The organism is Streptomyces sp. NPDC047002 (assembly GCF_040704505.1).
Taxonomy (GTDB): domain Bacteria; phylum Actinomycetota; class Actinomycetes; order Streptomycetales; family Streptomycetaceae; genus Streptomyces.
Window position 1 is genome coordinate 1 of the sequence record NZ_JBEYWC010000001.1, and the last position, 55,646, is coordinate 55,646.

Consider the following 55,646-nt stretch of genomic DNA (forward strand, 5'->3'; position numbering starts at 1 on the left):
GCCCGGAGGGCGGGGTCGGGGTGGTCCGGTGCGTGCGATCGCAAGGCGGAGGAGTGAGTCGACGCGGAGCGTCGGCGATCGACGACAACGCCGCGAGCGTGCGTGCCGGACCACCCCGACCAGACGGGCTTTTGAAGACACGACCTAGCGGCGCAGGGCGCGGCGGGCGAGCCGGTTGCCGAGGAACTGGCCGGCCTGGACGATCACCACGATCGTGGCGACGGTGATGTACACGACGGGCCAGTTGTACCGCTGGGACCCGTAGGTGATCGCGAAGTCCCCGAGCCCGCCGCCGCCGAACAGACCTGCCTGCGCGGACATGTCGACCACGGCGACGAAGATGAACGTGTAGCCGAGGATGATCGGCCCGAGCGCCTCGGGGACCAGGACGGTCACCAGGATGCCGATCCGTCGCGCGCCGGCCGCCCTGGCCGCCTCGACCACTCCGGGGTCCACCGTCAGCATGCTCTGTTCGACGATGCGGCTCACGGCGAAGGCCGCCGCGAGCGACAGCGCGAAGGTGACCGCGTCGGTGCCGATCGTGGTACCGATGGTGTGCAGCATGAGCGGCTGAATGGCCGTCAGGAAGATCACGAACGGCACCGGCCGCACCACGTTCACCACGATGTTGGCCGCGACGAAGACCACGCGGTTGCCGAACAGGTTCCCCGGCCTCGTCGCGTACAGCAGCAGGCCGAGCGCCAGCCCGAGCACACCGCCCGCGGCCACGGAGACGAGCACGATGTAGAAGGTCTGCCGGATCGCCTCCCGGTAGACCGACAGGTTGGCGACGAACTCGTGCATGTCAGGAATCCTCCTCGGTGATCTCGAACCCGTCGGCGCGCAGCCCCGCGAGCGCCGCGCCGACGGCCGCGCCGTCGCCGACGAGTTCGAACGTCAGGCTGCCGACGGGCCGTTCCTGGATCTCCCCGATGCCGCCGAAGACGATCTCGGCGGCGACCCCGTGGTCGAGGAAGACCCTGGCGAGGTCGGTCTGGAAGCCGGTGCGGTCCCGCACCCTGACGGAGACGATCCGCCCCGGGTGCCGCTGCCGCAGCCGCGCCAGGGTCGCGGCGGAGGGCCGCTCGCGCAGGGCCGCGCCCACCAGGCGTGCGGCCGCCTCGGTCTGCGGACGGGCGAACACGTCGTAGACCGTGCCCTGTTCGACGATCCGGCCGGCGTCGAGCACGGCCACCCGGTCGGCGGCCGCGCGGATCACGTCCAGCTCGTGCGTGATCATCACGACGGTGACGCCGAGGGTGCGGTTGACCCGCCGCAGCAGCCCGAGCACCTCGGCCGTCGTGCCCGCGTCGAGTGCGCTGGTCGCCTCGTCCACCAGCAGCAGGGAGGGCTCGGTGGCCAGGGCGCGGGCGATGCCGACCCGCTGCTTCTGCCCGCCCGACAGCTGCTCGGGGTGGTCGTGGGCGCGCCCGAGCAGCCCCACGAAGTCCAGCAGGGCGGCAACCCTGCGGTCGCGTTCCGCCCGCGCCACCCCCGCGACCTTCAGCGGGTAGGCGACATTGCCCGCCACCGTCCTCGACCTGAAGAGGTTGAACTGCTGGAACACCATCCCGATGTCGCGCCGCACCTGTCCGCGCTCACGCTCGCCGAGCGCGGTGAGGTCGTGGTCGCCCACCCGCACCGTCCCGGACGTCGGGCTCTCCAGGCCGTTGATGAGCCGCACCAGTGTGCTCTTGCCCGCGCCCGACTGGCCGATGATCCCGAAGACCTCACCCCTGCGGATCTCCGCGTTCACGCCGTCGAGCGCGACGAACGGGGCGGCGCGCCCCTTCCTGCCGGGGAACGTCTTGCGCACGTCCTCCAGCCGGACATGGACCTCGTCGGGCCGTCCGGCCGGCTCGCTGCCGGTCATCTCTCTCCCCTCTGCTCCCTCCCCTCGGACACGGCTACTTCTTCGCCGCCCTTGCCTGCTTCTCGACGGTGGCGAGCTCCGCCTGCAGCCGCCCGGGCGACACCGTGCGGAAGACCGCAGTGCCGCTGTTGGCCTTCTGCACGCCCTTCTGGACGGCCGGGTCCTGGTAGAGGGCGGCCAGTTTGCGGTACTCGGGGTCGTCCTTGTCGGCCGCGCGGGCGGCGAAGACGTTGACGTACGGGGCGGCGATGGCGCTCGACGGGTCGTCCTGGAAGACGGCGGCGGAGCGGGGCAGCTTCGCGCTGGTCGCGTAGTTGTCGTTCACCACGGCAGCGGCCACCGAGCCGCTCTGCAACGCGCCCGCCGTCTGGGACGCGTCCAGTGTGACGACGTCGACCTTGTGGGCGGTGATGTCCGAGGTGGCGGAGAAGGCGGTGCCGCCGTCCTTGAGGGTGATCAGCTTGGCGGCCTGGAGCACGAGCAGTCCCCGCGCCTCGTTGATCGCGTCGTTGGGGATCGCGACCTTGGCACCCGCCGGGAGAGCCGACGGTGTGCGGTACTTGAGCGAGTAGAGCGGCAGCGGGTAGACGGCGGTCGCGCCGACCGGTTGCAGGTCGTCGTGCGCCGTGACGTTGTAGTTCGCCAGGTACTGGATGTGCTGGAACTCGTTGAGGTCGAGGCGTTTCTCCTTGAGCGCCGGGTTGGGCTGGCTGTAGTCGGTGAAGTTGACGAACTTCACAGTGACGCCGAGCTTCTTGCGGGCGAGGGACGCGTAGGTCTTCCAGTACGGCTGGGACCCGTCGGTGACACCGATGGTGACGGTCTTGCCGTCGGAGCCGCCGCCCGAGGAGAGCACCAGGCCGACGACGACCGCGGCGACCACCACCACGGCGGCGGCGGCGGACCAGAGGACGCGGCGGCGGTTGCGGTGACGGGGCGGCAGCTTCGGTTCGTTGGACGGCGGTCCGTCTTCGTGGGACGCGGGCATGACAATACCTCCGGATGGCCGCGCGCGGGCGCGGCCGAGCGGTCGTGGTGTGCGGTCTTGTGCGGCGAGGAGAGGGCGGCGCGAAGCGTCGGTGTGACACCGAGGGGAGGGGGAGGGCGGAACGCCGGGGATTGCGTGCGCGGGTCCCGGCGCATCATGAGGGCGCCTCACGTCAACGGCAGTGGCGGCGGCCCTCGTTCCGGCAGCCGGCCCGCGGGACGGGATGGCTTGTCACCGGGAGGCCGCGGGGCTGCCCGTCAGTGACAGAGGCAGCTGGCGACGCGCGCGTAGTCGATCACACGTCGACTCGTCAGCAGCACGGGGTCCATGCGCAACACCCTAACAGCACCGCGGGGCTCGTCGCACCGGGCCCGGTGGGGTCCCGCTCGGCGCTCACACCACCGCACGCGCGCGGGGGTGGTGGCAGGCCGCCACCTGGTCCGTGCCGTGGGGTGCGAGGGGCGGTACGGCGCTGACGCAGGGCTCGCGGTCCGCGCTCCCCAGCGCGGCGAAGACGGGGCAGCGCCCCCGGAAGCGGCAGCCGGACGCGCGGTGTGCGGGGCTCGGCGGGTCGCCCGCCAGCAGGATCCGCCGCCTGGTGCGCTCGCGCGGTGGGTCGGGCAGCGGGACGGCGGAGAGCAGCGCCTGCGTGTAGGGGTGGCGCGGGGCGGTGAAGACCTCCGCGACCGAGCCCGCCTCGACGGTCCTGCCGAGGTACATCACACTGACCCGGTCGGCGATGTGCCGCACGACGGACAGGTCGTGCGAGACGAAGAGGTAGGCGAGGCCGAGCCGGTGTTTGAGCTGCTGGAGCAGGCCGAGTATGCCCGCCTGGATCGACACGTCGAGCGCCGAGACCGGCTCGTCGAGCACGAGCAGCCGGGGTTCGACGGACAACGCCCGTGCGATGGCGATGCGTTGGCGCTGGCCGCCGGAGAACTCGTGTGGGAAGCGGGTGGCGTGGGCCGCGTCGAGGCCGACGAGGGCGAGCAGTTCGGGGATGCGGCGGGCGACGGCCGCGCGGCCCGCGCCCTGGGCGCGCAGCGGTTCCGCGACGATGTCCCCTACGGGCATCCGCGGGTCGAGGCTGGCGAGCGGGTCCTGGAAGACGATCTGCACACGGGAGCGCAGCCGTGCGGCCTCCCGGCGGCCGAGGCGCGCGGTGGACCTGCCGAGGATCTCCACCTCGCCCCGCTCGGGCGGTGCGAGCCCGAGGATCTCGTAGAGCGTCGTGGACTTGCCCGAGCCGGACTCACCGACGAGGCCGAGCGTCTCCCCCGCGCGGATGTCGAGTTCGACGCCGTCGACGGCGTGGACCGTGCCGGTGCGGCGCCTGAAGACCGTGCCGCGGTAGAGGGGGAAGGACCTGGCGAGGTCGCGTACGCGCAGCACGGGCTCTCCCGGCGGCGCGGAGTGGGGCGCGGGCGCGGGGAGTTCGGGCAGCGGGAAGACGTCAGCCGGCGCGGGCCGCCGGGCGGCGAGCTCGCCCGCCCTTACGCAGGCGGCGAGATGGGCCGGGTCCGCCACGGCCGACAGCGCGGGCTCCGCACTGCGGCACGCCTCCTCGGCGAGCGGGCAGCGCGGCGCGAAGGGGCAGCCGGGCGGGAGCGCGTACATCGCGGGCGGTGTGCCGGGGACGGGCACGAGGGCGGGCCGCGCGGTCCCGCCCCTCTCCGCGGCCCCGGACCCGTCCGCGGTCCCACCCCTCTCCGCGGACCCGGCCCGCGGATGAGCGGTTCCGGTACCGTCCGCGCCTTCGGTCCCGCCCGCGGTACCGGCCTCCTCGACGGTCCCGGCCCGCGGCGCGCCCCCGGGCCCCGCGCCGTCGAGCCGGGGCACGGCGCCGATCAGGCCGAGTGTGTACGGCATGACGGGGCGGGCGTAGAGGTCGTCGACCGGCGCGCTCTCCACGATCCGGCCCGCGTACATCACGGCGACCCGGTCGGCGGTCCCCGCGACCACTCCGAGGTCGTGGCTGACGAGGACCATGGCGGCGCCGGTCTCCCGCCGCACGGTGCGCAGCACGTCGAGTACCTGGGCCTGGATGGTGACGTCGAGCGCGGTGGTGGGCTCGTCGGCGAGGATGACGTCGGGGTCGTTGGCGACGGCCATGGCGATCATGGCGCGCTGGCGCATGCCGCCGGAGAACTCGTGCGGGAACGCGCGGGCGCGCAGCCGGGGTTCCGGTACGCCGACCAGGTCGAGGAGTTCGACGGCGCGCCGCTGGGCCGCGGCCTTCGGCACGGGGTGGTGTGCCCTGATCGCCTCGGCGATCTGGTCGCCGATGCGGTAGACCGGTGTGAAGGCGGAGAGCGGGTCCTGGAAGACCATCGCGATGCGCCGGCCCCGTACGGTGTCGAGGGTGCGCTCGGGGGCGCCGAGGAGTTCCGCTCCGTCCAGCAGCACGGAGCCCGTCGTACGGGCCGAGCGCGGCAGCAGGCCGAGCACGGCGAGCGCGGTGGCGGACTTGCCCGAGCCCGACTCGCCGACGATGCCGAGGACTTCGCCGCGGTGCAGGTCGAAGCCGACGCCTCGGACGGCGGGTGTGCCGCCGAAGTCGACGGTGAGGTCCCGCACGCGGAGCACCGGGGTCATGGTCTGCCCTTTCCCGAGGTCGGGTCGAGCGCGTCGCGCAGCCCGTCGCCGATGAGGTTGACCGCGAGCACGAAGACCACGAGCAGCCCGGCCGCGAAGAAGAACATCCAGGGGTAGGTCACGGCCGCGCTCGTGCCGTCCGCGATGAGTGTGCCCAGTGACACGTCGGGCGGCTGGACGCCGAAGCCGAAGTAGGACAGGGCGGTCTCGCTCATCACGGCGCCGCCGACCGCGAGGGTCGCGTCGATGATCAGGAAGGAGGCGACGTTCGGCAGGATGTGCCGCAGGATGATCCGCACGGGGTGGACGCCCATGTAACGCGCGGCGCGCACGAATTCGCGTTCGCCCAGCGAGCGGGTCATGGAGCGGACGACCCGTGCGGTGACCATCCAGGCGAAGAGGGCGAGCAGCGCGGCGAGGGCGAGCCAGCCTGCCGCCCTCAGCCGGGGCGCGACGATCGCGATGACCAGGAAGCCGGGGAAGACGAGCAGCAGGTCGACGAGGAACATCAGGCAGCGGTCGGTCCAGCCGCCGAAGTAGCCCGCGCACGCCCCGGCCGCGGCGGCGAGCGCGGTGGAGAGGCAGCCCACGAGGAACCCGATGAGCAGTGACTTCTGCAGGCCGCGCACGGTCTGCGCGAACACGTCCTGGCCGATCCTGTTGGTGCCGAACCAGTGGGCGCCGGACGGGGGTTCGCGCAGCGCGGTGTAGTCGATACCGGAGTAACCCCAGGGGGTGAGGTGCGGCCCCGCGAAGGCGAGGACGAACATCAGCGCCACCACCGCGAGGCCCGCGACGGCGCTCCGCCTGGCGAGGAAGCGGCGCAGCACGAGCCGGCCCCTGCCGGGCAGTGCGGCGGTGGTGCCCGGCGCGTCGAGCGCGGTGTCGGCGGCGGCCGCTGCGATCTCTGCCGTCATGGCGTCGGATCTCTCCTCTTTCAGGCGCGGACGCGCGGGTCGAGTGCCGCGTGCAGGACGTCGGCGAGGAAGCCCGAGAGCAGGACGACGACGGCGGCGAAGGCGGAGACCGCGGTCACGGAGTTGACGTCGTTCTTGCCGATGGACTCGACGAGCCACTCCCCCATGCCGTGCCAGCCGAAGATCATCTCGGTGAAGATGGCGCCGGTGAACAGGGCGAGGAAGCCGTAGGAGAAGTACGTCGACATCGGGATGAGCGCGGTGCGCAGCCCGTGCCTGAGCAGGGTGGCGCGGCGGCTGAGCCCCTTGGCGCGCGCGGTGCGCAGATAGTCGGCGCCGAGCACGTCGAGCATGGTGTTGCGCTGGTAGCGGCTGTACGAGGCGGCGGTGACGAGCCCGATGGAGAGCGTCGGCAGCAGCAGGTGGACGCCGCGGTCGCGGAGGGTCGCGAGGAGGCCGCCGTGGAGGTCGGGGTCCTTCTCGCCGGTGAACTTGACCAGGTCGAAGCCGAGGGCGGCGTTGAGCCTGATCGCGCCGATCTTGAGCAGGACCGCGAGCAGGAACGTGGGGAGGGAGAGCAGCAGGAAGGAGAGCAGGGTGACGGCGCGGTCGGACGGCCGGTACTGGCGCACCGCCGTCCAGGCGCCTGCGAGCGTCCCCGCGACGGTGCCGATGGCCGTGCCGGCGATCAGCAGCCGCAGGCTGACGCCCACCCTGCGGCCGAGTTCGGCGGAGACGGGCGCGTCGTCGATGGTGCGGCCCAGGTCGCCGGTGAGCGCACCGGTGAGCCAGTGCCACAGCCGCAGGCCGAGTGCGGTGCGGTCGTCCACGCCGAGTGCGGTGAGGTGGGCGTCGACCGCGGCGGGCGGCGGGACCGGGTGGCGGTCGGCGAAGTAGGCGCGCGGGTCGAGCACCGTGGACGCGAGGAGGTAGGAGAGGCAGACGGCGACCAGCAGCAGCACCGCGTAGTAGCCGAGCCTCCTGCCCAGATAGGCCGTCACATGCGTTCCTCTCCCCCGGTGTCGACGGTGCTGCCGATCTTCGTGTCGCAGTATTGCAGCAATATGAAGAGAACATGTCAGATCTCGCGGGCCGCTCACTCGCCGCCGGTACGGACCTACGATGCCGCTCGCGGGCACCCCGCGCCCGCCGTCCTGCCCTGAACTGCCGGAGGTTGCCCCCATGTTCAAACCCCTGAGAGCCGTCGCCCGCGCGGCCGCCGCCCTCGCGGCCGCCCTGGTGCTCTCGGCGTGCGGTGGTTCGCCGGACGACGGGCACGACGGCGCCGGGAGGGGAGCGGCCCCGGCGGTGGGCGCGCAGGGGATCAACCCCCAGCCCGCCGCGAACGTGCGGCAGGGCGGCACACTGAAGCTGTCGACCCAGACCTGGATCACGCAGTACAACGAGTACCAGGTGGACGGCACCAACGGGGACGCCTCGGCCATCCTCGAACAGGTCGAGCCGGTGCTGATGCCCAAGGACGCCAAGGGCGTTCCGCACCCGGACCCGGCCTATCTGCGCTCGGCCGCGGTCACCTCGACGTCGCCGCAGGTGGTGACGTACGAGCTCAACCCGAAGGCGTCCTGGTCCGACGGCACCCGGATGAGCTACCGCGACTTCGCCGCGGTGTGGCGCGCGCTCGACGGGCACGACGACGCGTACCTGGTGGCGGACAGCAGCGGCTACGACCAGATCTCCGGTGTGGCCCGCGGCAAGGACGACCAGGAGGTGAAGGTCACCTTCGGCACGCCGTACGCGGACTGGCAGCGGCTGTTCCGGGTGCTGCTGCCCGCCGGGACCATCGACACACCGGACAAGTTCAACAAGGGCTGGATCCAGCGCATCCCGGTCACCGGGGCCGCCTGGCGGATCAAGTCCATCGACAGGACGGCGGAGACCGTCACCACCGTGCCCGACCCCCGCTGGTGGGGCACGCGGCCCAAGCTGGACACCATCACCTGGCGGGCGCTCGACCAGCCGGCCGACACCGAGGCGTACCTGAACAACGAGATCGACGAGACGCCCGCGATCCTGCCCGAGGACTACCAGCGCCTGGTGAAGGCCCCGAAGACCGACATCAGACGCGGCGCACGCTGGGACGAGGTGCACATCTCCCTGAGCTCACGCGGTCCGCTGGCGGACGTCCGGGTGCGCCAGGCGGTGGACCTGGCCACCGACCGCAAGGGCATCGTCGCGGCGTTCGCCAAGGACCTCGACATCCCGGTCACCACACTGAACAGCCACTTCTTCATGCCCAACCAGGCGGGCTACCAGGACACCGCCGGCCGGTGGGGCCGCTTCGACCTGCCCGGCGCGCGCAAGCTGCTCGACCAGGCGGGCTGGCGGGAGGCCGGCCCCGGCAAGCCCCGCACCAGGAACGGCCGGACGCTGACCCTGCGGTACGTGATCAGCTCGGGCTCCGCCTCCTCGGCGGTGGACCAGGCGCAGATCGTGCAGCAGCAGCTCGGGCAGGCCGGTATCCAGGTCGTCATCCAACGGGTCCCGCAGACCGACTACTTCACCAAGTTCGTCAACCGCGGCGCCTTCGACCTGACGAGCTTCCGCAATGTCGACCAGGTCTTCCCCTCGCAGCTGTTCTCGACGTTCCAGCAGCCCGAGGGGGCGCAGAGCTACCTCAACTACGGGCGGATCGGCTCCTCGGAGATCGACAAGCTGATGACCGAGGCGTCGCGCACCACCGACACCGCCAGGTCCGACCGGCTGTACAACGAGGCCGACCGGTTGATCTGGGCCGAGGGCCACTCGATCGAGCTGTACCAGCGCCCGCAGATCCTCGCGGTGCGCAAGGGCCTGGCGAATTTCGGCGCGAGCGGCCTCGGCGACTGGGACTTCACGGCCATGGGCTGGCAGAAGTAGGACGCGTGCCCCGCCGTGAGGTCAGGCGACGGGGTGGACGGGGGTGCGGAAGCGTGCCGGGTCGGTGCCGAGGACGCGCGGCAGGGAGTCGGCGATGAGCTGGTGCGGCTGGCCCAGGGGCACGCGGCTGACGGCGTCGAGCCGGTCGTAGTGCTCGGGGTCGAGCCGTACGTCGAGCGCGGCGAGGTAGTCGTCGAGCTGGGCCAGGGTGCGCGGTCCGATGACGGGGACGAGGGGTGTGGCGGCGCGGGCGGCGAACGCGCGCACCCACGCGACGGCGACCTGCGCCGCGGGCAGGCCGGTCTTCGCCGCGACGTCGAGCACGGCGTCGACCACGGCGGTCTTGTACCCGCTGTCCTCCTTCTGGAGGACGAAGCCCGCCCAGTCGGTGAGGCGCCCCTGGCTGCCGGTGCGGTACTTGCCGGTGAGCAGGCCGCCGCCGAGCGGGGACCACAGCGCGCCGCCGAGCCCGAGGGCCTCGGCCATCGGCAGGATCTCGCGGTCGGCGGTCCGCTCCACCAGGCTGTACTCGAACTGGACGCCGACGAGGGGCGTGCTGCCGCGGACCTCGGCGAGTGCGGCGGCCCTGGCGGTGCGCCAGGCGGGGAAGTTGGAGAACCCCGCGTGGAGGATCTTGCCCTGCCGGGTCAGGTCGTCCAGGCTCCTGACGATCTCGTCGGTCGGGGTGACCGTGTCGGGCAGATGCACCCAGAGCAGGTCGATGCGGTCGGTCCGCAGCCGCCTAAGGCTGTCCTCCACGGCCCTGCGCATCTTCGCGCGGCTGTTCCCGACGCCGAGCGTGCCCGGCTCGCCGCCCGTGCCGAAGGCGAACTTCGTGGCGAGGGTGAAGCGGTCGCGCCGGCCCGTGAGGACGTCGCCGAGGATCTCCTCGGCCTCCCCGGCCTGGTAGCTCTCGGCCGCGTCGATGAAGGTGCCGCCCGCGTCGGCGAAGCGGTCGACGATCCTGCGGGCCTCCTCCGGCTCGGTGCCGGGCAGGGCGCGGTTGCCGAATGTGCCGGCGCCGAGGGCGACCTCGGAGACGCGAAGACCGGTGGTGCGGCCGAAGGTCGTGTACTGCATGGCGTTCTCCAGGGGGATGCGGTGCGGAAGGGGTGTCGGATGCGGAGGGGGCGGGGGGGGGCGGCGCGCGGAGCCGGCGTCGCCTGTCTGTGCCGGGCGACGCCGCCCGCGGGCGCGGTAGGCGCGGCGCGGTCAGCGCGCCCGGTGCGGCCGGGGCGCTCGCGTTCGGGCCGGGAGGCAGGCGGCCCGGATCGCGCCGGCGGTGTTCCGGGCGCAGGGGCGCGGCTTCCTGTCGACGTCGAGGGGCGCGAGGGCGCGGGGGTCTTGCGCGGTGGCCACGACGCGGTGACCGCGGGCGGCCGGTTCCGCGGCGAGCGCCCGGCCGACGCCGTCGGAGGCGCCGGTGACGGGGATCGATGTCATGGCTGTGCCGTCCCTTGCGTCACGAGGAGGTCTCCCGGGGCGCGGGATCCACCGCGCCACGTGAGTCCGGTTTTCGAACTGACTCGACGCGCCCCACCATACCCAAGCGAGTTCGAAAAGCGAATCGACACGTCGGGGGCGCCGCGGCGGTACCCCCGCAGGGCTCCGCGCCGGAGCTACCATGACGGGGTGAGTCAGAAAAACGAATCGGTTGGGCCACGGGCGCCCCGAGTCTGCTCCATCGCCGACGCGCTCGACGTCGTGGGAGAGCGCTGGAGCCTGCTCGTGGTCAGGGAGCTGGGTTTCGGCGTCCACCGGTTCAAGGACATCCAGATCAACACCGGCGCTCCCCGGGAGACGCTCGCGGCGCGGCTGCGCAAGCTGGAGGAGGCCGGCGTCATCGAACGCCGGCAGTACTGCGACCGCCCTCCGCGCGACGAGTACGTGCTCACCGCGTCAGGCCGCGACCTCGTTCCCGTCCTCGTCGCGCTGCGCGTCTGGGGCGAGCGGCACGCCGGCGCGGGGGCCGCGGCCGGGGCGGACGGCGCGTCCGGGGGCCGCGGTCAGGCCCTGCCGTAGACGCGGTGCGGCCGCACGAGGACGGCCGCGCGGCGGTCGGCGGCCATCCACCCTGTCGTATGCGTCCCAGTCGTCATGGGTGCCGCCGGCGGCCGTGTAGACCGCGCGGAGCAGCGGAGCAGCAGCCGCACGCCTTCGGCGTCGAAGGCCGGATGCGGGTCGTCGGGCCCACGACCTCGGCCGCCCCCCGACGGTCGCCCAGTCCCACCCCGATCGCACGGTGGCGCTCAGCACGGGTCGCGCCGTGAGGCTGGCCGGCTTGACCTTTCCGTACGTCACGAACGCGACGGCGTCCGCTCCGGTGACCGGGTGGCTCAGCACGGCGAGAACCGACCCGCTCCCGCGCGCTCCCGCCGGCCGAAGGCCTCCCCACGGCCCACCCGGGCCGGCGGCGGACCTGCAGGAGTACCACGCGCTCGGCGTTGACGAGTTCACCATGTCGAGTCATTCCCGCATGGAGGAGGCACAGGGGTTCGGCGGGGCGCCCTGCCGCGGCTCGCGCGTGCGGGCAGGCGGCCGCACGCCGCGCGCTCGGCGGGTGAACAGCCCGCCGACGCGGCGCCGTTCGCGGCGAAGGTCCGGCCGTAGGGGCGCCGGCGGGCCCGGCCGGATCCTGCCGGAGCCGCCCTGCCGCCCCGCACGTGCACAGGCGGCCCGCGCGCCCGCACCCGTGAGGAGGCGCGGCGCCGTGACTGTATAGATGTGCGCATGCCCGCATGGGATTGCGCACTCCGTCCCCGCGGGCACACCCCCTGACAGGGACCCGGCCGGTCCCCCACCGCCCCCGACCGCCCGCCGGTCCGGGGAGAGGAGCCACCATGCCCTACGGAAGCACGCTCCGGGACGAGATCAGGTCTCCCGGGACGACCCCGCTCATCGGCATCCACGACATGCACTCGGCCTCGGTCGCCGCCCAGCACTACGACGGCTTCTTCGTCTCCGGCTTCGGCTTCGCCGCCTCCCACTACGGCCTGCCGGACATCGGGTTCATCGCCTGGCCCGACATGGCCGCGTTCGTGGAGCGGCTCCGGCTCGCCTTCCCCGCCCACCATCTGCTGGTCGACATCGACGACGGCTATGTCGACCCGGAGGTCGCCTGCCACATGGTGCAGCGCCTGGAGCGCGCGGGCGCCTCCGGCGTCATCCTTGAGGACCAGAAGCGGCCCCGGCGGTGCGGGCACGCGGACGGCAAGCTGATCCTGCCCCTCGACGAGTACCTGGAGAAGCTGAACCTCGTCCTGGAGAGCCGCCGCGACCTGGTCGTCGTGGCCCGCACCGACGCCACGGAGGACGAGGAGATCCTGCGCAGGGCGCGGGCGCTCGCCGGGACCGACGCGGACGTGGTGCTCGTGGACGGCGTCCGCAGCGTCGAGTGGCTCCACCGCATCCGCCAGGCGATCGGCGACAAGCCGCTGCTGTTCAACCAGATCGCCGGCGGCAAGTCGCCGCGCCTCTCGCTCTCCGAACTGGCGGACCTCGGCTGCCAGGTGGCGATCTACAGCACGCCGTGCCTGTTCGCCGCCCACAGCGCGGTCGACGCGGCGCTCACCCGCCTCAAGAAGGACGACGGCCGGCTGCCCGACTCCTCCGCACCCGGCTCCGTGGGCGTGCGCACCGTGACAGAACTGCTGGAGAAGAACATCAGCAGGCACCACCCGGTGGCGCAGGCGGCCGCGGTCTCCCCGGACGGGGTGGCCCGGGCGCGCCGTAGCATGCGGGCATGAGTGAGCCCGTAGACGACATGCCGTCCCCCGCTCTGCGGGAGGCCGCGCGTACCCCCGAGTTCTGGCGTGACCGGATTGTCGACCGGGTGTCCGCGGATCCCGATGTGAGCGGCGCGGAGCTGTTCCGTACCTTCGAGAAGGTGTACCGGCGCCGCATCGCCCGCGAGATCGAGGAGCGGGGGCCGGCCGACGCTGCCGGGGTCGCGGCGGCGCTGCGCTCGGGCGGGATCGGGAAGCTGGCCGACCGGGCCTGACCGCGGGTGTGGGCCGCGGGGAGGGCCGGTCGGCGCCTTCGGGCGGGTGGGGATCGGTGCGTGCCGGTGCCTGGACCGGGGCGGCGTGGTCCTGGACAATCGGTGGTGTTCCGCCCGTCCGGGAGTGAGGCGGCATCATGGATCAGCAGAAGACGGCGAGCGGGGTCCCCCTGGTGGACGTGACGCCCGCCGCCGCGGACCTCATCAGGCGGCTGCGCGAGGAGCACGGGCCGCTGATGTTCCACCAGTCGGGCGGCTGCTGCGACGGCAGCGCGCCGATGTGCTTCCCCGCGGGGGAGTTCCGCACCGGCGGCTCCGACGTCCTGCTCCAGTCGCTGGAGGTCGAGGGCGTCGCCGAGGCCGTGCCGTTCTGGATGTCGGCGAGCCAGTACGAGCTCTGGCGGCACACGCGGCTGATCGTGGACGTGGTGCCCGGGCGCGGCAGCGGCTTCTCGTTGGAGGCGCCGGAGGGCGTCCGGTTCCTCATCAGGTCACGGGTGATCGGCACCTGAGGGGCCGTGCGCCGTCCGCGCGCCGGGCGCGTGGGACCGCGCGCCGCCCACGGCCCGGTGGACGCGTACACCGCGCGCGGCCGCAGGGGGCCGGCGAGGGGCGCTGGTGGGCGGGTCGCCGGCCGGTCATGCGCCGGTGACGACCGCTTCATTCCTTCCGGTGAACCGCCGCTCCGGGGCCGCCGGGGGCCGCGCGGCCTCCGCATAGTGGGACCGCGGGCCGCCGGGCGGCCGGCAGGGTCTCACGAAGGGTGGCCACAGACCATGCGCAAGGAAGCGATCGACCGGGTACGTCTCGTCTTCGAGCTGTTCGACGTGGACGGCAACGGATACCTCGAACCCAACGACTTCGACCTCATGGCGGACCGGGTCGTCCAGGCGGTGCCGGACGCGGAGGAGGACGCGAAGGCGGCGATGGTCGCGGCGTTCGGCACGTACTGGTCGGCCCTGGAGCGCGAGTTGGACGCCAACGGCGACGGGCGGATCAGCTTCGAGGAGTACACGGCCTGCGTCCTCGCGCCCGAGCGGTTCGACGAGGCGCTCGACGACTTCGCGACCTCCCTCGCGGACCTCGGCGACCTGGCGGGGGACGGCTTCGTGACGCGCCCGGTGTTCGTGGCGCTGATGACGGCCATCGGCTTCCAGCTGCCGAACATCCACGCCCTGTTCGAGGAGTTCGGGCCGACGGACGACGACCGGGTCCCGGCCGCGACCTGGGCGGCGGGCATCAGGGACTACTACGCGCCCGACAAGGCGGGCATCCCAGGGGACCGGCTGGTCGGCGGGGTCGCGACGGTCTGAGCGGGTGGGGCGGGGCCGGGCGGCGCTCCCGGCTCCGCCCCGGTTCGTTCAGGGCCGGATGCTGCTGACCATGTCGGCCGTCGCGGACACGCCGTGGTCGATGGTGGACGCCATGCTGGTGCTCGCCAGCAGGAAACCCAGCAGTACGCAGACCACGGCGTGCCAGATCTTCAGCCCGCCGCTGCGGATGAAGACCGCAGCGAGGACCGCGAGCAGCAGCAACAGAGAGACCGAGATCGCCATCGTGCACCCTCCTCCGCCGCACGGGTGTCGCGGCGCATGGGCGCCAGTGTGGCGGAGGAGGGGCACCGCCCGGCCGCACGACGTGTCCGCTGTACGGGTGATGACGGGCCGTGTGCCGTTACGGTGCCGGTGCGGCGCGCCCTACGGCAGGGGCCCCGCCGGGGCGGGCAGGTCCACGAGGCGGGCGACGGCCTCCTTGTGGTGGCCCGCGGTGCCGAAGGCCGCCTCGTCCGCCTTGGCGCGCTTGAGCGCCAGATGCGCGGGGTGCTCCCAGGTCATGCCGATGCCGCCGTGCAGCTGGACGCACTCCTCGGCGGCGCGCACCGCGACCCGGCCGCAGTACGCCCCGGCGACGGCGACCGCGAGGCCGGCCTCCGGGCTGTCGGCCGCGAGGGCGGCGGCCGCGTTGCGTGCGGCCGCGCGGGCCGAGACGACCTCGACCCAGAGCTGCGCCATCCGGTGCTTGAGCGCCTGGAAGGAGCCGACGGGCCGGTTGAACTGGTGGCGCTCCCCGGTGTGCCTGACGGTCTCGGCGAGGCACCACTCGGCGATGCCGAGCTGCTCGGAGGCGAGCAGTCCCGCTCCCGCGCGCAGCCCCCTGCGCACCGCCGCGCGGGCGGTGGCGGCGTCCGCGAGGCGAAGCCCCGCGCCGGGTGCCACGGCGACCTCGGCGAGCGGCCGTGTCAGGTCGAGGGGCGTGAGCGGCGTGCGGGTGACGGCCGGATCCGCGGCCTCGACCGCGTAGAGGCCGTCCTCGCGCGGTACGAGCAGCACGTCGGCGCGTACGGCGTCGGCGACGGGCCGTACCGCGGCTCCCGCGGCCGGCGGGTCGCCGTAGGGCGCGGTGGTGAGCGGCACGGCGAGCACCGCGGTGCGGGCGCCGCCGGTGAGCGCGGTGAGGAGCCCCGCCACGTCGGGCAGCCCGGTGTCGCAGCCGATGAGGGTCTCGGTGGCCACGACGGAGCTGGTGAGGAAGGGCGCGGGGGTGACCGCGCGGCCCAGCTCCTCCAGGACGACGGCGGCCTCGCGGTGGCTCGCGCCCGCGCCGCCGAGGTCCTCGGGCACGAGCAGGCCCGCCGCGCCCACGGACACGGCGAGCCGGTCCCAGAGGCCGGCGTCGTAGGGGTCGCCCGACTCGGCGCGCGCGAGGGCGGCGGCCGGGTCCGCGCGGTCGGCGAGCAGGGAGCGCACCGAGGCGCGCAGGTCCTCCTCGGTCTGCGTGTACAGCAGGTCGGGGGTTTCCGCGGCGGCGTCCTCGCCGGTCATCGCGTCAGGTCCTTCCATGCGACGTCCTTGTCGGTGCGCGGCTCCTGCGGCAGGCCGAGGACGTGTTCCGCGACGATGTTGAGGAGCACCTCGCTGGTGCCGCCCTCGATGGAGTTGCCCTTCGAGCGCAGGTACCGGTATCCGGCGTCGCGTCCGGTGAAGTCGACGAGTTCGGGGCGGCGCATCGTCCAGTCGGAGTAGAGCAGGCCCTCGGCGCCGAGGAGTTCGACCTCAAGGCCGCTGATGGCCTGGTTGAGGCGGGCGAAGGCGACCTTTGTGCCGCTGCCCTCGGGTCCCGGGCGTCCTGCGGCGAGCTGCTGGCGCAGGCGCTCGCCCGCCAGGCGCGCCACCTCTGACTCGACCCACAGGTCGAGGAGGCGCTGGTGGAGGTCGTGGGTGCGCAGCTCGGGGCGCTCGCGCCAGGTGGCGGCCGCGGGCCCGATCATGCCGCCCTCGCGCGGGACGCGGGCGCCCCCGATGGAGACGCGTTCGTTCATGAGCGTGGCCTGGGCGACGCGCCAGCCCTCCCCCACGCCGCCGACGCGGTGGGCGTCGGGGATGCGGACGCCGGTGAGGAAGACCTCGTTGAACTCGGCCTCGCCGGTGATCTGGCGCAGCGGCCGCACCTCGACGCCGGGGTCGGTCATGTCGCAGACGAAGTAGGTGATGCCGCGGTGCTTGGGCACGTCGGGGTCGGTGCGGGCGATCAGAATGGCCCAGCGCGCGAGGTGCGCGCTGGACGTCCAGACCTTCTGGCCGCTGACGATCCAGTCGCCCGTGGCGTCGTCCCGTACGGCGCGGGTGGCGAGCGCGGCGAGGTCGGAGCCCGCGCCGGGCTCGCTGAACAGCTGGCACCACACCTCGCGGCCGGTCCACAGCGGCTTGAGGAAGCGCTCGCGCTGCTCGGGGGTGCCGTACTGCAGGAGGGTCGGGGCGGCCATGCCGAGGCCGATGCCGATGCGGCGGGGGTCGTTGTCGGGGGCGCCCGCGGCGGCGAGTTCCGCGTCGACGACCGGCTGGAGGGCGCGGGGCGCGCCGAGTCCGCCGAGGCCGTCGGGGAAGTGCACCCAGGCGAGTCCCGCGTCGAAGCGCGCGTCGAGGAAGTCGGCGGGCGCCGTGGTCTTCGGCGGGTGCTGGTCGAGCAGCCGGCGGGTGCGCGCGCGCAGATCCTCCGCGCCCGGCGGGGTGGCGGCGGCTGCCATCACGCGGCTCCTTCCGGTACGACGACGACGCGTCCTGTGGTGGTGCCGTCGGCGACGCGCTGCACGGCGTCGGCGGCGCCGGGGAGGGGGACGCGCTCGCTGACGAGCGGGGCGATCCTGCCCTGGTCCGCCAGGTCGGTGAGGCGTTCGTGACAGCGGGCGACGGCGGCGGGGTCCTTCGCCGCGTACAGGCCCCAGTGCAGGCCGAGGACCGAGTAGTTCTTCACCATGGCGTGGCTGAGGGCGGGGGCGGGGATGTGGCCGCTGGTGAAGCCGATGACGACGATGCGGCCCTCGAAGGCCACGCACTTGGCGGACTTCGCGTAGGCGTCGCCGCCGACCGGGTCGAAGACGACGTCGGCCCCACGGCCGCCGGTGGCGTCCTTGACGGCGGCGACGAGGTCGTCGGTGTGCCGGTCGAGTACGAGGTCGCAGCCGAGTCCGCGGGCGGTCTCGGCCTTCGCGGGGCCGCCGACGACGCCGATGACGCGGGCGCCGGCGGCCTTGCCGAGCTGGACGGCCGCGCTGCCCACTCCCCCGGCGGCCGCGTGCACGAGGAGGGTCTCGCCCGCCTGGAGGTGGGCGCGGCGGTGCAGGGCGAACCAGCCCGTCTGGTAACCGATGTGCAGGGCGGCCGCCTGGGCGTCGTCGAGGGACGCGGGCGCGGGCAGCAGGGCGGCCTCGTCGGCGAGCGCGTGGTCGGCGAAGCCGCCGTGCGGCAGTGCGACGGTGCCGATGACGCGGCGGCCGTCCTCGGTCCTGCCGCAGATCTCCACGCCGGGCGTGAAGGGCAGGGGCGGCCTGATCTGGTACTGGCCGCGGCACAGCAGGGCGTCGGGGAAGTTCACGTTCGCCGCGCGTACGGCGACCCTGACCTGCCCGGGTCCCGGCTCCGGCGGCTCGGTCTCGGCGAGCCGCATGACCTCTTTCGGCTCGCCGTTGCTGTGCACGTGCCATGCCTGCATTCGGGCCTCCACACACGATGGGCGTACCGCCGCATACTAAGCGGTCGCTTGCATGTGGGGGAAGCCGGAGGGCCCCGGCACGCCCGAGCCCCGCGCGGTGTGCGCGGGGCTCGGGGCGGTGCGGTGGCGCCGTCAGGGGCGGCCGCCCTCGGCCTCGGCGAACAGCGGCACGGGCCGGATGTGGCGGAGGTAGGACTCCGCCTTGAGGATCGCCTCGCGCGCCGTGCGCTGGCCCATCAGGACGCAGAGGGTGTAGGCCACGTCCTCGAAGCGGCGCCGTGTGGCGTCGTCGTGCGGGTCGGCGAGCACCAGCCGCTCCCATGCCCGGTAGCGGCCCAGCAGGTCGGCGACCAGGTGTCGGTCGGGCAGCAGCATCTCTACCCCTTCCAGCATGGTCGGTGGTCCCGTGCGCCGTACGAACCGTGCACCGTTGGACGCGGCGACGCGGGCGGGGAGGGGATCCCGCGCCGCGCACAGCGGCGCCCCTCTCCCCGCCTCCATTGTCACCCGGTCGCCGGGTTTGCGCCCGTCGGGGAGCGGCGGCCAGGGCCGGACCCTCCTACGGTGGAGAAGTGATCCGCTTCGAGCAGGTCGGCAAGGTGTATCCGGACGGCACGACCGCCGTCGACGGGCTGTCCTTCGAGGTGCGCGAGGGCGAGCTCGTGACCCTGGTCGGTCCTTCGGGGTGCGGCAAGACGACCACGATGACGATGGTGAACCGGCTGACCGACCCCACGTCGGGGCGGATCCTGGTGGGCGGCGAGGACGTCGCGCGTCAGGATCCGGTGCGGCTGCGCCGGGGCATCGGCTACGTGATCCAGCAGGGCGGCCTCTTCCCGCACCGCACGGTCGTCGACAACGCGGCCGCGGTGCCTCTGCTGGCCGGCTGGTCACGGGGGCGGGCCAGGGCCAGGGCCGCGGAGCTGCTGGAGCTGGTGGGGCTCGACCCTGCCGTGTACGGCCCCCGCTATCCGGGGCAGCTCTCGGGCGGCGAGCGGCAGCGGGTCGGGGTGGCGCGCGCGCTCGCAGCGGACCCGCCGGTGCTGCTGATGGACGAGCCGTTCGGCGCGGTGGACCCGGTGGTGCGGGAGCGCCTGCAGAGCGAGTTCCTCGCCCTCCAGGCCGCCGTGCGCAAGACCGTGCTGCTGGTGACGCACGACATCGAGGAGGCGGTGCGGATGGGCGACCGGATCGCGGTGTACGGACAGGGGCGCATCGCCCAGTTCGACACGCCTGCGGCGGTCCTCGGCGCGCCCGCGTCCGACTACGTGGCGGAGTTCGTCGGGGCCGACCGGGGGCTGAAGCGGCTCTCGGTGACGGCGGTGGAGGCGGCGGACCTCGAACAGCCGCCCGTCGCCCGGGTGGACGAGCCCGCCGGGGACGTCGCGGCGCGGCTGCGGGAGGCCGGCGCGCGGTGGGCGGTGGTGCTCGGCGCCGACGGGGCCCTGCACGGCTGGGTCGCGGGGCGGGAGCTCGAAGGAGCGGGCGGCGGGGCCCTGGTGGGCGGCCTGGCGCGCCGGATGGAGGCGTGGGTGGCGCTCGGCGCGCCGCTGAAGCGGGCGTTCGGCGAGATGCTCCAGCACGACGCGGGGTGGGTCGCGGTGCTCGAAGGTGACCGCTTCGCGGGGGTGCTGACCCCGGCCAAGCTCCACGAGGCGCTGCGCAGGTCCGTGGACGCCGACGCGCGGGGCGTGCCGCGCGGCGAGGTCGACTTCTCGTCGGTCTCCGACGCCTGAGCGCGGCAGCTCGCCGCCGGCGTCGGACCGCCGCGTGCGGCACCCGCGGCGCGGGCGGCTCGGTGCCCCGGACGGCTCAGCGGTGCGGCGCCCCGCGCGGGCGGCTCAGTCGCGCGGGGCGAGCCACTGCTGGAGTTCGACGATGTTGCCCTCGGGGTCCGCGACGTGGGCGACGCGCATCCGGTCCGTCATCGGCGCAGGGCCCGTGGACGGGCCCTGCGCCGCGCGCCGCGATCAGGGCCGCCCGGCGGACGGCGGGGTTCCGGCGGGGCCCACGTCCTCTCGCCGGCGCCCCGGGGACGTACGGTGTCCCCGCCCCCCTCTCACGACGATCAAGGTGGTGCCCGATGGCCCTGTTCGACCTGGACCTCGACCGGCTGCGCGGGTATCGCAGCGCGTCCCGGGAGCCGGCCGACTTCGACGGCTTCTGGGCGCGGACGCTGGCGGAGACGAGGGCGCACGCGCTGGACGCGCGCTTCGAGCCGGTGGAGACGGGCCTCGCGGCGGTGGACGTGTTCGACGTGGCCTTCGCGGGCTTCGGCGGCCACCGGGTCAAGGGCTGGTTCGTGCTGCCTGCCGGGGTGCGGGAGCCGGTGCCCGTGGTGGTGGAGTACCTCGGCTACGGCGGCGGGCGCGGCCTCCCGCACACGCACCTGCTGTGGGCGGCGGCCGGCTTCGGGCACTTCGTGATGGACACGCGGGGCCAGGGCGGGGCGTGGGGCGGGGGCGACACGCCCGATCCCGTGGGCAGCGCCTCCGCGTTCCCCGGGTTCATGACGAGGGGCGTCGAGAGCCCGGACGACTACTACTACCGGCGGCTGATCACGGACGGGGTGCGGGCGGTCGAGGCGGCGCGCTCGCATCCGCTGGCGGACGCGGCGCGCACGGCCGTCACCGGCACCAGCCAGGGCGGCGGCGTCACCCTGGCGGTCGCGGGCCTGGTGGACGACCTGGCCGCGATCGCGCCGAACGTGCCGTTCCTGTGCGACTTCCCGCGCGCGATCACGCTCACCGACAGGCCGCCGTACCGGGAGATCGGCGAGTACCTCAGCACCTACCGGGGCCGTACGCACCGGGTGCGCGAGACGCTCGCGTACTTCGACGGGGTGCACTTCGCGGCGCGCTGCCGGGCGCCCGCGCTGTTCTCGACGGCGCTGGAGGACCAGACGTGCCCGCCGTCGACGGTGTTCGCCGCGTTCAACGCGTACGGGAGCGACGACAAATCGATCGAGGTGTACGACTTCAACGGCCATGAGGGCGGCGGCCCGTACCAGGAGGCCGTGCAGCTCAGGTGGCTCCCGGCGCGGCTGGCGGCCTGAGCGGGGCGCGGCCTGCGCGCGCGGTCAGGACGCGGGGACGAGCCTCTTCGACTCCAGGTAGCGGCGCGCGACGTCCTCGGGCAGCCTGCGCCAGCTGTCGACCTGCTCGTTGAGAGAGGCGAGGTCGGCGGTGGTCAGGACGCGCCCGAGGCGGTCGAGCACAGCGGCGATCCTGGCGCTGCCCGCGCGGGCGCGGTTGACGACGGGCACGACGTGGTCGGCGTTCTGGAGGTGCCGGTCGTCGCGGAGGATGACGAGCCCGAAGCCGTCGAGGGTCGCGTCGGTGGTCGTGGTGACGAGCATCTGGTCACGGCCGCGCTGCACGGCGCGCTTGGACGGGGTGGTGCCGATGCCGGTGGGGTCGATGCCGGTGAGCCGGATGCCGTAGGTCTTGCGCAGGCCGGGCGCGCAGTACGGGCGGGCGGCGCACTCGTCGCCCGCCGCGAGGCGCACCGGAAGGCGGGACCTGCCGAGGTCGCTCAGGGTGCGCAGGCGGTGGCGGGCGGCGTAGCCGCGGGGCACGGCGTAGGCGTTCTGGTCGATGGCGCGGCCCGGTGCGAGGACCGTGAGGCCGCGGCGGGCGGCGAGCGGGCGCAGCGCGGCCATGGTGCGGGCGAGGCTGGGGGATCCGACGGGCCGGGCCTGCGGTCCGTGCGCCTTGGCGTTCAGCCAGTCGGCGAAGGTCGCCGCGTACTCGGGTACGACGTCGATCTGGCCGCTCTCCAGGGCCGGTTCGTAGATCTCGCGGTTGGTGACCGACAGGATGCGGGTGCGGTAGCCGGCGCGGCCGAGGAGGACCGCGTACATCTGGGCGAGCAGGTCGCTCTCGGTGAAGCCGGCGGATCCGATGGTGAGGTGCGTGGCGTCGCCCGGCGGCGCGGTGACCTGGCCCTGGTTCTCCAGGGAAGGCCCTGTGGCGCAGCCCGCGAGGAGGAGGACGGCGGCGAGCACGGCGAGCAGCGCGCGGCGGCCCGCGGCCGTGCGCGGGGCGGGCGGGCGCCGGGCGCGGCTCACGCGGCCTCGCCCCCGCCGCGCCTGCCGGTCAGCCGCTGCACGAGCGCGAAGGCGCCCTCCACCAGGAGCGCGAGGACGGCGACCAGGACGGCGCCCGCGACCACCTGCGGCGTGGAGGCGAGGTTGAAGCCCGCGGTGATGATCCGGCCGAGTCCGCCGCCGCCGACCAGGGCGGCGAGAGTGGCGGTCGCGACGAGCTGGACGGCGGCGATCCGCACGCCGGTGAGGATCAGCGGCAGGGCGAGCGGCAGCTCCACCCGCAGCAGCTGCTGGCTCCCCGTCATCCCCATGCCGCGTGCGGCCCTCACGACGTCCTGGTCGACGCCGCGCATCCCCACGTAGGCGTTGGTCAGCAGCGGCGGCACCGCGAACAGCACCAGCGCGACGACCGTCGGCCACTGCCCGTACGAGCCGATGGGGGTGAGCAGCAGGAGCACGAGGACGGCGAAGGTGGGGACGGCGCGGCCCGCGTTGGAGATGTTGACGGCGAGCACGCCTCCCCTGCCGAGGTGGCCGAGGACGAGGGCGACCGGCAGGGCGAGGGCGCAGCTGAGCGCCAGGCAGGCGGCGGTGAGCCAGAGGTGCTCGACGAGCCGGTGCCCGATGCCGTCGGGCCCGCTCCAGTGGTCCGCGCTGGTCAGCCAGGTCCAGGAGTGCGCGATCACGCTCACGGGCGCTGCCTCCTCACCCACGGCGTGATCAGCCACTGCACGCCGAGGAGCAGCAGGTCGGCGGCGACGGCGAGGGCCACGCAGAGCACGGAGGCGGTGAGCACCTGGGCCTTGAAGAAGGTGTTCATGCCCGCGTAGATGAGGTTGCCGAGGCCGCCGTGGCCGACGATCGCGCCGATGGTCACGAGGGAGACGGCGGAGACGGTCGCGATGCGCAGCCCGGCCATGGCGGCGGGCAGCGCGAGCGGCAGCTCCACGGTGAGCAGCAGCCGCCAGGGCCCGTAGCCGAGGCCGCGTGCGGCCTGCCGGGTCTCCTCCGGCACGGCACGCAGCCCGGCGAGGATGTTGCGTACGAGCAGGGTGAGCGAGTAGAGGACGAGTCCTGCGACGACCAGCGAGGCAGACAGCCCGTAGAGCGGGAGCAGCAGCGAGAACATCGCCAGCGAGGGGATGGTGTACAGCACGGTCGTGACGCCGAGCACGGGTCCCGCGGCCCAGCGCCTGCCGCGGGCGGCGAGCGCCAGCGGCACGGCGATGACCAGGGCGATGCCGACGGAGGCAGCGGTGAGTTCGAGGTGCTGCACGACGGCGTCGGCAAGGACGTGGCGGCGGGTGGAGAGGTAGGTGCCGCAGATCCACTCGTTACGGGCGAGGCAGTCGTGCGGTGCGGCCGTCATCCTGCCATTCCAGCGGCGGGCGGCCCGGCGCGCGCCCCGGGCTCGTCCGTACGGGGGAGTGTCAGCCCCGGCGGGTGCCGGAGCTGACGCGGTCAGGCCGGGTCGCCCGGGTGCTCGGAGTAGTCGGCGAAGTCGAAGCCGGGGGCGACCACGCAGGACACGAGGACGGGTTCGGTCCCCGCGGGCTCGGCGGCCTGCCACTCCCCCGCGGGGACGAGGACCTGGGGGCGCTCGCCGTCGGCGACGGCCATGCCGAGCAGCGGCGCCGTGTGCTCCTCGGGCGCCTCCGCGGTGCCGCCGAGGCGCAGGCGCAGCGGGCCGCCGCCGTGCCAGAGCCACAGCTCGTCGGAGCGCACCCGGTGCCAGCGGGAGCGCTCGCCGGGGTGGAGGAGGTAGTGGATACCGGTCGCGTACGCGCGCGGGCCGGGGTAGCCGTCGGGGGTCGCGGTGGGGCCAGTGCGCCAGGTCTCGCGGAACCAGCCGCCCTCGACGTGCGGTTCGAGGCCGAGTCGGGCCACGAGGGGGGAGATGTCGTCGCTCACGCGGGCATTGTGGCACGCGCGGGGGCCGCCACCGCGGTGCGGCGGCGGCCCCCGGGGCCGTGCGGAGCGGGGTCCTGTCCGCGGGTCAGCCGGTCCAGCGGCGGTACGCGTCGTTGGCGATGCCGAACTGGTCGAGGACCTTGCCGCACACCTGCCCCAGCAGGTCGTCGACGGTCCGCGGCTGGTGGTAGAAGGAAAGCACCGGCGGCAGGATCGTGCCGCCCGCCAGTGTCACCCGTTTCATGTTCTCGATGTGGATGTAGTTGAGCGGGGTCTCGCGCGCCACCAGCACGAGGGGGCGGCGCTCCTTGAGGGTGACGTCGGCGGCGCGTGCCACCAGGTTGTCGGAGTTGCCGGTGGCGATGGCCGCCAGGGTGCGCATCGAGCAGGGCACCACGACCATGCCGAGGGTGGGGAAGGAGCCGGAGGAGACGGCGGCGCCGAGGTCGCGCGCGTCGTACACGACGTCGGCGAGCTTCTCCACCTCTGCGGGGTCCTTGCGCAGTTCGAGCTCGACGCTGAGCCGTGCGCCCTGCGACATGACGAGGTGGGTCTCGACCGTGCCGAGTTCCCGGGCGAGTTCGAGGAACTTCACCGCGAGCTGGGGCGCGCTCGAACCGGACACCCCGACGACGAGGCGCTGCTTCGCGCCGGGCGCCCCGGCGCGTGCGGGACCGCTCACCGGTACAGGTGCGGGTACTTGGCGCGGACGTCCGCGGCGAGTTCGGGAGAGGTCTGGGCGACGGTCGGGAAGGTGTCGCGGCGCTCGTAGGGGATGCAGGCGTCGATCACCATGCGGGAGTTGTAGAGCCGGTCGTAGTCGGTGACCAGTGTGTCGAGCCGGGACGACCAGGTCCTGTCCAGTGTGGTCGTCATGGTCTTCGGATCGCACCGGGTGCCCATCGCCCATATGACGTCGTGGATGTCGCTCGGATCGATGTCGTCGTCGACCACCACGATCCACCGGCCCACGTAGCCGACCGGGTTGACCTGGGAGGCGACCAGGCCGACCTGGGTGGAGTGGCCGAAGTAGCGCTGCTTGACCGACACCACCACGAAGGTGCGCCCGGAGCCCGCCTGGTGGGTCCAGGCGCTCACCACGTCCGGCACGCCCGCGCCCTCCAGGGAGTCGAGCAGCGCGGCGGAGCGCAGGAAGCAGCGCTCGAAGAGGTGGGCGTGCGGGGGCTTCTGGCTGGCCGCGCAGGTGAGGATGGGGTTGTCGCGGTGGTAGACGCGCTTGATGCGGATGACGGGCTCGTCCCTGGCCTCGCCCGCGTAGTAGCCGTGCCACTCGCCGAACGGGCCCTCCTCGGTGATCTCGCTCGGCAGGATCTCGCCCTCCAGGACGATCTCCGAGCGCGCGGGGAACGGCAGTCCGGTCTCCTCGCCCTCGATGACCTCGTGCGGCCGGCCCATCAGGCCGCCGCACCAGTCGAGTTCCGGCACGCCGTCGGCGAGGGTGTACCCCGAGGCCAGGTAGGTGACGGGGTCCATGCCGACGATGATGACGACGGGGCAGGGCTTGCCCGCCGCGAGGTACTTGTCACGGTGGATGCGGCCCTGCTTGCCGTTGGAGATGTACGACGCGCAGGTGTTCTTGTCCTTGACCTGGACGCGGTAGGTGCCGAGGTTGACGCGGCCGGTGTCGGGGTCGCGGGTGACGACACCGCAGGCCGTGCCGATGTACCGGCCACCGTCGAGCTCGTGGTGCACGGGGACGGGGAACATCGACAGCAGGTCGATGTCGTCGCCGCTGACGACGTTCTCCAGGACCGGGCCCTGAGCGACGGTCTTCGGCGGGATCTGGTTGAACCCCTTCTTGATGACCTTGCGGAAGTTGGTGAGCATGTCGGCGCGGCTCGCGGCGATGCCGGGCTCCATGCCGAGCGCGAGCGCCAGCCGCATCGGGGAGCCGAACATGCCGTAGAGGCAGCGGTTCTCGTCCGGGTAGCCGGGAACCTTGTCGAACACCAGCATCGGGGACTTCTCCACCTTCTGCCGGTAGAGCACCTCGGTGACCGCGCCCATCTCCTTGTCCCAGTGGGCACCCGAGACGACCTCGAGCTCACCGCCGTCGTCGACGGCCTCGATGAAGCTGCGCAGATCGCTCTGGATGACGTCGCTGGGGTGTTTCGGCATGACGGTGGTCCTCCTCTAGCGCCTCGGCCCCTGTCCCGGGCCGGTCGGGCGACTCGCAGTGGTGGTGCCGATATTGGGGCTAACCGTCTGACCTTTTCAAGAGTGCGTATCCATTGCATGGTCTGATGTTCAGACCTAGACTCCGGCGCCATGTCTCCCAGCACCCATCGCTCCCCGCAGGACTCGACGCCGCGGTCAGGTCCTGCGAAAGAGGCGTCACCGCACGGCGCGGACCAGGGACTTCGCCCCGCCCACCTGCGGGCAGCCGGCGTCCTCGTCGACTACCGGAAGCCGGGCTCCGCGGCGGATCCGGGGTCAGGCACGGTCGTCGACCGGGTCGATCTCACCCTGTACAAGGGGGACTTCGTCTGCATCGTCGGCCCTTCCGGCTGCGGCAAGACCACCTTCCTCAACGCCGTCGCCGGGTTCCTGCCGATCACCGGCGGCTCGTTGACCGTCGACGGGCGCCCCGTACCCGGCCCCGGGCCCGACCGGGCCATGGTGTTCCAGCACGCGAGCCTGCTGCCGTGGCGCAGTGTGCTGGACAACGTGACCTACGGGCTCGAACTCGGCAAGCGCGTCAAGCGGGCCGAGGCACGCGAGCGCGCCCGCGACCTGCTCGACCTGGTGGGCCTCTCGGCCGCCGCCGACCGGCACCCGGGGCAGCTCTCCGGCGGCATGCAGCAGCGGGTCAACCTCGCGCGGGCCCTCGCGGTCGAGCCCGAAGTGCTGCTGCTCGACGAGCCCTTCGCCTCCATCGACGCCCAGACGCGCGAGGTCATGCAGGTGGAGCTCGCCCGTATCTGCGCCGAGAAGAGTGTGACCGCGCTGTTCGTCACGCACGACATCACCGAGGCCGCGTTCCTCGCGGACCGGGTGTGCGTGTTCAGCCCGCGGCCCGGCCGCATCGTCCGGGAGATCGGCGTGCCGCTGCCCCGGCCGCGCGGCCAGGAAATCCGCAAACTCCCAGCGTTCCAGGCGCTGGTGGAGGACATCTCCGACACCCTGCACGGTGCGGCGGCGGACCGACCCGACGCCGCCGCCGCGAACGGAGGAACCGCCTGACATGGCCGTCACCACACGCGTCGAGCCGCCGAAACCCCTGCCGGACGCGCGCCCCGCCCGCACCAGGCGGCGGCCCCACCCCAAGTACGTGTACGGCACCGTCGCCGTCGTCGTCGCCCTCGCGGTCTGGGAGGTGCTCGCGCTGCTGCGGGTGCGGCCCGCGATCGTCCTGCCGGGCCCGGGCGACGTCATCACCGCCTTCGAGAACCTCTTCAGCACCAGCGCCATCTGGACGGACCTGCTCACCAGCGGGCGCGAACTCCTGCTCGGCCTGGTCTTCGCCGCCGTGGTGGGGCTGCCGATCGGGATGCTGATCGGCTGGTATCGCAAACTCTCCTGGATCCTCAGCCCGTTCGTCAGCTTCCTCTACGCCACTCCGCGCATCGCCCTGACGCCGCTGCTGATCATCTGGCTCGGCATCGGCGACTCATCGAAGATCATGATCGTCTTCCTGATGGCGGTGTTCCCGATCCTGATCAACGCGGCCAGCGGCGTGCAGAACCTGGACCCCGCGGTGCTGCGCGTCGCCAAGTGCTTCGGCGGCACCGACCTGCAGATCTTCCGCACCATCGCCCTGCCCGGCACGGTGCCCTTCATCGTCAGCGGCCTGCGGCTCGCTGTCGGCCAGGCGCTGATCGGTGTGTTCGTCGCCGAACTCAGCGGCGCGCAGGCGGGAGTCGGCATGCTGATGAACAACGCGGGCCAGCAGTTCCAGACCTCCGTCGTCTTCGCCGGCCTCTTCATCTTCGCCCTCACCGGTGTGACCCTCAACGCCCTGCTCCAGCGCGTGGAGCGGCACTTCGACTCCTGGCGCAACCCCTCCGACTGACGCACGACCGAACCCGAAAGAGGCACGATGCGCGACACCACGAAGCACGGCGGACGGCGCGGCTCACGGCGCGCGACCTACGGACTCGCCGCGGCCGCCGGCGCCCTCGCCCTTGCCGTGTCGGCGTGCGCGCCCGGCGCGGACGCGGCCGGCGCGGGCGACGGCACCGGCGGCACGGCGAAGATGACGGTCAGCTACAGCCAGCTCGTCGCCGACCAGCTCCCGCTGTGGATCGCCGTGAACTCCGGCCTGTTCAAGAAGCAGGGCCTCGACGTCTCCCTGACGAGCCTCAGCGGCTCCGACGGATTCCCCGCGCTGATCTCGGGCCAGACGCAGATGGCGTCCATCGGCGCCTCCGAGATGGTCTCGGGCGCCGCGTCGGGTGCGCAGGTCAACTACCTCGCGACGCTGACCCCGGTGTTCCCCTACCAGTTCTACACGAAGGCGAAGACCGCGGCCGAACTCAAGGGCAAACGCATCGGCATCACCACGAGCAGCGGCTCCGTGTACGTGGCGACGCTCGCGGCGCTGGGGCAGCTGGGCCTGACGCCCCAGGACGTGCGCCTGGTGTCCCTCGGCTCGGTCACCAACGTCAACAACGCGCTCATCGCGGGCAGTGTGGACGCGGCGCTCTCCCACCCGCCTGCCTCCACGCAGATCGAGGCCGCCGGCTATCACAGCATCCTCGACCTCGCGAAGCAGCACATCCCCACCTCGAACGTCGGGCTCGCCACCACCACGGCGTACGCCAAGAGCCACAAGGACCAGATCAAGAAGTTCATGACGGCGCTCAGCCAGGCCATAGCCCGCGAGAAGTCCGACGAGAAGTACGCGGAGAGCGAGCTGTCGAAGCACCTGAAGATCAGCGATCCGAAGGCGCTCAAGGAGACCTGGGAGTACTTCGCGAAGGAGGTGCTGCCCGCCCGGCCCACGCCGACCACGGCGCAGCTCCAGACCTCCAAGGACGCGCTCGCGAAGACGCCGGGCGTCTCCAAGCTCGACCTGTCGAAGATCGTGGACGACTCGTACTTCCCGCCGGCCGGCTGACCCGGCGGGAGGGCGGGCCGGGGGCCGGCGCCTGCTCGGCGCCCGGCCCCCGGCCGGGTCCCCGACGACCGGAGGCGCTCTGGCGCCCCTCCCCCGCGGCGTGGTACTCCGGGACGGGAATGATCACCGTCGGCTCCGGCATCCACGGACAAGGACCCCGCCCCATGCGCATACCCCACGCCCTCCAGGACCCGCGGCGCCCGGCAGGTTCCTTTCCGCCGGGCCTTCCCCGCCCCCGTGTCCCCCGGCGCGCGGCGGCCGCGTCGTGAGCCTGCGCGAGGTCGTGGTCGTCGGCGCCTCGGCCGCAGGCAACACCGCGGCGCTGACCCTGCGCCGCGAGGGGTTCGACGGCACGATCACCGTCGTCGGCGCCGAGGAGCGGATGCCGTACGACCGGCCGCCGCTGTCGAAGCAGGTGCTCGACGGGCGGTGGGCGCCCGAGCGGGTCGAGCTGCCCGCGGCGCCCGACGTGGCCTGGCGGCTCGGGGTGCCCGCGGCCTCCCTCGACGTCGCGGGCCGCACGCTCGTCCTCGGGGACGGCGAACGCCTCGGCTACGACGGCCTGGTGCTGGCGACCGGCGTCGTGCCGCGCCCTCTGCCGTACGGCCACGGCCTGGCGGGCGTGCACCTGCTGCGCACCGCCGACGACGCGCTCGCCCTGCGCGCCGCGCTGCTCGCCGGGTCCTCCGTGGTGGTCGTCGGCGCCGGCTTCCTCGGCGCCGAGACGGCGGCGGTCGCCCGTGCGCTCGGGCTCTCCGTGACGCTGGTCGACCCGCTGCCCGCGCCCATGGTGCGGCAGTTCGGACCGCGGGTGGGCGGACTGCTCGCCGGCCTGCACCGCGCGCACGGGGTCGACGTCCGCACGGGCACCGGCGTCACCGGGCTGAACAGCGAGGACGGCCGGGTGACCGGTGTGACGCTGACCGACGGCGCCGTGGTCGGAGCGGACGTGGTGCTCGTGGCCATCGGGTCCGTGCCTGCGACCGACTGGCTCGCGGGCAGCGGCCTCTCCCTCGCCAACGGCGTGGACTGCGACGAGCTGTGCAGGGCGGCGCCCGGCGTGGTCGCCGCGGGGGACGTGGCCAGCTGGCCGCACCCGGGACTCGGCGGGCGGCGGCTGCGGGTCGAGCACCGGATGAACGCCACCGAGCAGGCGGTCGCCGCCGCGCGCACCCTGCTCGGCAAGGGCACACCGTACGCCCCGGTGCCGTACTTCTGGACCGACCAGTACGACGTGAAGATCCAGGCGTACGGGTCGTGGACGGAAGCGGCCGCGCTGACCGTCGTCGAAGGCGACCCGCAGGACGGGAGGTTCGCCGCCGTCTACCACGAGGACGGGCTCGTCACCGGTGCCCTGGGGTGGAACATGCCGCGCGCCACGCGGCAGTTGCGCTCCTCGCTCGGCACGCCCGCGCCCTGACGGGCCCCGCCCGCCCCACCGCGCGGAGGGGCCGCGGGCCGTACGAAAGAGGCGCGCATGACGGGTTCGGGCGGGCCGCCGACCGTGGAGACGATCATCGCGGCCGCCACCACCGGCTTCTGCGCCGAGGCGGGCACGGCGGCGGCACGCCCGCCGCCCGGGAAGCCCCGGGGAGCCCCGGGGGACACGGGGGAGCGTGGGACATACGGGGGGTGCGGTGCATACGGGAAGCGCGGGGACCACGAGGAGCACGGGAAGCACGTGGCCGCGGGGGATCCTGGGCACCGACACCGCCGTCCGCAAGGCCGAGGAGGCCGCTCCGTGAACAGCACACCCGCCGCAGGACGCCGACGCGCCAGGATCGCGGTGCTCGGCAGCACCAACATGGACCTCGTCGCGTACACCCGGGTCGCGCCGGGCCTCGGCGAGACCGTCACCGGCGAGTCGTTCCGTACGGTCGCGGGCGGCAAGGGCGCCAACCAGGCGGTGGCCGCGGCCCTCGCCGGCGGCGACGTCACCATGATCGGCGCGGTCGGCGACGACGACTTCGGGCCGCGGCTGCGCTCCGTACTCGACGGCGCGGGCGTACGGACGGAGGCGCTGCGCACGGTGGACGGCGCGAGCGGCACGGCGCACATCGTCGTCGACGGCGAGGGGCACAACGCGATCGTCGTGGTGCCGGGCGCCAACGCGTCCGTGACCTCGCTGAGCGCGGCGGACGAGCGCGCGGTCGCGGCGGCTGACGCGCTGCTGCTCCAGCTCGAACTGCCGCTGGAGGGCGTGCTCGCGGGGCTGCGGGCCGCGCGCGCCCACGGGGTGCGCACGGTCCTGACGCCCGCGCCCGCGCGCCCGCTGCCCGACGAGCTGCTCTCGCTGGTGGACCTGCTGGTACCCAACGAGCACGAGGCTGCGGCCCTCACCGGCCGCCAGGATCCGCGCGACGCGGTACACGCGCTGCTCGGCCGGGTGCCCGAGGTGGTGGTGACGCTGGGGGCGCGGGGCTGCCTGTATGCCAGGCGGGGCGCCGAGCCGCTCGCGGTGCCTGCGCGGCGGGTGCGGGCCGTGGACACGACGGCGGCGGGCGACACCTTCGTGGGGGCGCTCGCCGTCGCGCTGGGCGAGGGCAGGCCCCCGGCGGACGCGCTGGCCTGGGCGACCGCTGCCTCGGCGCTCTCCGTCGAGCGGCACGGCGCGTCGTCGTCGATGCCCGGGCGCGCCGCCATCGACCGCCTCGCGGCGAGCGCCCCCTGACCGTGCCGTGCGCGCGGGGCGCTGGGAGACTGGGCGGGAGGGGCCGCCACCTGCGGCCCTGCACGGACGCCGCCGGCCGCACATCCGGCGGGTACGCCACCGGCAGGAGAACCCGGACCAGCACCGGCTGAGAGAGACGATGGACGACACGAAGACCCCCGCTGACTCCACGGTCACGCTCGCGCACATCATGTCCGCCCACGACACCAACCTGTACGGCACCGTGCACGGCGGCGTCGTGATGAAGCTCGTCGACGACGCGGCGGGCGCGGCGGCCGCCCGGCACGCGGGCTGTCCCGCCGTCACCGCGTCCGTGGACGGCATGAGCTTCCTCGCGCCCGCCAGGGTCGGCGACCTGCTCACGGTGAACGCGCAGGTCGAGTACGCGGGCCGCACCTCGATGGACGTGGGTGTGCGGGTCACGGCGGAGCGCTGGAACACCTCGGGCCCCGGCACCGAGGTCGTCACCGCGCACCTCACGTTCGTCGCGGTGGACGCCGACGGCACGCCGCACGCCGTCCCCGCCCTCGAACCCGTGACCCCGCAGGACAAGGAGCGGCACCGGCAGGCGGCACAGCGGCGGGCGCGGCGCGCGGCGGCCCGCTCGGACGGCGCCTGAGGCGCGGCGCGCGGGCGCGGACGGGCGGCCGGTGCGCGGCCGGGCGGCGCGCGGCTCCGGCCATCTGGTGAAACCCCTCTTGACGCCCCCGGTGGGCCGACAGAGACTCATGGCACGAACCGGTGAACAGGCGGGTGGGCATGAGGCTTTCAGGGAAGCGGACCGGTCGGGCGGCAGCCGCCGTGGCCGTCCCCGCACTTCCCCTGCTCACCTCCCGGCGCCACATCGATCTGCTGCGTGTCTGCAGCGCCGTCCGCCCCTCCGTCTGATCCCGCACGACACGGCCCCGGGGCGGGCGCCTTCCCGCGTCTCCCGCGCGTCCGTGTGCCACCAGCGCTCCACCGCACCGCCACCCCAGGACCGCAGGGAGACGCATGTCCGCCACCGCGAACGCCTTTTCGGGATTCTCCGGCGTGGCCACCGCCATGCCCGTGTCCGCCGCATCCGCCGCATCCGCCGCTCCGCAGGACGCCGCGCCGCCGATGCGCGGCCGGATCGGCACCGACCCGCGCTACGGGCACTACGCCGTGCCGCGCCGCTACCGCCTCTACCTGTCGGCGACCTGTCCGCACTGTCTGCGGATCGCCGTCACCCACGCCGTGCTCGGCCTGGCCGAGACCGTGCCCCTGACCCTGCTGCCGCCCGTGCCCGACCGCGCCGACGGCGGGTACGCGGCGCTCGACGCCCTGTACGAGGCCAGTTCGCACCAGCACCCCGGGCCCTCGGCCGCGCCCGTGCTCAGCGACACCTGGGCGGGCCGCGTCGTCAGCACGTACGCCCCGGAGATCGTGCGGGACCTCGCGGCGCGGTTCGGCGAAGGGCGCGGGCCGCTGCGGCCGTGCGCCGCCGCGGCGCAGATCGACGCCCTGGCGCGGCTGTGCGACCGGGACGTCGAGGGGGCGGCGGCGCGCGCGGGCGGCGCCGGGGCCGGCCCGGCCGCCGCAGGGGCGCTGCTCGGCGCGCTCGCCGAGCTCGAACACCGGCTCGGCAAGGGCCCGTTCCTGCTGGGGGCCGAGCTCTCCGCCGCGGACGTGCACGCCTGGGTCACGCTGCTGATGCTCGACAGGGTGCATCTGCCGCACCTCGGCGAGGCGCTCGCGGGCCGGGTCGCGGACCATCCGCGCCTGTGGGCGTACGCGCGGCGGCTCGCGGGCGAGCCGGCCTTCGGCGGGGCGCCCGACCTGGACGGCATCGCCCGCCGCCACCACACGGGGTGCGGCGCCCGGGACGCGGGGCGGGCGCCGCTGGTCCCGCGCGGCGCGTACGCGCGCTGAGCAGCGGGCCCCCGCGAGGTCCTCGCACGGACGTCAGGGGGCGGCCCACAGCGTGGTGGGCGCCTCGCGGCGCACGACCGGCGCCACCTCCTCGGCGAACCGCTGGAGCTGCTCGCGCTGCGCGGCGAGCCCGAGGCCGAAGCCGTCCACGGAGACGGACTGGAGGGCGTGCCCGTACGCCTCCCGGTAGCCGAGGATCTTGTCGATGACCTGCTGCGGGCTGCCGATGAGCTGGGGCCCGTCGGCGACGGCGTCGCGGACGGTGCGGAACGGTGTGTTGTACCCGGCGCGACCCGCGAGGTGGGGCTTGTGGTTCTGCCGTACCCGGGCCTCGTAGAGCGGCCCGTACTCGGCGATGGCACGTTCGGTGGTGTCCGCGATGTACAGGCCGCCGGAGCCCGCGGCGACATGGGCGTGCGCCGGGTCGTGGCCGTACTCCTCGAACTTCTCGCGGTAGTGGCGGATGAGGCGCGCGTACGCCTCGCGCGGCTGGACCGCGTTGGCCGTGAACAGCGGATCGCCGTGGCGTGCGGCGAGTTCGGGCGAGTGGAGGCTCGTCGCAGAGCCGTGCCAGACGCGCGGGGGTCCCGCGTAGGGCCGGGGCACGGTGGTGACGCCCTTGAGCGGGGGCCTGAACCGGCCGTTCCAGTCGACGTGTTCCTCGCGCCACAGCCGCCGCAGCAGTTCGTACTTCTCGGCCTGGTACTCCCACTGGAGGGACTCGTCGAGGCCGAACAGGGAGAAGTGGCCGGCCTCCGCGCCCTTGCCGATGACGAGTTCGACGCGGCCGCGGGAGAGCTGGTCGAGGGTGGCGTAGTCCTCGGCGACGCGCACCGGGTCGAGGACGGCCACGACGGTGACCCCGGTCAGCAGCCGTATCCGGCTGGTGCGGGCGGCCAGCGCGCCGAGCAGCACGGTCGGGCTCGACGAGAGGAACGCGCCCGCGTGCCGCTCCCCCACGGCGAAGGCGTCGAAGCCGAGGCGCTCCGCCTCGGTGCCGAGTTCCACCACGTCGGCCAACCGATCGGCGGCGGAGGGGAGTTCACCGGTGAGGGGGTGGGGTGCGTGGCTGACGATGGTCAGGACGGAGAACTTCATGGCGACTCCGGGGCGGCAGAGGGGGGACGAGCGGCCCACCGCGGGCGCGGGCGGGCGGCTCACTGCGGGCGCGGGGCCGGTGCGGCCGCGGCCCCGCCCGCTCAGAGCACCTTGGCGAGGAACGCGCGGGTGCGGTCGTGGCGCGGGTGGTCGAGCACCTGCGACGGCGGGCCCTGCTCGACGACCGTGCCGCCGTCCATGAAGACGACGGTGTCGGCGACCTCGCGGGCGAAGCCGATCTCGTGGGTGACGACGACCATGGTGGTACCGCCGCGCGCCAGGTCCCTGATGACGTCGAGGACTTCGCCGACGAGTTCGGGGTCGAGCGCGGAGGTCGGCTCGTCGAAGAGGATCACCTTCGGTTCGAGCGCGAGGGCCCGTGCGATGGCGACGCGCTGCTGCTGGCCGCCGGAGAGCCGGCGCGGATAGGCGTCGGCCCTGTCGGCGAGGCCGACGCGCGCCAGCAGCCGGTGGGCGGTCTCGACGGCCTCCTTGCGGGGCCTGCGCAGGGCGGCCACGGGTGCCTCGATGACGTTCTCCACCACGGTCAGGTGGGGGAAGAGGTGGAAGTTCTGGAAGACGAAGCCGATCTGCCGCCGCTGCCTGCGCACGTCGCGCTCCGGCAGTTCGTGCAGCGCGTTGCCCGAGCGGCGGTAGCCGATCAGTTCGCCGTCCACGCTGACGTACCCGCGGTCCACCCGCTCCAGGTGGTTGATGGTGCGCAGCAGCGTCGACTTGCCCGAGCCCGAGGGGCCGAGCACGACGGTGACGCCGCCCGGCGGCACCTTGAGGTCGACGCCGCGCAGCACGTGCTGGGTGCCGAACTTCTTGTGCACGCCGTGCACGTCGACCATGAGCGCGGCGTCGGCGGGCGGTGCGGAGGTGGCCATGTGCGTCTCCTACCGTGCCGGTGCGGGGTGTCGGGCCGCCAGTTCCGGCGGGCTGATCTGCGAGTGGCGGATGGCCGAGCCCCTGACGCCCCACTTGTCGAGGATTCTGGCGTACGTGCCGTCGGCGATCAGCTCGTCGACGGCCGCCTGCAGGGGCTTGGCGAGCGGCGAGCCCTTCTTGAGGGCGAAGCCGACGTCGAGCCGCTGGAACTCGCCGAGGAACCTGACGCCCGCGGCGGGCTGCGACGCCTGGTAGCGCAGGCCGTTGATGGTGGACATGGTGATGTCGATGCGGCCCTGCTGGAGGCTGGTGAGCGCGGAGCCGTTGTCGGAGTACACCTTGACCTGGTAGGGCTTCTTGCCCGCCTTCCCGCACCTGGCCCTCTGTGCGTCGAGGGTGGCTTCGAAGGTGGTGCCGGCGCCGACGCCGACGTTCTTGCCGCACAGCTGGAGCAGGCTGGTGATCTTCTTCTGGCCGGTGTCCTGCCTGCTGACGGCGAACCCCTGGCCGTCGTTGATGTACGTGACGAAGTCGACGGTCCTGCGGCGCTCGTCGGTGACGCCGAAGTTGCCCGTGCCGAGGTCGTACTTGCCGCTGCCGAGGGCGGGCAGGATCGCGTCGAAGCCGGCCTCCTGGCGCACCAGGCGGACGCCGAGCACCTTGGCCGCGGCGTCGGCGATGTCGATGTCGAGGCCGACGGGCTGCTTGGCGGAGGCGTCGGGGAAGTAGGCGGAGGGCGGGGCGCCCACCGAGGAGGCGATGCGGAGCGTGCCGCGGGCGCGGACGTCGGCGGGCAGCAGCTTCGCGAGGGCGGGCTGCCTGCCGACGGCCGCGAGGACGTTGCCCGTGGGGGCGGGCGAGGCGGCGCCGGCCGGCGCGCCCGAGCCCGGCCCCGCGCCCGCGGGCCCGCCGCCGCAGGCGGCGAGGGCGGGCAGCAGGAGAGCGGCGGCGGTGAGGGCGAGGAGCGCACGGGGGTGCGGTGCGCGGGTGCGTGGTGCGGGGGTGCGGGTGCGGTCAGGTGCGGGGGTGCGTGGTGCGCGGGTGCGGTCAGGTGCGGGCATCAGCCGGCCTCCGCCAGGGTCCGGGGGCCGCGGGCGCGGCCTTCGGCGTCGCGCCGGGCGACTTCGGCGCGTACCAGCGGGATGACGTACCTGCCGAAGTCGACCGCGTCGTCCAGCAGGGCGTAGCCGCGCGCGGAGAGGATGTCGACGCCGAGGTCGTAGTAGTCGAGGAGGGCCTGCGCCACGGTCTCCGGCGTGCCGACGAGAGCGTTGGAGTTGCCTGCGCCGCCGGTGGCGGCGGCCGTCGGGGTCCACAGGGCCCGGTCGAAGCGCTCACCGGACTCGGCGATGGCGACCAGCCGCTGCGAGCCGGTGTTCTCGGGGGCGGAGGTGCGGTGGCGCCTGGTCAGCACGGGGTCGCCGCTCGCGCGCCGCTCCTTGATCGCCGCGACGGTGCGGTGCGCCTTCTCCCAGGCCAGTTCCTCGGTGGGCGCGATGATCGGCCGGAACGCGACCTGGATGCGCGGCGGGGTGGCGCGGCCTGCGGCGCGGGCCGCCGCGTGCACCGCCTCGATCTGCTCCGCGGTCTTCGCGAGCGGCTCGCCCCACAGGCAGTAGACGTCGGCCTCGGCGCCGCCCGCGGCGAGCGCCGCGGGCGAGGAGCCGCCGAACGAGACGCCGGGGCGGGGCTGTTGGACGGGGAAGACATCGCTGACGAAGTCGTGAAAGCGGTAGTGCTCGCCCTCGTGGTCGAAGGGCTCGCGGGTGGTCCAGATCTTCTTGACGATCCCGATGTACTCGCGGGTGCGGGCGTAGCGCTCGTCCTTGGTGAGGGTGTCGCCCTCCCTGCCCTGCTCGTGGTCGTTGCCGCCGGTGATGAAGTGGACGGTGAGGCGGCCCTCGCTGATCTGGTCGAGGGTGGCGAAGGTCTTGGCCGCGAAGGTGGGGTACGAGACGTTGGGCCGGTGTGCGAGCAGGATCTGGAGCGTGTCGAGCCGGCTCGCGATGTACGCGGCGGCCGGGGCCGGGTCGGGTGATCCCGAGCCGTAGGCGAACAGGACCCGGTCCCAGCCGTGGTCCTCGTGGGCGCGGGCGAGCCGCAGCGTGTAGTCCTTGTCGAAGGCGGCGCCCGTGCGGGCCTCCGTCTCGGAGCCGTTGTTGGTCGCGGCGATGCCGAGGAACTCGACGGGCATGGCGGGCCTTTCGCTGAGGGAGCGGACGCGGGCACAGGGGACAGCGCCGGGGCGCGGCCCCCGGGCGCCGGTACGTGGTGGCGGCGGGCAGGGCGCGGTGCGGCGCGCCGCCCCGTGTGCGGGGGGGGCGGCCGCTCGGGTGCGGTGCGGGTGGGCGCTGTTCCTGCGGGGCACGGCGGGCGGCGCCGCGCCGTGCGGGTGGGTGCTCCGTGCGGTGTGTGTGATGACGGCACGTCAGCTGTGACGTGGGGAGCGGGGCGAGGCGGCAGCGTGCGCCCGGAGGGAGCGTGGGAACTCGGCCCGCGACGGGGGTCACCGAGGGAGGGAGGGCCGGTCAGGCGGCCCGCTGCCGGGTCAGGCGCAACACGAGGAGGACCACACGCGACCGAAGTCGATGTGGCCCCTGATGACCAGCGGCAGCTGCTTCTGCATGCCTTCAGTCGACACCGGCGCCTTCCGGAAGTCAAGGGCGGGTCGCGCCGTGGAGCTCGCGGGCCCCGCCGGGCGCCGCGGACGCTTTCGGCCACAGTCCGGACGCCGCTTGACAGTTCGGCGGTCGTCGCACGTACAGTCGAAGGCGGCCTGTGGCCCGGGGCTTCCCGGACCTGGCCGGCCGTGTTGAGGGACGCGGTTCGTGTGATGACACCGGCAGGTCCGGGCGCTCGCGCTGGTGCGCGCGCCGGGGAAGCCGTCGACCACCGCCGCCCGCGAACCCCGCCGGAGCCCCCTCCCATGAGCGCCTCCCCCGAAGCCGCACCCGCAGGTGCGCCCCGCTCCCCCGCCGCCGACCGTCCCGACTCTGCCCCCGCTCCCCCTCCCGTCGAGGACGGCGGGACACCGGTGCGCATCGTGCCCCGCCGCCACCCGGGCCGGCTGCTGTCCGCCGCGGTGGCGCTGCTGGTCCTCGCCATGGTGGTGAACTCGGTCGTACGCAACGGGCGCTTCCAATGGCGTGTCGTCGGCCAGTACTTCACCACCAGGGCCGTGCTCGACGGGCTGGTGCTGACGCTGTGGCTGACCGCCGCGGTGACGGTGCTGGGCTTTCTGCTCGGCACCCTGCTCGCGGTGATGCGCCTGTCAGCCAATCCCGTGCTGCGGACGCTGAGTTGGGGCTACGTGTGGATCTTCAGGTCGACGCCCGTGCTGGTGCAGCTGCTGTTCTGGTTCAACATCGGGGCGCTGTACCCGCGGCTCAGCCTCGGCATCCCGTTCGGACCCGAGTTCGTCACGGTGAAGACGGTGAACCTGTTCGGCGCGAGCCTGACTGCGCTGGTCGGCCTCACCCTGCACGAGTCCGCCTACGCGGCCGAGGTGGTGCGCGGCGGCATCCTCTCCGTCGACCCCGGGCAGAGCGAGGCCGCCGCCGCGCTGGGGCTGAGCAGGTGGCGGGTGCTGCGGCGGATCGTGGTGCCGCAGGCGATGCGGTCCATCGTGCCGACGGCGGGGAACATGCTGATCGGCACCCTCAAGGGCACCAGCATCGTGAGTGTGCTCGCCGTCCAGGACCTGCTGTACTCGGTCCAGTTGGTCTACAACCGCACGTACCAGGTGATCCCGCTGCTGATGGTCGCCACGATCTGGTACGTCGTCGTCACGAGCGTGCTGTCGTTCGGCCAGTACTACGTGGAGCGCCACTACGCGCGCGGTGCGAGCCGCGCCCTGCCGCCGACGCCGCTGCAGCGGCTGCGCGCGGCCGCCGCCAGGAGCGCGGCATGAGCGGCCGGGCGGCGCCCACCGTGGTGGTGCTGGTCGGTGCGGGCCCTCGCGCCACCGGGCTGCTGGAGCGGGTCGCCGCGAACGCACCCGAACTCTGGCCGCCGGGCCGGCCGTTGGAGTTCCACCTGGTGGACCCGCACCCGCCGGGCGCCGGGCGGGTGTGGCGCCGCGCGCAGTCGCCGCTGCTGCGGATGAACTCCATGGCGGAGGACGTGACCCTGTTCACGGACGAGAGCTCGGTGATCGAGGGCCCGGTGCGGCCCGGCCCCTCGCTCGCCGCGTGGGCGGCGGCGACGGCGGGCCCCGAGCCGTACGCGCCGCACGAACCGGCCCCCGACGCCTCGGTGCGGGCCGAGCTCGCGGGGCTCGCCCCCGACGCGTTCCCGACCCGGCGGGCGCAGAGCGCCTACCTCGACTGGGCGCACCGGCGCACCCTGGCCGCACTGCCGCCGCACATCTCCGTGCACACGCACGCCACCACGGCCACGGCGGTGCACGGCCCGGCCGACGGCACGCAGTTCGTGCACCTCGCGGGCGGTACCGCGCCGCTCGCCGCCGACCTCGTGTTCCTCACCCAGGGCCATCTCGGATCCGAACCGGCGCCAGAACACCAGGAATTGGCCCGGTTCGCGGCGCGCCACCGCCGCCGCTACCTGCCGCCGGCGTTCTCCGCCGACGTGGCGGACGAGCTCGACGCGATCGAGCCGGGCGAGCACGTGGTGCTGCGCGGCCTCGGTCTCGCCTTCGTGGACCTGGTGGTGCTGCTCACGGAGGGGCGCGGCGGGCGGTACCGCGAGGAGGCCGACGGGTCGCTCACCTACCTGCCCTCCGGCCGGGAGCCCGTGGTGCACGCGGGATCGCGGCGGGGCGTCCCGTACCACTCCAAGACCGGCTACCGGCTTCTCGGGCCGCGGCCCGACCTGCCGCGCCACTTCGGCCCCGCGCAGGCGGACCGGCTGCTGGCCGAGGGGCGCCCGCTCGACCTGCGGCGCGACCTGTGGCCGCTGATGGCCAAGGAGATCGGCTACGGCCACTACCACGAGCTGTTCCACGCGCACCCCGAGCGGACCGCCGGGAGCTGGGAGGAGTTCAGGGCGGCCTACGACACACTGCACTGGTACGCGCCCGCGATGGCGGAGCTGGTGCGCGCCGCGGTGCAGGACCCGGCGGACCGGCTGGACTTCGAGGCGCTCGACCGGCCCCTGAGGGGCCGGGTGTTCGCCGACGCCGAGTCCTTCCAGGAGCACCTGCGCGGCCATATCGAGGCGGACCGGGCGCGCAGGGCCGACCCGGGGCACAGCGCCGACCTGGGCGCGTTCCTCGCGCTGCTCTCCGTCTACGGCCAGCTGCCGCGGTACCTGCCGGACGCCGCCGCTTCCGGCGGCGCGCCCCGCGGCCTCGACCACGCCTCGGTGCGGGAGCACCTGGACGGCTGGTGGCAGGGGTTCTTCAGCTTCCTCGCCTCGGGGCCGCCCGGCTTCCGGCTGCGCCAGCTGCACGCCCTGTCCCTGGCCGGGGTGGTGCGCTTTCTCGGCGCGGACCTGCGGGTCGAGGCGGACGAGGAGGCGGGGGTGTTCCGCGCGTCGAGCCCGACCGTGCCGGGCCGCACGGTCACGGCGACGGCGCTGGTGGAGGCGTATCTGCCGAGCCCGTCGCTGTCACGCTCGAAGGACCGGCTGCTGCGCGACCTGTACGCGGCGGGCGGGGCGATCGAGGAGTCGGGGCGGCTCGCCGTGGCGCCCGACGGCCATGTCATCGACCCGTCGCTCGGCGGGCCGCACCCGCGCAGGATCGCGCTCGGGCACCACACCGGGGGCCGGGCCGTCGCGGCCTTCGCGCGGCCGGGCACCAACGCCCCCGCGTTCCGGCAGAACGACGCCGTCGCCCGTGACCTGCTGCGCACCCTGGCCGCGCGCCCGGCGCCCGTACGGCCGCCCGCGCCCGCCCGGCCCACGGCGGTGCCCGGGCAGCCGCGCGGCGCGGCCCCGCCGGCCGGAGCGGGCCGCCGCGCCGATCCCGCCCGCACCGCAGAGCCCGCAGAACCGTCCCGACACGTACCGAGGTGAGATCCGCATGGCCACGATCCTCTCCGTCTCCGGCAGCCCGTCCGCGACGTCCCGCACCGCGGGGCTGCTGCGCCACCTGGCCGCCAGGTTCGCCGCGCGCGGCCACCTCGCGGTCCCCCTCGACGTGCGCACCCTGCCCGCGCGGGCGCTGCTCGGCGCCGACTTCGGGCACCCGGGGATCGTCCGGGCCAGGGAGCTGTTCGAGGCGGCCGACGGCGTGGTGGTCGCCACGCCCGTCTACAAGGCCGCGTACTCCGGGCTGCTCAAGTCGCTGCTCGACCTGCTGCCGCAGGATGCGCTCGCCGGCCGTACGGTGCTGCCCCTCGCGACGGGCGGCTCCACGGCGCACACCCTCGCGGTGGACTACGCGCTGCGCCCGGTGCTGTCGTCGATGAGCGCAGAACACGTCGTGCGGGGCGCGTTCGTCCTCGACCGGCACATCGGCATGCGGGACGACGGCTCCGTGGTGCTCGACGAGGCGGCACGCGCCGGCCTCTACGACGTGGCGGACGCCTTCGCCGCGGCCGTGGAGCGGGCCGCAGCCGCGGCGCCGCGTGTGTCCAGCGCCGTGTGACCTCCCCCGCGCACCGCCTGCGCGCCGCACTCCAGCCCGTACCGGAAGGAAACCCGCCATGCCGGCCCCCTCACCCGATCCCCTGTCCCCCACCGCGCCCCCCGGGGGCACCCCGCTGCGCCTCGCTGTCGCGCTGGACGACGCCGGCTGGCACCCTGCCGCCTGGCGCGACCCCGCGTCCCGGCCCGGCGAGCTGTTCGAGGCCCGCCACTGGGCCGGGCTCGTCGCCGAGGCGGAGCGCGGGCTGCTGGACTTCGTGACGTTCGAGGACGGCCTCGCGCCGCAGTCGTCCCGGTTCGACGCGCCCGACGACCGCACCGACCGGGTGCGCGGACGGCTCGACGCGGTGCTCGTCGCCGCCCGGGTCGCGCCGCTGACCCGGCACATCGGCCTCGTGCCGACCGCGGTCGTCACCCACACGGAGCCGTTCCACCTCTCCAAGGCCGTCGCCACCCTCGACCACGTCTCCCGCGGCCGCGCCGGGGTGCGGATACGGGTGTCGGTACGGCAGGACGAGGCGGACCACTTCGGCCGCAGGACGCTGCCCCGGCTGAGCCGGGACACGATCGGCACGGCCGAGGGGCAGCGGGCCGTGGGCGGGCTGTTCCAGGAGGCGGGCGACTACGTCGAGGTGGCGCGGCGGCTGTGGGACAGCTGGGAGGACGACGCGGAGATACGCGACGCGGCGACGGGCCGCTTCGTGGACCGCGACAAGCTGCACTACATCGGCTTCGAAGGCCCCTACTTCAGCGTCAAGGGCCCCTCCATCACACCGCGGCCGCCGCAGGGCCAGCCCGTGGTGACCGCGCTCGCGCACAGCAGCGTGCCGTACGCGCTGGTCGGTCAGGCCGCCGACGTCGGCTATGTGACCCCGCACAGCACCGGGGAGGCCCGCGCGATCGTGGCCGAGGTGCGGGAGGCGCAGGCCGCGGCGGGGCGCGCGGCCGAGCCGCTGCACGTCTTCGGCGACCTGGTGGTCTTCCTCGGGTCCTCGCGGTCCGCCGCGAAGGAGCGCAGGGCGCGCCTGGACGACCTGGCGGGCGCGCCGTACGACAGCGACGCCGAGGTGTTCACCGGCACCCCCGAGGGGCTCGCAGAACTCCTCCTCGACCGGCGGCGCGCCGGGCTGACGGGTTTCCGGCTGCGCCCCGGGGTGCACGGCCACGACCTGCCCGCGATCGTCAGGGGCCTGGTGCCCGAGCTCCAGCGGCGCGGTGTCTTCCGCCGCTCCTACGAGGCCGGCACGCTGCGCGGCCTGCTGGGGCTCCCGCGCCCCGCCAACCGTTACGCCACCGCAGAGGCAGCAGAGGTGTCCGCGTCATGACCCAGCACCGCAGCGCGTCGGACAGGCCCGTCAAGCAGGTCCATCTGGCGGCCCACTTCCCCGGCGTCAACAACACGACGGTGTGGAGCGACCCGGAGGCGGGCAGCCACATCGACTTCGCGTCGTTCGAGCACTTCGCGCGGACCGCGGAGCGCGCGAAGTTCGACTTCCTGTTCCTCGCCGAGGGGCTGCGGCTCCGCGAACAGGGCGGGAAGATCTACGACCTGGACGTGGTGGGGCGGCCGGACACGTTCACCGTGCTCGCCGCGCTCGGCGCCGTCACCGAACACCTCGGCCTGACCGGGACGATCAACTCGACGTTCAACGAACCGTACGAGGTGGCACGGCAGTTCGCGAGCCTCGACCACCTCACCGGCGGGCGCGCCGCGTGGAACGTGGTGACGTCGTGGGACGCGTTCACCGGGGAGAACTTCCGGCGCGGCGGGTTCCTGCCGCAGGACCGGCGGTACGCGCGCGCCAAGGAGTTCCTCGCCACCGCGAACGAACTCTTCGACTCCTGGCAGCGGGACGACCTCGTCGCCGACCCGGCCACGGGCGTGTTCCTGCGGGACGCGCGGGCCGGCGCGTTCGAGCACAGGGGCGAGGAGTTCGACATCCACGGGCGCTTCAACGTGCCGCGCAGCCCGCAGGGCCGTCCCGTCATATTCCAGGCGGGTGACTCCGACGAGGGCCGGGAGTTCGCCGCCTCCAGCGCCGACGCCATCTTCAGCAGGCACGCCACGCTCGACGCGGGGCAGGCGTTCTACACCGACGTGAAGGACCGCCTCGCGCGGTACGGCAGGCGCGGGGACGAGCTGCTGATTCTGCCCGCCGCCACGTTCGTGCTCGGGGACACCGACGCCGAGGCCCGCGAGAAGGCGCACGAGGTGCGCAGGCAGCAGGTCAGCGGGGCCACGGCGATCGCGTACCTGGAGCACGTCTGGAACCGCGACCTGTCCGCCTACGACCCCGAGGGGCCGCTGCCCGACATCGATCCCGCGCCCGGCGAGAACACCGTCGCACGGGGCCGTGCCAGTGTGCGGATGCACCGCGATCCGGTCGCGGTGGCGAAGGAGTGGCGGGAGAAGGCGGAGGCCGGGCACCTCTCCATCAGGGAGCTGGTGATCGAGACCACGGGCCGCCAGTCGTTCGTGGGCTCGCCCGCGACGGTCGCCGAGACCATCGACGCCTTCGTGCAGGCCGACGCGAGCGACGGCTTCATCCTCGTCCCGCACATCACCCCGGGCGGCCTCGACGGCTTCGCCGACACGGTCGTCCCGCTGCTCCAGGAGCGCGGCGTGTACCGCACGGACTACACCGGCACCACGCTCAGGGACAACCTGGGCCTCGCCGACCCCCCGGAACCCGCGGCCCGCTGAGCCTCGGAGTACCCGCACGCGCGGGCCCGGCCGCCCCGCCGGGCGTCGGGGCCTGCGCGTGCGCGGGTCATCCGCCGCCGTGCCGCCCGTGTCAGGGGCGGTGCTTGTCGCCCGTGACACGGGCAGTGCTTCAGGATGCCTTGCGACGCGGCTGGGCCGTCTTCTTCCCCGTCGTCTTCTCCGCAGAGGTCTTCTCCGCGGCCGTCTTCTTCGGCGCGGTCTTCTTCGCGGTCGGCGCGCTCCCGCCCGCGCCCTTCTTCGCGGCGGGCTTCCCCGACGCGGTCTTCCCCTCGGCGGAGCCGCCTCGCGCGCTCGTCGTCCTCTTCGCCGCGGACTTCTTCGCGCCCGCAGAAGGGGCAGCGCTCCGCTTCGCCGGCGCCCGCCGCGCACCCGACCCCCCGGCCGCGGTGTCCCCTGCGGCGGTCCTCTTCGCCGCCGTCTTCTTCTTCGCGCCGCCCCGCGCCGCCTTCGTCGAGGAGGCGCGCTTACCGCCCGAGGCGCTCTTCTGGCCGCGGCCGCCCATCTCGTGGACCGTGGCGCCGCCCTCGCCCTCCCCGTTCCCCTCGTCGCCGCGCGACGCGCGCGCCTTCCGCACGCTCTGTTCGAGCGCCGCCATCAGGTCGACCACCGTGCCGGGCCTCTCGCCCTCCTCGGCCGCCGCCGGCTCCCGGCCCTCGGCCTTCGCGGCGAGCAGTTCCTCGACGGCGTAGCGGTACTCGTCGTGAAAGGCCGAGAGGTCGTCGGTGGTCATGCCGTCGACGAGCGACATGGCCTGCGCGATCTCGTCCTCGGAGACCTCCACGGGGCGCGGGGCCAGTTCGTCGGGTGAGCGGACCTCGTCGGGCCAGTGCATGGTGTGCAGGGTCAGGGCGTCGTCGCGGATGTCGAGGATCGCGAGGCGCTCCCGCCCGCGCAGCGCCAGCTTGGTGACGGCGACCCGCCCGCCGCGCTCCAGGGCGCGCCGCAGCAGCACGTACGGCTTCGTCGCCGCGTCGCCCGCGGCCTCCAGGTAGAAGCTCTGGCCGAGGCGCACCGGGTCGATGGCGCCGCGGTCCATGAAGGCCAGGATCTCGACGGTCTTCGCCGTGGGCAGCGGGACGGCGTCGAGTTCCTCGTCGGTGACGGGCACGATGTGGTCCTTGGCCAGCTCGTACCCCTTGCCGATGTCGTCGTCCGTGACGATCTCGTCGTCGATCTCGCAGCGCTTCTGGTTGCGGACGCGCCCGCCGTCCTCCAGGTGGATCCGGTGGAAGCTGACGCCGTGGCTCTCGGACGCGCCGGTGATCCGGATCGGGATGGTCACGAGACCGAACGAGACGGCTCCGGTCCAGATGGGGCGGGGCATGCGGGCACCTCCAGCTCACCCCCCGCGACGTCGTCAGCGTAGGGCGGGCGCCGCGCCGCGGCACCTCGGGCACGGCGCACGCGCGGCCGTACGGTGGACCGCGCCTTGCCGCGCCGCGCGCCGTGGCGGAGGATCTCCGCGTGCGCTACTCCGTCAACATCCCCAACTTCGGCGACTTCGCCGACCCGAGGACCGTGGCCTCCCTGGCCGTCACCGCCGAGCAGGCGGGCTGGGACGCGCTGTTCGTCTGGGACCACGTCGTCCATGTCAAACGCAACCGCAGGGTGTTCGGCGACCCGTGGATGCTGCTGACGGCCGCGGCACTCGCGACCAGCAGGATCCGGCTCGGGACGCTCGTCACCCCGGTGCCCCGCCGCCGCCCGGAGCAGCTGGCGCGGCAGGTCGCCACCCTGGACCGGCTCAGCAGGGGCCGGGTGGTCTTCGGGGCGGGTCTCGGCGGCCCCATCGACGACGAGTACGGGAGCTTCGGCGAGCCGACCGATCCTGTGGTGCTCGCCGAGCGCCTCGACGAGGGGCTCGGTCTGCTGGCCGACTACTGGACGGGCGAGCCGGTCACCCGTCACGGCCGCCACTTCCACGCCGACGACGTCGAGCTGCTGCCCACGCCGGTGCAGCGGCCCAGGCCGCCGGTTCTGATCGCGGGCTACTGGCCCAGGCGGCGGCCGATGCGCCGGGCGGCCCGCTGGGACGGCGCGGCCCCGCTGTTCGAGTCGGCGCGGCACGGCCACACGCCGCCCGTCGACGAGGTGCGCGACCTGACCGCGTTCCTGCGCGAGCAGCGCGGCGCGCTCGGCAGGGAGTCGGAGCCGTTCGACATCGTGGTGGGCGGGGCGAGCCCGGCGGATCCGGCGCGCGCCCGCGACGTGCTCGGGCCGCTCGCCGAGGCGGGCGCCACCTGGTGGGACGAGCGGCGCGTGCAGGACGAGGTGATCGACAGGCTCGATCCCGTGCTGCGCCGGGTGGAGCAGGGGCCGCCGCGCATCGGCTGAGCGGGCCGCGCGGCGCGTGCCGCGCTCAGCCCGCCGGGCGGTGGTGGCCGCCGGTCCCGCCCTGCGCGCTCTCCACGCCGCTGTGCAGGCCGGCCGCGCCGCCGAGCGCCGCGGCCGTGGAGGCGCCCGAGCACAGGAGCAGCAGCGCGCAGAGCGCTGCGGTGGCCGGGCGGCGCCCGCCTCGGGGCCTCGGCCCTTCGAGCAGCGCGGCGACCCGCCGCGGTACCGCCCCCGCGGTGGCCGAGGGCAGCACGCCCACGCGGCCGCCCGGCGCGGCATGGGCCGCGAGGGCCGCGCGGCCGATCGCCCGTGCGGTCAGCCGCCGGTCGCCTGTGGCCTCGGCGGCCGCCTCGTCCGCCGCGCGCTCGACGGCGAGCGCCACGCCGTCGCGTACGGCGCGCAGGCCGGGGTGGCAGTGGGCGGCGAGCGCGGCGGCGGCGAGGAACAGGTGGTGGCGGCCCGCGAGATGCGCCCGCTCATGGGCGACGAGCGCGGCGCGCTCGTCGGCCCGCAGGCAGCGCAGCATGCCGTCGGTGACGACCACCCGGCCGGGACCGCCGCCCGGCAGGGCATAGGCGTCGACGCGGTCGTCCGCCACCACGCACAGCCCGTCCTGCGCGCGTGCGCCCCTGGCCTCCGCGCGGGCGGCGCGCAGGGTCCGCACCCCGCGCAGCAGGGAGCGCGCGAGCAGGCACGCACCCAGCGCGAGCGCGGCGCAGGCGGCCGCACCGGCCGGCAGTGCGACGCCCGCGGGGCCGGGTCCTGCCATCGGGTGGACCAGCTTGCCGAGCCTGGCGACCTGCGGCAGCCGCAGCGCCCCTGCGAGGGCGAGCCCGCCGAGCGCGGCGGCGGTGCTCGCGCCGAGGGCGAGGCCCGCGGCGGTGAGCGCCCGGAGCGCCGCGCGGGGCGGCAGCCGCCCGACGAGGTAGCGGGCGAGCAGGGGCGCGGCGCACGGCAGGAGCAGCGGCAGGACCAGCAGGACGGTCATGTCCCGCCGCCCGTACCGGCACCGCCGGGCGCCCCGCCGTGCCGGGCACCGGGTGTCCCGTCCGGCCGGGTGCCGTCGGGTCCCGTGCCGGCCTGCGTCCGTGCGCTGCCGGGCTCCGCGTCCCCGCCGGGTCCCCGGCCGCCGCCGTCCTGTGCCGTGTGGGCCTCGGCGTCGGCGTCGAGCAGCCCCCGCAGGATGCGCTCGTCCTCGGGGCCGAGCTGGGAGACGAAGCGGGCCAGTACCCTCTCGCGGTCGGCGTCCTTGTCCAGCTCGTGGTGCATGCGCCGGGCGGTCAGCCCCTGCCTGTCCTGGGCCGCGGCGTAGGCGTAGCCGCGGCCCGCGCGCTCCCTTACCACCGCGCCCTTGTCGTGGAGGCGGGCGAGGAGCGTGGCGACCGTCGTCCGCGCCAGCCGCATGGGCAGGGCGTCCTGGACGCGACGTGCGGTCATCGGGGTGTCCGCGGCCCAGAGCACCGCGAGGACGGCGGCCTCGAGTTCCCCCATGGGGCGCCGCTCCGGGCTCGTTCCAGACAAGGGGACCCCCTTCGTGCCGCCGGCCGCGTCGCCGGGTCCGGCTGTACCGCAACCTTACGGGCCCCATTGTCGGCCACATGGCGCGCCGGGCCGATCGGGGCCGCGGACGGCCGCGGGGGCCGGCAGGACGCGTCGCGCGCGCCGGCCGGCCCCCCGCGGGGAGCGTCAGTTGGAGGCGGTGACGTTCACGGCCGCCCACGCCTTGTCGACGGTGCTGTACTCGGTGCTGCCGGAGCCGTAGAGGTCGGCGGCGGCCTTGAGGGTGGCCGTACGGGCGTCGTGGAAGTCGGTGGTGGAGACCATGTACCGGGTCAGGGCCTGGTAGAAGATCTTGATGGCCTTGTCCCTGCCGATGCCGGTGACCGTGGAGCCGTCGAAGGTCGCGGAGTTGTACGAGACCCCGTTGATGGTCTTGGCGCCGCTGCCCTCGGCCAGCAGGTAGAAGGCGTGGGAGGAGACGCCGGAGCCCGCGTGCACCTCGGTCTTCGGGGCGTTCGCGGACCAGTAGTCGACCGTGCCCTCGAGCTTGTCGAGCGACGGGTGGTCGAGGCGGCGCAGGAAGCCCTGGGCGAGGCCGAGCTGCTCGCCCATCAGGTAGTTGCCGGGGTCCTTGGGGTTGGCCGTGGCGAACTCGTCGGCGCTGCCGAAGATGTCGGCGAGCGACTCGTTGAGGGAGCCCGGCTCGCCGATCTGCGCGCCCGTCTGCGGGTCGAGCTGGGTCTCTAGGCCCGCGGTCGCCGAGACCACGCCGTGGGTGAGCTCGTGGCCGGTGACGTCGAGCTGCACCAGCGGCTTGGTGAAGGTCTGGCCGTCGCCGTCGCCGTAGATCATGCAGTGGCACTCGTCCACCCATGCCGCGTTGCCGTAGTTGGTGGCGAAGTGGACCAGGCCGTGCGGGCCGACGCCGTCGTCGTCGGTGCCGAGCCGGTCGAAGGTCTTCTTGTAGAAGTCGAACGTCGAGGTGAGCCCGTACTGGGCGTCGACCGCGGCGGTGACGCTGTCCGACGTGGAGCCGTTGCCCCACTTGTCGTCGGCGTCGCTCAGCACGGCGGCCGAGTTGAAGGACGAGGAGCCGAGGCTGCTCGAGTGCTTGGCGTCCCTGACCTCGCTCTTGCCGCGCGTGGTGTCCACCAGGGTGAACTTGTTCGCCGCCGTCTGGGTGGTGTTGAGGGTGACGGTCCCGGAGAACAGCGAGGCGCCTGAGCCGACGGCCGGAGCGGGGAAGGCCGCCGCGGGGGCGAGCCGCGGTGCCGCGGGCAGCGCGGTGCCGTCCGTGGTGGGGGCCGCGGTCGCGCCCCGGGCGCGCAGCTTCGCCATGACCTGGGGCGAGATGAAGTCGTCCGTGACGGGGGCGGCGCTGAGGATTGCGCCGGAAGCGGCGTCGACCAGGACCGTACGGGCCTTCTCGATGTCGCCCTTCGGGCCGGCCACCTGGATCTCGTAGGCGAGCTTCGACGTGCTGCCGTCGTGGCGCACGACCAGCCGCGAGCCGGCCGGGGTGCCGCCCGTGACGGCGCCCGCCGCCGTGGCCTTCGCCTGGTCTGCCGTCAGCTTGGCGTTGACGGTGGGCACGGAGACCTTGTCGGCCGTGGCGCGGGTCACGCCCAGGTACTTCGACGCCGCGCTCAGGTGGACAACGATGTCGCCGCCGAGGACGGGCACCCCGTCGAACGTCTGCGAGAAGCGCACGTGCTGCTTGCCGTCGGGGTCGACCATCACGTCGGTGGCGACGAGTCTGGTCCCCGTGCCGAGGCCCGTCGCGGCGGCGTGAGCGCTCGCCGCCGACCGCGCGGCGGCCACGACGGCCGGGGCCGCGGGGGTGGCGGCCGGGGCCGAGCCGCTCTGGACCGGCCCGGCGAAGGCGGTACCGGCGACGGACGCCGTGGCCGCGGTCGCGATGGCAACTGCCATGGCCAGCTTGGATATGAGCGGTGCGCGCATGGAAGGTCCTCCCTGGGGGGCATGCTGGGCAGAACGGCGCCCGGATCCCGGGGACAGCCGCTTTGACATGCGCATGAGCATGACATGTGTTCGAGTCCTCGTAGATCACGAAAAAGCAAAGGAACGTTCCACCAGGCGTCACCTGCGCACCCGTGGGGGTGCGTTGGCGGACCGCGCGGACCGTCTCGTACGCAAACCCGGCGGCGAGACGTTCCCCACCGGCGCACCGCCGCCATGCGGCCGACCGGCGGACCGCCGTGCCGCCGCTCCCCTCCCGCCGGCGCGCCCAACTTCGCGCCGCCGCAAGGGTGTACGGCGGCATCGACCTCTGATAGGAAAGCTTCCTAACAGACCGCCACCACCCCACTGGAGGCCCGATGAACCCCCGCAAGAGCGCGCTGCGCCTGGTGCCGACCGCGCTGCTCGGCCTGGCGCTCGCCGCCGTACCCGCCGCCGCCGGCGCCCAGGGAGCCGTCCCCGCACCGGCAGCCGCCGCCCGCAGCGCCGTGGCCCCCGCCGCGGCGGCCGGCCTCGACGACCCGGCGAAGAAGGAGATCGCGATGGAGCTCGTCTCCAGCGCGGAGAACTCCTCGCTGGACTGGAAGGCCCAGTACCAGTACATCGAGGACATCGGCGACGGCCGCGGCTACACCGCGGGCATCATCGGGTTCTGCTCGGGCACCGGCGACATGCTGGAGCTCGTCCAGCTCTACACGGACCGCGAGCCAGACAACCCCCTCGCGCCGTTCCTGCCCGCGCTGAAGAAGGTCAACGGCACCGACTCGCACAGCGGCCTCGGCTCCGCCTTCACCTCGGCCTGGCAGCGGGCGGCGGCCGACCCGGCCTTCCAGACGGCCCAGAACGACGAGCGGGACCGGGTGTACTTCAACCCCGCCGTCGGCCAGGCGAAGTCGGACGGCCTCGGCACGCTGGGCCAGTTCATCTACTACGACGCCATCGTGATGCACGGCCCCGGCGACGGCGGCACCAGCTTCGGGGGCATCCGCAAGCGGGCGCTCGGGCAGGCGAAGCCGCCGTCGCAGGGCGGCGACGAGACGGCGTACCTCAACGCCTTCCTCGACGCCCGCGTGTGGGCCATGAAGCAGGAGGAGGCCCACGAGGACACCAGCCGCGTCGACACCGAGCAGCGGGTCTTCCTCCAGCAGGGCAACCTGGACCTCGACCCACCGCTCGACTGGAAGGTCTACGGCGACAGCTACCACATCGGCGGCTGACCGCCGCGCGCCCCCGGGCACAAACCGCTTTGCCTCCGCTGCCCGGGGGCGCTACCTTGCCGGTGTCCCTGTCGTCTCCGATCGAGGTGGACATTGCGCATCTGAGGTCCGCGACCACCACGCGGTACGGCCCCTTCGGCCGTACGCCCGTCACGCCCGAGCAGGCACCTGTGCCGCCGGTGACGCCCGTGTGGAACGCGACCTCGGTGCGGGAGCCGTCCCCTCTCTTCCCACGACCGGGTTTCCTTCCCCGATCCAGGCCCCCTCGCCCCCCGCCGGCTCTCCGCCGGCCCGGTCGCCGCGTGGTGCTCGCACACGAAGCCCCCTGCCCACCGCGTTCCCGACTGCGAGAAACCATGCACGACCACAGCGCCACCGGCGCCTCCCTGACCTGTTCCGCCCTGTCGTTCCGGTGGCCGGACGGCACCGCGCTCTTCGACGGGCTCTCCCTCACCGTGGGCCACGGCCGCACCGGCCTCGTCGGCGACAACGGCAGCGGCAAGTCCACCCTGCTGCGGCTGTTCGCGGGCGGGCTGCGCCCCGCCGCCGGCTCGGTCTTCGCCCGCGGCCGCCTGGCCCATCTGCCGCAGGACATCACGCTCGACACCGCACTCCGGGTCGACGAGGCGCTCGGCATCGCCGGGCGCAGGGCGGCCGTCGCCGCCATCGAGGCAGGTGACGCGAGCGAGGCGAACTTCGAGGCGGTCGGCGACGACTGGGACGTCGCGGAGCGCGCCCTCGCCGTCCTGGGCTCGCTCGGCCTCGGCGGCCTCGGCCTCGACCGCACCGTCGGGGAGATGTCCGGCGGTGAGACGGTCCTGCTGCGGCTCGCCGCGCTGCTGCTGGACCGCCCCGACGTACTGCTCCTCGACGAACCCACCAACAACCTCGACCTGTTCGCGCGCCGCAGGCTGTACGAGGCGGTGGAGACCTGGCGCGGCGGCATCCTCCTCGTCGTCAGCCACGACCGCGACCTGCTGGAGCGCGTGGACCGGATCGCCGAGCTGCGCTCGGGCTCCGTCACCTGGTACGGCGGCGGCTGGTCCGCGTACCAGGAGGCGCTGGCCGCCGGGCAGGAGGCGGCCGGCCGCGCGCTGCGCGCCGCGGAGGCCGACGTGCAGCGGCAGCGGCGCGAACTGGAGGAGGCGAAGACCAAGGTCGCGAAGCGGCGACGGCAGAGCGGCAAGCTGGACGCGCAGCGCCGCGCGCCGCGGATCGTGGCGGGCGCGCGCAAGCGGTCGGCGCAGGAGTCGGGCGACAAGCTGCGCGGGCTGCACGAGGACCGGCTCGACGCGGCACGCGAGCGGCGCGCCGAGGCGGCAGAGGCGATCCGCGAGGACGCCGAGATCCGGGTCTCCCTGCCGCGCACCGCGGTGCCCGCGGGCCGTACGGTCCTCACCCTCGAAGCGCTGCGGCTCGCGCACGGCAGGCTGCGTGAGGCCACCCTCACGGTGCACGGCCCGGAGCGGGTGGCGCTCGTCGGGCGCAACGGCGCGGGCAAGACGACCCTGCTGCGCACCCTCGCGGGCGAGCTGGCCCCGCTGTCGGGCGAGGCCAGGGCGCATGTACCGGTCCGGTTCCTGCCGCAGCGGCTCGACGTGCTGGACGACGGCCTGAGCGTCGCGGCGAACGCGGCGCGCTCCGCCCCGGGTGTGCCGGAGAACGAGATCAGGGCACAGCTCGCCCGGTTCCTCTTCAAGGGGGCGCGGGCCGAGCAGCAGGCCGGCACGCTCTCGGGCGGTGAGCGCTTCAGGGCTGCGCTCGCCGCGGCCGTGCTCGCCGCGCCCGCGCCGCAGCTGCTGATGCTGGACGAGCCGACGAACAACCTGGACGCGGCGAGCGTCCGCCGGCTCACCGCCGCGCTCGACGCGTACCGGGGCGCGCTGCTGATCGCAGGCCACGACCTGGCGTTCCTGCGGTCCGTCGGGGTCACCCGCTGGCTGCTGCTCGACGAGGAGCTGCGGGAGACGGACGAGGAGGAGGTGGCCTGCCTGCTCGCCGAGGGCGGCGGGTACTGACCGGCCGCGCCCTTCGGCGCCCCGCAGCGCGCGTCCTCAACTGAGGGTCCCGGCTGCGCGGCCCCGGCTGCGGGCTCTCAGCTGCGGGGCGCGAACGACGCGCGCACCCGGCGGCCGCCCGAGGCGAGAAGCACCCCGATCAGCAGGGCTCCGCAGAGGCCCTGCTCGATCTTCATCCAGAGCGGGAAGGTGCCGGGCAGCGCGATGATCACGACGATCGCGACGACCATCACGGCGGAGAGGAGCCGCAGCCTGCGGTACGCGCCGCGCTCGCCGCGCGCGGCCCGTACCGCGCACAGGAACGTCACCAGGGAGCTGACGAGGACCACGGTGCCGCGCGCCCACACGGCGTCGTCGACCGCCGCGCTGTCGTGGCGCAGCAGGGCGACGGCCAGCAGGGTGAGCGCGCTCACCGCGAGGTAGCACCCCGTCAGCAGCTTCGCGGCGCGCAGCGCGCGGGCGGCGCCCGGCTGCCAAGTGGGGTACGTGCCTTCGGTGTCACCGCGGGCGTCCATGGCGGTCCCTCTCTCGTCGGATGCGGTTGTCCACCATCGTCGGGGCGCCATGGCACGGGATCGTCGGCCGCCGGGACGAACCGGGGCGGCCCACGGGTCGGGGGCTTCTCCGGGCCGTCCCGTACGGGCGTCCCCGCGCGGACTCAGGGGCGGCGCACGGCCGCGCACGCTTCCCGCACTACGGTGGCCGTGTCGCCGCCGCCCGCGCGGGTACGCCGTGGAGGCGGCGCCACACCACGCCAGGACGAGAAGGAGAAACCGTGTCCCAGCCCCCGCTCCCCGAGCCGGCCGTGAGCCTGCTGCGGAAGCCGAACCCCGCGGTCATCAGCACCCTCAGGTCGGACGGCCAGCCGGTGTCGACCGCGACCTGGTACCTGTGGGAGGACGACGGCCGCGTGCTGATCAACCTGGACGAGGGGCGGGTGCGGCTGCGCCATCTGCGCGACGACCCGCGCGTCAGCCTCACCGTGCTGGCGGGCGACGACTGGTACACGCACGTCAGCCTCATCGGGCGGGTCACCGGCATCACGGAGGACACCGCTCTCGCCGGCATCGACCGGCTGTCGCGCCACTACTCCGGCAAGGAGTACCCGCGCCGCGACAGGACCCGGTACAACGCGTGGATCGAGGTCGAGCGCTGGCACGGCTGGGGCAGCCTCAAGGACAGCGACCAGACCGGCTGATCCTCCGGGCCGTCCGCGTGCCCGCCGGGCGGCGGGCGCGCGGGCGGCCGTCACCGCCGCCGTCCGCCCGCCCTCGCGGGGTCCCCCGAACGAAGGCCCCTCGCGACACGAGGGGTGCGGGACGGCGCTCGCTGCGCCTCACCGCCGCACCGCTGCGGGAAGATCCCCCCATGTCCGCTTCGTCCCCCACGGCACGCTCCGTCGGTCTGACCGTCGGCTCCGCGCTCGCCGTCGCCGCCGTCCTGTTCGCCACCTACACGGCCCTCGACGGCCGCTCAGGCACCACCGACTCCA

At 74.2% G+C, this 55,646-nt stretch carries 51 protein-coding genes and 2 pseudogenes (1 of these 53 running past the window's edge); 25 read left to right on the forward strand and 28 right to left on the reverse strand.

Features of this window, described 5'->3' with window-relative positions; genetic code table 11:
- Positions 1-144 precede the first annotated feature (144 nt).
- The 6 genes from AB0910_RS00005 to AB0910_RS00030 all read right to left on the reverse strand — a co-directional run bounded on the left by AB0910_RS00005 (position 145) and on the right by AB0910_RS00030 (position 7,374).
- Positions 145-804 carry an ABC transporter permease subunit gene (locus tag AB0910_RS00005; protein WP_366742163.1) on the reverse strand — a complete coding sequence of 220 codons (660 nt, stop codon included), beginning with the start codon at positions 802-804 and terminating at the stop codon, positions 145-147.
- A 1-nt stretch (position 805) separates the two neighbouring features.
- Positions 806-1,873 carry a methionine ABC transporter ATP-binding protein gene (locus AB0910_RS00010; RefSeq protein WP_366742164.1) on the reverse strand — a complete coding sequence of 356 codons (1,068 nt, stop codon included), beginning with the start codon at positions 1,871-1,873 and terminating at the stop codon, positions 806-808.
- A gap of 34 nt (positions 1,874-1,907) precedes the next feature.
- Positions 1,908-2,861, reverse strand: coding sequence for a MetQ/NlpA family ABC transporter substrate-binding protein (locus tag AB0910_RS00015; RefSeq protein WP_366742165.1), 954 nt, complete (start codon positions 2,859-2,861; stop codon positions 1,908-1,910).
- 393 nt (positions 2,862-3,254) lie between these two features.
- The gene (locus AB0910_RS00020; protein ID WP_366742166.1) at positions 3,255-5,456 is read right to left on the reverse strand and encodes an ABC transporter ATP-binding protein; all 2,202 of its coding nucleotides are present in this window, start codon (positions 5,454-5,456) and stop codon (positions 3,255-3,257) included.
- Positions 5,453-6,373, reverse strand: coding sequence for an ABC transporter permease (locus tag AB0910_RS00025; RefSeq protein WP_366742167.1), 921 nt, complete (start codon positions 6,371-6,373; stop codon positions 5,453-5,455). Before AB0910_RS00025 ends, AB0910_RS00020 begins: the two co-directional genes overlap by 4 nt.
- Positions 6,374-6,393: 20 nt before the next feature.
- Complete coding sequence (locus AB0910_RS00030; RefSeq protein ID WP_366742168.1) at positions 6,394-7,374, reverse strand: ABC transporter permease; 981 nt, start codon at positions 7,372-7,374, stop codon at positions 6,394-6,396.
- Between the two features lie 181 nt (positions 7,375-7,555).
- Between AB0910_RS00030 and AB0910_RS00035 the strand changes: the two genes are divergently transcribed.
- The gene (locus AB0910_RS00035; RefSeq protein WP_366742169.1) at positions 7,556-9,250 is read left to right on the forward strand and encodes an ABC transporter family substrate-binding protein; all 1,695 of its coding nucleotides are present in this window, start codon (positions 7,556-7,558) and stop codon (positions 9,248-9,250) included.
- Positions 9,251-9,271: 21 nt separating this feature from the next.
- Here the strand turns inward: AB0910_RS00035 and AB0910_RS00040 are convergent, their stop codons facing one another.
- The gene (locus AB0910_RS00040; protein ID WP_366742170.1) at positions 9,272-10,330 is read right to left on the reverse strand and encodes an aldo/keto reductase; all 1,059 of its coding nucleotides are present in this window, start codon (positions 10,328-10,330) and stop codon (positions 9,272-9,274) included.
- 552 nt (positions 10,331-10,882) lie between these two features.
- On the opposite strand from AB0910_RS00040, the gene AB0910_RS00045 reads away from it, so the two are divergent.
- From AB0910_RS00045 to AB0910_RS00065, 5 genes are all read left to right on the forward strand, one after another.
- Positions 10,883-11,272 (forward strand): helix-turn-helix domain-containing protein, encoded by a 390-nt coding sequence (locus AB0910_RS00045; protein ID WP_366742171.1) that lies wholly within the window; start codon positions 10,883-10,885, stop codon positions 11,270-11,272.
- A gap of 818 nt (positions 11,273-12,090) precedes the next feature.
- The gene (locus AB0910_RS00050) at positions 12,091-12,996 is read left to right on the forward strand and encodes an isocitrate lyase/PEP mutase family protein (protein WP_366742172.1); all 906 of its coding nucleotides are present in this window, start codon (positions 12,091-12,093) and stop codon (positions 12,994-12,996) included.
- The gene (locus tag AB0910_RS00055; RefSeq protein ID WP_366742173.1) at positions 12,993-13,250 is read left to right on the forward strand and encodes a hypothetical protein; all 258 of its coding nucleotides are present in this window, start codon (positions 12,993-12,995) and stop codon (positions 13,248-13,250) included. Before AB0910_RS00050 ends, AB0910_RS00055 begins: the two co-directional genes overlap by 4 nt.
- 137 nt (positions 13,251-13,387) lie before the next feature.
- Positions 13,388-13,762: a DUF779 domain-containing protein gene (locus tag AB0910_RS00060; protein ID WP_366742174.1), complete on the forward strand. Its 375-nt coding sequence runs from the start codon at positions 13,388-13,390 to the stop codon at positions 13,760-13,762.
- 264 nt (positions 13,763-14,026) lie between these two features.
- Positions 14,027-14,563, forward strand: a complete 537-nt coding sequence (locus AB0910_RS00065) for an EF-hand domain-containing protein (RefSeq protein WP_366742175.1) — start codon at positions 14,027-14,029, stop codon at positions 14,561-14,563.
- A gap of 48 nt (positions 14,564-14,611) precedes the next feature.
- On the opposite strand, the gene AB0910_RS00070 is transcribed toward AB0910_RS00065, so the two are convergent.
- From AB0910_RS00070 to AB0910_RS00090, 5 genes are all read right to left on the reverse strand, one after another.
- A complete protein-coding gene (locus AB0910_RS00070) occupies positions 14,612-14,806 on the reverse strand; it encodes a hypothetical protein (protein ID WP_366742176.1) in 195 nt (64 codons plus the stop codon).
- A gap of 141 nt (positions 14,807-14,947) precedes the next feature.
- Positions 14,948-16,072 carry an acyl-CoA dehydrogenase family protein gene (locus AB0910_RS00075; RefSeq protein WP_366742712.1) on the reverse strand — a complete coding sequence of 375 codons (1,125 nt, stop codon included), beginning with the start codon at positions 16,070-16,072 and terminating at the stop codon, positions 14,948-14,950.
- Positions 16,069-17,274, reverse strand: coding sequence for an acyl-CoA dehydrogenase family protein (locus tag AB0910_RS00080; RefSeq protein WP_366742177.1), 1,206 nt, complete (start codon positions 17,272-17,274; stop codon positions 16,069-16,071). Before AB0910_RS00080 ends, AB0910_RS00075 begins: the two co-directional genes overlap by 4 nt.
- Entirely contained in the window at positions 17,274-18,239 is a 966-nt protein-coding gene (locus tag AB0910_RS00085) for an NADPH:quinone oxidoreductase family protein (RefSeq protein ID WP_366742178.1), read from the reverse strand. Before AB0910_RS00085 ends, AB0910_RS00080 begins: the two co-directional genes overlap by 1 nt.
- Positions 18,240-18,371: 132 nt before the next feature.
- Complete coding sequence (locus AB0910_RS00090) at positions 18,372-18,632, reverse strand: DUF5133 domain-containing protein (RefSeq protein WP_366742179.1); 261 nt, start codon at positions 18,630-18,632, stop codon at positions 18,372-18,374.
- Between the two features lie 179 nt (positions 18,633-18,811).
- Here AB0910_RS00090 and AB0910_RS00095 point away from each other — a divergent pair, with 179 nt between their 5' ends.
- On the forward strand, positions 18,812-19,975 hold the full coding sequence (locus AB0910_RS00095; RefSeq protein ID WP_366742180.1) for an ATP-binding cassette domain-containing protein: 1,164 nt from the start codon (positions 18,812-18,814) through the stop codon (positions 19,973-19,975).
- 105 nt (positions 19,976-20,080) lie between these two features.
- Here AB0910_RS00095 and AB0910_RS00100 read toward each other — a convergent pair.
- Positions 20,081-20,179 (reverse strand): annotated as a pseudogene (locus AB0910_RS00100) (VOC family protein); the annotation flags it as partial.
- Between the two features lie 143 nt (positions 20,180-20,322).
- Here AB0910_RS00100 and AB0910_RS00105 point away from each other — a divergent pair.
- A complete protein-coding gene (locus tag AB0910_RS00105) occupies positions 20,323-21,294 on the forward strand; it encodes an acetylxylan esterase (RefSeq protein ID WP_366742181.1) in 972 nt (323 codons plus the stop codon).
- Positions 21,295-21,318: 24 nt separating this feature from the next.
- Here AB0910_RS00105 and AB0910_RS00110 read toward each other — a convergent pair whose 3' ends face one another.
- From AB0910_RS00110 to AB0910_RS00135, 6 genes are all read right to left on the reverse strand, one after another.
- Entirely contained in the window at positions 21,319-22,245 is a 927-nt protein-coding gene (locus tag AB0910_RS00110; protein ID WP_366742713.1) for an ABC transporter substrate-binding protein, read from the reverse strand.
- Positions 22,246-22,304: 59 nt separating this feature from the next.
- On the reverse strand, positions 22,305-22,979 hold the full coding sequence (locus AB0910_RS00115) for an ABC transporter permease subunit (protein ID WP_366742182.1): 675 nt from the start codon (positions 22,977-22,979) through the stop codon (positions 22,305-22,307).
- Complete coding sequence (locus AB0910_RS00120) at positions 22,976-23,656, reverse strand: ABC transporter permease (RefSeq protein ID WP_366742183.1); 681 nt, start codon at positions 23,654-23,656, stop codon at positions 22,976-22,978. The genes AB0910_RS00115 and AB0910_RS00120 overlap by 4 nt, the downstream gene beginning before the upstream one ends.
- 92 nt (positions 23,657-23,748) lie before the next feature.
- Positions 23,749-24,198, reverse strand: a complete 450-nt coding sequence (locus tag AB0910_RS00125) for a cupin domain-containing protein (protein ID WP_366742184.1) — start codon at positions 24,196-24,198, stop codon at positions 23,749-23,751.
- A gap of 85 nt (positions 24,199-24,283) precedes the next feature.
- A complete protein-coding gene (locus AB0910_RS00130; protein WP_366742185.1) occupies positions 24,284-24,880 on the reverse strand; it encodes a UbiX family flavin prenyltransferase in 597 nt (198 codons plus the stop codon).
- Positions 24,877-26,337: a UbiD family decarboxylase gene (locus AB0910_RS00135; RefSeq protein ID WP_366742186.1), complete on the reverse strand. Its 1,461-nt coding sequence runs from the start codon at positions 26,335-26,337 to the stop codon at positions 24,877-24,879. The genes AB0910_RS00130 and AB0910_RS00135 overlap by 4 nt, the downstream gene beginning before the upstream one ends.
- Positions 26,338-26,487: 150 nt before the next feature.
- Between AB0910_RS00135 and AB0910_RS00140 the strand changes: the two genes are divergently transcribed.
- From AB0910_RS00140 to AB0910_RS00170, 7 genes are all read left to right on the forward strand, one after another.
- Positions 26,488-27,402: an ABC transporter ATP-binding protein gene (locus tag AB0910_RS00140; protein WP_366742187.1), complete on the forward strand. Its 915-nt coding sequence runs from the start codon at positions 26,488-26,490 to the stop codon at positions 27,400-27,402.
- Position 27,403: 1 nt separating this feature from the next.
- Positions 27,404-28,231 (forward strand): ABC transporter permease, encoded by an 828-nt coding sequence (locus AB0910_RS00145; protein ID WP_366742188.1) that lies wholly within the window; start codon positions 27,404-27,406, stop codon positions 28,229-28,231.
- A 27-nt stretch (positions 28,232-28,258) separates the two neighbouring features.
- Positions 28,259-29,278, forward strand: a complete 1,020-nt coding sequence (locus tag AB0910_RS00150) for an ABC transporter substrate-binding protein (RefSeq protein WP_366742189.1) — start codon at positions 28,259-28,261, stop codon at positions 29,276-29,278.
- 265 nt (positions 29,279-29,543) lie between these two features.
- Positions 29,544-30,698: an FAD-dependent oxidoreductase gene (locus tag AB0910_RS00155; protein WP_366742190.1), complete on the forward strand. Its 1,155-nt coding sequence runs from the start codon at positions 29,544-29,546 to the stop codon at positions 30,696-30,698.
- A 321-nt stretch (positions 30,699-31,019) separates the two neighbouring features.
- Entirely contained in the window at positions 31,020-31,949 is a 930-nt protein-coding gene (gene rbsK, locus AB0910_RS00160) for a ribokinase (RefSeq protein ID WP_366742191.1), read from the forward strand.
- Positions 31,950-32,088: 139 nt separating this feature from the next.
- A complete protein-coding gene (locus AB0910_RS00165; RefSeq protein ID WP_366742192.1) occupies positions 32,089-32,568 on the forward strand; it encodes a hotdog domain-containing protein in 480 nt (159 codons plus the stop codon).
- 374 nt (positions 32,569-32,942) lie between these two features.
- Entirely contained in the window at positions 32,943-33,842 is a 900-nt protein-coding gene (locus tag AB0910_RS00170) for a glutathione S-transferase C-terminal domain-containing protein (RefSeq protein WP_366742193.1), read from the forward strand.
- A 33-nt stretch (positions 33,843-33,875) separates the two neighbouring features.
- On the opposite strand, the gene AB0910_RS00175 is transcribed toward AB0910_RS00170, so the two are convergent.
- The 4 genes from AB0910_RS00175 to AB0910_RS00190 form a co-directional block, all read right to left on the reverse strand.
- A complete protein-coding gene (locus tag AB0910_RS00175) occupies positions 33,876-34,940 on the reverse strand; it encodes an LLM class flavin-dependent oxidoreductase (RefSeq protein WP_366742194.1) in 1,065 nt (354 codons plus the stop codon).
- A gap of 101 nt (positions 34,941-35,041) precedes the next feature.
- Positions 35,042-35,830, reverse strand: a complete 789-nt coding sequence (locus tag AB0910_RS00180; RefSeq protein WP_366742195.1) for an amino acid ABC transporter ATP-binding protein — start codon at positions 35,828-35,830, stop codon at positions 35,042-35,044.
- 9 nt (positions 35,831-35,839) lie between these two features.
- Positions 35,840-36,892 carry an ABC transporter substrate-binding protein gene (locus AB0910_RS00185; RefSeq protein ID WP_366742196.1) on the reverse strand — a complete coding sequence of 351 codons (1,053 nt, stop codon included), beginning with the start codon at positions 36,890-36,892 and terminating at the stop codon, positions 35,840-35,842.
- Positions 36,892-38,025, reverse strand: a complete 1,134-nt coding sequence (locus tag AB0910_RS00190) for an LLM class flavin-dependent oxidoreductase (RefSeq protein ID WP_366742197.1) — start codon at positions 38,023-38,025, stop codon at positions 36,892-36,894. Before AB0910_RS00190 ends, AB0910_RS00185 begins: the two co-directional genes overlap by 1 nt.
- 732 nt (positions 38,026-38,757) lie before the next feature.
- Here AB0910_RS00190 and AB0910_RS00195 point away from each other — a divergent pair.
- From AB0910_RS00195 to AB0910_RS00215, 5 genes are read left to right on the forward strand one after another with little or no spacing between them, the layout of a single operon-like run.
- Positions 38,758-39,741: an amino acid ABC transporter permease gene (locus AB0910_RS00195; RefSeq protein WP_366742198.1), complete on the forward strand. Its 984-nt coding sequence runs from the start codon at positions 38,758-38,760 to the stop codon at positions 39,739-39,741.
- On the forward strand, positions 39,738-41,807 hold the full coding sequence (locus AB0910_RS00200; protein ID WP_366742199.1) for an FAD/NAD(P)-binding protein: 2,070 nt from the start codon (positions 39,738-39,740) through the stop codon (positions 41,805-41,807). Before AB0910_RS00195 ends, AB0910_RS00200 begins: the two co-directional genes overlap by 4 nt.
- A gap of 7 nt (positions 41,808-41,814) precedes the next feature.
- The gene (gene ssuE, locus AB0910_RS00205; protein ID WP_366742200.1) at positions 41,815-42,381 is read left to right on the forward strand and encodes an NADPH-dependent FMN reductase; all 567 of its coding nucleotides are present in this window, start codon (positions 41,815-41,817) and stop codon (positions 42,379-42,381) included.
- 58 nt (positions 42,382-42,439) lie between these two features.
- Positions 42,440-43,705, forward strand: coding sequence for an LLM class flavin-dependent oxidoreductase (locus AB0910_RS00210; RefSeq protein ID WP_366742201.1), 1,266 nt, complete (start codon positions 42,440-42,442; stop codon positions 43,703-43,705).
- Entirely contained in the window at positions 43,702-45,084 is a 1,383-nt protein-coding gene (locus tag AB0910_RS00215) for an NtaA/DmoA family FMN-dependent monooxygenase (RefSeq protein WP_366742202.1), read from the forward strand. Before AB0910_RS00210 ends, AB0910_RS00215 begins: the two co-directional genes overlap by 4 nt.
- A 130-nt stretch (positions 45,085-45,214) precedes the next feature.
- Here the strand turns inward: AB0910_RS00215 and AB0910_RS00220 are convergent, their stop codons facing one another.
- Positions 45,215-46,429 carry a Ku protein gene (locus AB0910_RS00220; protein ID WP_366742203.1) on the reverse strand — a complete coding sequence of 405 codons (1,215 nt, stop codon included), beginning with the start codon at positions 46,427-46,429 and terminating at the stop codon, positions 45,215-45,217.
- Positions 46,430-46,569: 140 nt separating this feature from the next.
- Between AB0910_RS00220 and AB0910_RS00225 the strand changes: the two genes are divergently transcribed.
- Positions 46,570-47,439, forward strand: a complete 870-nt coding sequence (locus tag AB0910_RS00225) for an LLM class flavin-dependent oxidoreductase (RefSeq protein ID WP_366742204.1) — start codon at positions 46,570-46,572, stop codon at positions 47,437-47,439.
- 25 nt (positions 47,440-47,464) lie between these two features.
- On the opposite strand, the gene AB0910_RS00230 is transcribed toward AB0910_RS00225, so the two are convergent.
- The 3 genes and pseudogenes from AB0910_RS00230 to AB0910_RS00240 all read right to left on the reverse strand — a co-directional run bounded on the left by AB0910_RS00230 (position 47,465) and on the right by AB0910_RS00240 (position 50,901).
- Positions 47,465-48,427 (reverse strand): M48 family metalloprotease, encoded by a 963-nt coding sequence (locus AB0910_RS00230; RefSeq protein WP_366742205.1) that lies wholly within the window; start codon positions 48,425-48,427, stop codon positions 47,465-47,467.
- Positions 48,428-48,597: 170 nt separating this feature from the next.
- Positions 48,598-48,930 (reverse strand): annotated as a pseudogene (locus AB0910_RS00235) (BlaI/MecI/CopY family transcriptional regulator); the annotation flags it as partial.
- A 195-nt stretch (positions 48,931-49,125) separates the two neighbouring features.
- Positions 49,126-50,901, reverse strand: a complete 1,776-nt coding sequence (locus tag AB0910_RS00240) for a M4 family metallopeptidase (protein WP_366742206.1) — start codon at positions 50,899-50,901, stop codon at positions 49,126-49,128.
- Positions 50,902-51,278: 377 nt separating this feature from the next.
- Here AB0910_RS00240 and AB0910_RS00245 point away from each other — a divergent pair, with 377 nt between their 5' ends.
- Together AB0910_RS00245 and AB0910_RS00250 are read left to right on the forward strand one after the other, a co-directional pair.
- Positions 51,279-52,136 (forward strand): chitosanase, encoded by an 858-nt coding sequence (locus AB0910_RS00245; RefSeq protein WP_366742207.1) that lies wholly within the window; start codon positions 51,279-51,281, stop codon positions 52,134-52,136.
- 356 nt (positions 52,137-52,492) lie between these two features.
- On the forward strand, positions 52,493-54,154 hold the full coding sequence (locus AB0910_RS00250) for an ATP-binding cassette domain-containing protein (RefSeq protein ID WP_366742208.1): 1,662 nt from the start codon (positions 52,493-52,495) through the stop codon (positions 54,152-54,154).
- A gap of 77 nt (positions 54,155-54,231) precedes the next feature.
- Here AB0910_RS00250 and AB0910_RS00255 read toward each other — a convergent pair whose 3' ends face one another.
- Entirely contained in the window at positions 54,232-54,669 is a 438-nt protein-coding gene (locus tag AB0910_RS00255) for a hypothetical protein (protein ID WP_366742209.1), read from the reverse strand.
- Positions 54,670-54,929: 260 nt separating this feature from the next.
- Here AB0910_RS00255 and AB0910_RS00260 point away from each other — a divergent pair, with 260 nt between their 5' ends.
- Both AB0910_RS00260 and AB0910_RS00265 read left to right on the forward strand, forming a co-directional pair.
- The gene (locus AB0910_RS00260) at positions 54,930-55,352 is read left to right on the forward strand and encodes a PPOX class F420-dependent oxidoreductase (protein WP_366742210.1); all 423 of its coding nucleotides are present in this window, start codon (positions 54,930-54,932) and stop codon (positions 55,350-55,352) included.
- A gap of 170 nt (positions 55,353-55,522) precedes the next feature.
- Positions 55,523-55,646: the beginning of a hypothetical protein gene (locus AB0910_RS00265; protein ID WP_366742211.1), read on the forward strand. Its footprint extends 251 nt past the window's final position; only the first 124 of its 375 coding nucleotides appear in the window; the start codon lies at positions 55,523-55,525; its stop codon lies off the right edge, out of view.

What these genes read in the sequence shown, in the direction of transcription:
- AB0910_RS00005 (WP_366742163.1), bottom strand. Translation starts at nt 804, where the DNA reads ATGCACGAGTTCGTCGCCAACCTGTCGGTCTACCGGGAGGCGATCCGG.
- AB0910_RS00010 (WP_366742164.1), bottom strand. Translation starts at nt 1,873, where the DNA reads ATGACCGGCAGCGAGCCGGCCGGACGGCCCGACGAGGTCCATGTCCGG.
- AB0910_RS00015 (WP_366742165.1), bottom strand. Translation starts at nt 2,861, where the DNA reads ATGCCCGCGTCCCACGAAGACGGACCGCCGTCCAACGAACCGAAGCTG.
- AB0910_RS00020 (WP_366742166.1), bottom strand. Translation starts at nt 5,456, where the DNA reads ATGACCCCGGTGCTCCGCGTGCGGGACCTCACCGTCGACTTCGGCGGC.
- AB0910_RS00025 (WP_366742167.1), bottom strand. Translation starts at nt 6,373, where the DNA reads ATGACGGCAGAGATCGCAGCGGCCGCCGCCGACACCGCGCTCGACGCG.
- AB0910_RS00035 (WP_366742169.1), top strand. Translation starts at nt 7,556, where the DNA reads ATGTTCAAACCCCTGAGAGCCGTCGCCCGCGCGGCCGCCGCCCTCGCG.
- AB0910_RS00040 (WP_366742170.1), bottom strand. Translation starts at nt 10,330, where the DNA reads ATGCAGTACACGACCTTCGGCCGCACCACCGGTCTTCGCGTCTCCGAG.
- AB0910_RS00050 (WP_366742172.1), top strand. Translation starts at nt 12,091, where the DNA reads ATGCCCTACGGAAGCACGCTCCGGGACGAGATCAGGTCTCCCGGGACG.
- AB0910_RS00055 (WP_366742173.1), top strand. Translation starts at nt 12,993, where the DNA reads ATGAGTGAGCCCGTAGACGACATGCCGTCCCCCGCTCTGCGGGAGGCC.
- AB0910_RS00060 (WP_366742174.1), top strand. Translation starts at nt 13,388, where the DNA reads ATGGATCAGCAGAAGACGGCGAGCGGGGTCCCCCTGGTGGACGTGACG.
- AB0910_RS00065 (WP_366742175.1), top strand. Translation starts at nt 14,027, where the DNA reads ATGCGCAAGGAAGCGATCGACCGGGTACGTCTCGTCTTCGAGCTGTTC.
- AB0910_RS00070 (WP_366742176.1), bottom strand. Translation starts at nt 14,806, where the DNA reads ATGGCGATCTCGGTCTCTCTGTTGCTGCTGCTCGCGGTCCTCGCTGCG.
- AB0910_RS00075 (WP_366742712.1), bottom strand. Translation starts at nt 16,072, where the DNA reads ATGACCGGCGAGGACGCCGCCGCGGAAACCCCCGACCTGCTGTACACG.
- AB0910_RS00080 (WP_366742177.1), bottom strand. Translation starts at nt 17,274, where the DNA reads ATGGCAGCCGCCGCCACCCCGCCGGGCGCGGAGGATCTGCGCGCGCGC.
- AB0910_RS00085 (WP_366742178.1), bottom strand. Translation starts at nt 18,239, where the DNA reads ATGCAGGCATGGCACGTGCACAGCAACGGCGAGCCGAAAGAGGTCATG.
- AB0910_RS00090 (WP_366742179.1), bottom strand. Translation starts at nt 18,632, where the DNA reads ATGCTGGAAGGGGTAGAGATGCTGCTGCCCGACCGACACCTGGTCGCC.
- AB0910_RS00105 (WP_366742181.1), top strand. Translation starts at nt 20,323, where the DNA reads ATGGCCCTGTTCGACCTGGACCTCGACCGGCTGCGCGGGTATCGCAGC.
- AB0910_RS00120 (WP_366742183.1), bottom strand. Translation starts at nt 23,656, where the DNA reads ATGACGGCCGCACCGCACGACTGCCTCGCCCGTAACGAGTGGATCTGC.
- AB0910_RS00135 (WP_366742186.1), bottom strand. Translation starts at nt 26,337, where the DNA reads ATGCCGAAACACCCCAGCGACGTCATCCAGAGCGATCTGCGCAGCTTC.
- AB0910_RS00140 (WP_366742187.1), top strand. Translation starts at nt 26,488, where the DNA reads ATGTCTCCCAGCACCCATCGCTCCCCGCAGGACTCGACGCCGCGGTCA.
- AB0910_RS00145 (WP_366742188.1), top strand. Translation starts at nt 27,404, where the DNA reads ATGGCCGTCACCACACGCGTCGAGCCGCCGAAACCCCTGCCGGACGCG.
- AB0910_RS00150 (WP_366742189.1), top strand. Translation starts at nt 28,259, where the DNA reads ATGCGCGACACCACGAAGCACGGCGGACGGCGCGGCTCACGGCGCGCG.
- AB0910_RS00165 (WP_366742192.1), top strand. Translation starts at nt 32,089, where the DNA reads ATGGACGACACGAAGACCCCCGCTGACTCCACGGTCACGCTCGCGCAC.
- AB0910_RS00170 (WP_366742193.1), top strand. Translation starts at nt 32,943, where the DNA reads ATGTCCGCCACCGCGAACGCCTTTTCGGGATTCTCCGGCGTGGCCACC.
- AB0910_RS00175 (WP_366742194.1), bottom strand. Translation starts at nt 34,940, where the DNA reads ATGAAGTTCTCCGTCCTGACCATCGTCAGCCACGCACCCCACCCCCTC.
- AB0910_RS00180 (WP_366742195.1), bottom strand. Translation starts at nt 35,830, where the DNA reads ATGGCCACCTCCGCACCGCCCGCCGACGCCGCGCTCATGGTCGACGTG.
- AB0910_RS00185 (WP_366742196.1), bottom strand. Translation starts at nt 36,892, where the DNA reads ATGCCCGCACCTGACCGCACCCGCGCACCACGCACCCCCGCACCTGAC.
- AB0910_RS00190 (WP_366742197.1), bottom strand. Translation starts at nt 38,025, where the DNA reads ATGCCCGTCGAGTTCCTCGGCATCGCCGCGACCAACAACGGCTCCGAG.
- AB0910_RS00195 (WP_366742198.1), top strand. Translation starts at nt 38,758, where the DNA reads ATGAGCGCCTCCCCCGAAGCCGCACCCGCAGGTGCGCCCCGCTCCCCC.
- AB0910_RS00200 (WP_366742199.1), top strand. Translation starts at nt 39,738, where the DNA reads ATGAGCGGCCGGGCGGCGCCCACCGTGGTGGTGCTGGTCGGTGCGGGC.
- ssuE (WP_366742200.1), top strand. Translation starts at nt 41,815, where the DNA reads ATGGCCACGATCCTCTCCGTCTCCGGCAGCCCGTCCGCGACGTCCCGC.
- AB0910_RS00210 (WP_366742201.1), top strand. Translation starts at nt 42,440, where the DNA reads ATGCCGGCCCCCTCACCCGATCCCCTGTCCCCCACCGCGCCCCCCGGG.
- AB0910_RS00215 (WP_366742202.1), top strand. Translation starts at nt 43,702, where the DNA reads ATGACCCAGCACCGCAGCGCGTCGGACAGGCCCGTCAAGCAGGTCCAT.
- AB0910_RS00220 (WP_366742203.1), bottom strand. Translation starts at nt 46,429, where the DNA reads ATGCCCCGCCCCATCTGGACCGGAGCCGTCTCGTTCGGTCTCGTGACC.
- AB0910_RS00230 (WP_366742205.1), bottom strand. Translation starts at nt 48,427, where the DNA reads ATGACCGTCCTGCTGGTCCTGCCGCTGCTCCTGCCGTGCGCCGCGCCC.
- AB0910_RS00240 (WP_366742206.1), bottom strand. Translation starts at nt 50,901, where the DNA reads ATGCGCGCACCGCTCATATCCAAGCTGGCCATGGCAGTTGCCATCGCG.
- AB0910_RS00245 (WP_366742207.1), top strand. Translation starts at nt 51,279, where the DNA reads ATGAACCCCCGCAAGAGCGCGCTGCGCCTGGTGCCGACCGCGCTGCTC.
- AB0910_RS00250 (WP_366742208.1), top strand. Translation starts at nt 52,493, where the DNA reads ATGCACGACCACAGCGCCACCGGCGCCTCCCTGACCTGTTCCGCCCTG.
- AB0910_RS00255 (WP_366742209.1), bottom strand. Translation starts at nt 54,669, where the DNA reads ATGGACGCCCGCGGTGACACCGAAGGCACGTACCCCACTTGGCAGCCG.